Origin of the sequence: Kitasatospora sp. NPDC001309, assembly GCF_042896295.1 — a bacterium.
GTDB lineage: Bacteria > Actinomycetota > Actinomycetes > Streptomycetales > Streptomycetaceae > Kitasatospora.
Genome location: NZ_JBIAXC010000066.1, coordinates 3,745 through 46,682 on the forward strand (window position 1 = coordinate 3,745; position 42,938 = coordinate 46,682).

The 42,938-nt window shown below is 70.5% G+C and carries 35 protein-coding genes and 3 tRNA genes; 24 read left to right on the forward strand and 14 right to left on the reverse strand.

Annotation, left to right across the window (positions count from 1 at the left end):
• The 5 genes from ACFY2K_RS39710 to crcB (ACFY2K_RS39730) form a co-directional block, all read right to left on the reverse strand.
• Positions 1 to 1,759: DEAD/DEAH box helicase (locus ACFY2K_RS39710; RefSeq protein ID WP_387717492.1), on the reverse strand; the 1,759-nt coding region annotated here is incomplete at its 3' end.
• Positions 1,760 to 1,954: 195 nt separating this feature from the next.
• Complete coding sequence (locus ACFY2K_RS39715) at positions 1,955 to 2,605, reverse strand: hypothetical protein (RefSeq protein ID WP_375895153.1); 651 nt, start codon at positions 2,603 to 2,605, stop codon at positions 1,955 to 1,957.
• Positions 2,606 to 2,750: 145 nt separating this feature from the next.
• Positions 2,751 to 3,125 carry a fluoride efflux transporter CrcB gene (crcB, locus tag ACFY2K_RS39720; protein ID WP_360237829.1) on the reverse strand — a complete coding sequence of 125 codons (375 nt, stop codon included), beginning with the start codon at positions 3,123 to 3,125 and terminating at the stop codon, positions 2,751 to 2,753.
• The gene (locus tag ACFY2K_RS39725) at positions 3,122 to 3,511 is read right to left on the reverse strand and encodes a DUF190 domain-containing protein (RefSeq protein WP_375895148.1); all 390 of its coding nucleotides are present in this window, start codon (positions 3,509 to 3,511) and stop codon (positions 3,122 to 3,124) included. The genes crcB (ACFY2K_RS39720) and ACFY2K_RS39725 overlap by 4 nt, the downstream gene beginning before the upstream one ends.
• Complete coding sequence (gene crcB, locus ACFY2K_RS39730; protein WP_375895145.1) at positions 3,508 to 3,981, reverse strand: fluoride efflux transporter CrcB; 474 nt, start codon at positions 3,979 to 3,981, stop codon at positions 3,508 to 3,510. Before crcB (ACFY2K_RS39730) ends, ACFY2K_RS39725 begins: the two co-directional genes overlap by 4 nt.
• Before the next feature lie 70 nt (positions 3,982 to 4,051).
• Here crcB (ACFY2K_RS39730) and ACFY2K_RS39735 point away from each other — a divergent pair, with 70 nt between their 5' ends.
• The 4 genes from ACFY2K_RS39735 (at position 4,052) to ACFY2K_RS39750 (ending at position 4,823) form a co-directional block, all read left to right on the forward strand.
• Complete coding sequence (locus ACFY2K_RS39735; RefSeq protein WP_375895143.1) at positions 4,052 to 4,393, forward strand: metallopeptidase family protein; 342 nt, start codon at positions 4,052 to 4,054, stop codon at positions 4,391 to 4,393.
• 127 nt (positions 4,394 to 4,520) lie between these two features.
• Positions 4,521 to 4,593, forward strand: a tRNA-Glu gene (locus ACFY2K_RS39740).
• A 55-nt stretch (positions 4,594 to 4,648) separates the two neighbouring features.
• Positions 4,649 to 4,722: transfer RNA gene (locus ACFY2K_RS39745), tRNA-Asp, on the forward strand.
• Between the two features lie 27 nt (positions 4,723 to 4,749).
• Positions 4,750 to 4,823 (forward strand) — tRNA-Phe (locus tag ACFY2K_RS39750).
• Between the two features lie 153 nt (positions 4,824 to 4,976).
• Here ACFY2K_RS39750 and ACFY2K_RS39755 read toward each other — a convergent pair.
• The 4 genes from ACFY2K_RS39755 to ACFY2K_RS39770 all read right to left on the reverse strand — a co-directional run bounded on the left by ACFY2K_RS39755 (position 4,977) and on the right by ACFY2K_RS39770 (position 8,554).
• Positions 4,977 to 5,732 (reverse strand): DUF6928 family protein, encoded by a 756-nt coding sequence (locus ACFY2K_RS39755; protein WP_387717495.1) that lies wholly within the window; start codon positions 5,730 to 5,732, stop codon positions 4,977 to 4,979.
• 135 nt (positions 5,733 to 5,867) lie between these two features.
• The gene (locus ACFY2K_RS39760; protein WP_387717497.1) at positions 5,868 to 7,076 is read right to left on the reverse strand and encodes a tyrosine-type recombinase/integrase; all 1,209 of its coding nucleotides are present in this window, start codon (positions 7,074 to 7,076) and stop codon (positions 5,868 to 5,870) included.
• Positions 7,076 to 7,243, reverse strand: coding sequence for a helix-turn-helix domain-containing protein (locus ACFY2K_RS39765; RefSeq protein WP_375895234.1), 168 nt, complete (start codon positions 7,241 to 7,243; stop codon positions 7,076 to 7,078). The genes ACFY2K_RS39760 and ACFY2K_RS39765 overlap by 1 nt, the downstream gene beginning before the upstream one ends.
• A 678-nt stretch (positions 7,244 to 7,921) precedes the next feature.
• Positions 7,922 to 8,554: a helix-turn-helix domain-containing protein gene (locus tag ACFY2K_RS39770; RefSeq protein WP_037600953.1), complete on the reverse strand. Its 633-nt coding sequence runs from the start codon at positions 8,552 to 8,554 to the stop codon at positions 7,922 to 7,924.
• A 627-nt stretch (positions 8,555 to 9,181) separates the two neighbouring features.
• Here ACFY2K_RS39770 and ACFY2K_RS39775 point away from each other — a divergent pair.
• The 6 genes from ACFY2K_RS39775 to ACFY2K_RS39800 all read left to right on the forward strand — a co-directional run bounded on the left by ACFY2K_RS39775 (position 9,182) and on the right by ACFY2K_RS39800 (position 15,413).
• Positions 9,182 to 10,228 carry a hypothetical protein gene (locus ACFY2K_RS39775; RefSeq protein WP_387717500.1) on the forward strand — a complete coding sequence of 349 codons (1,047 nt, stop codon included), beginning with the start codon at positions 9,182 to 9,184 and terminating at the stop codon, positions 10,226 to 10,228.
• Positions 10,229 to 10,308: 80 nt separating this feature from the next.
• Positions 10,309 to 10,938, forward strand: a complete 630-nt coding sequence (locus tag ACFY2K_RS39780; RefSeq protein ID WP_387717547.1) for an ATP-binding protein — start codon at positions 10,309 to 10,311, stop codon at positions 10,936 to 10,938.
• A gap of 118 nt (positions 10,939 to 11,056) precedes the next feature.
• The gene (locus tag ACFY2K_RS39785) at positions 11,057 to 12,004 is read left to right on the forward strand and encodes a DUF2637 domain-containing protein (RefSeq protein ID WP_387717502.1); all 948 of its coding nucleotides are present in this window, start codon (positions 11,057 to 11,059) and stop codon (positions 12,002 to 12,004) included.
• 461 nt (positions 12,005 to 12,465) lie between these two features.
• Positions 12,466 to 13,035 carry a plasmid mobilization protein gene (locus ACFY2K_RS39790; protein ID WP_387717504.1) on the forward strand — a complete coding sequence of 190 codons (570 nt, stop codon included), beginning with the start codon at positions 12,466 to 12,468 and terminating at the stop codon, positions 13,033 to 13,035.
• Positions 13,032 to 14,792 carry a hypothetical protein gene (locus tag ACFY2K_RS39795; protein WP_387717506.1) on the forward strand — a complete coding sequence of 587 codons (1,761 nt, stop codon included), beginning with the start codon at positions 13,032 to 13,034 and terminating at the stop codon, positions 14,790 to 14,792. The genes ACFY2K_RS39790 and ACFY2K_RS39795 overlap by 4 nt, the downstream gene beginning before the upstream one ends.
• Before the next feature lie 285 nt (positions 14,793 to 15,077).
• Positions 15,078 to 15,413 carry a hypothetical protein gene (locus ACFY2K_RS39800; protein ID WP_387717508.1) on the forward strand — a complete coding sequence of 112 codons (336 nt, stop codon included), beginning with the start codon at positions 15,078 to 15,080 and terminating at the stop codon, positions 15,411 to 15,413.
• A gap of 93 nt (positions 15,414 to 15,506) precedes the next feature.
• Here ACFY2K_RS39800 and ACFY2K_RS39805 read toward each other — a convergent pair whose 3' ends face one another.
• Together ACFY2K_RS39805 and ACFY2K_RS39810 are read right to left on the reverse strand one after the other, a co-directional pair.
• Positions 15,507 to 16,673, reverse strand: a complete 1,167-nt coding sequence (locus ACFY2K_RS39805; RefSeq protein ID WP_387717510.1) for a damage-control phosphatase ARMT1 family protein — start codon at positions 16,671 to 16,673, stop codon at positions 15,507 to 15,509.
• 2 nt (positions 16,674 to 16,675) lie between these two features.
• Entirely contained in the window at positions 16,676 to 20,170 is a 3,495-nt protein-coding gene (locus ACFY2K_RS39810; RefSeq protein ID WP_387717512.1) for an NB-ARC domain-containing protein, read from the reverse strand.
• Positions 20,171 to 20,562: 392 nt separating this feature from the next.
• Between ACFY2K_RS39810 and ACFY2K_RS39815 the strand changes: the two genes are divergently transcribed.
• From ACFY2K_RS39815 to tyrS, 9 genes are all read left to right on the forward strand, one after another.
• Entirely contained in the window at positions 20,563 to 21,336 is a 774-nt protein-coding gene (locus ACFY2K_RS39815; RefSeq protein WP_387717514.1) for an HAD family hydrolase, read from the forward strand.
• Positions 21,333 to 22,391, forward strand: coding sequence for a zinc-binding dehydrogenase (locus ACFY2K_RS39820; protein ID WP_387717516.1), 1,059 nt, complete (start codon positions 21,333 to 21,335; stop codon positions 22,389 to 22,391). Before ACFY2K_RS39815 ends, ACFY2K_RS39820 begins: the two co-directional genes overlap by 4 nt.
• 22 nt (positions 22,392 to 22,413) lie before the next feature.
• Positions 22,414 to 23,571, forward strand: coding sequence for a hypothetical protein (locus ACFY2K_RS39825; protein WP_387717517.1), 1,158 nt, complete (start codon positions 22,414 to 22,416; stop codon positions 23,569 to 23,571).
• Positions 23,565 to 24,494, forward strand: coding sequence for a radical SAM protein (locus ACFY2K_RS39830; protein WP_387717519.1), 930 nt, complete (start codon positions 23,565 to 23,567; stop codon positions 24,492 to 24,494). The genes ACFY2K_RS39825 and ACFY2K_RS39830 overlap by 7 nt, the downstream gene beginning before the upstream one ends.
• Positions 24,491 to 25,570, forward strand: a complete 1,080-nt coding sequence (locus ACFY2K_RS39835) for a hypothetical protein (RefSeq protein WP_387717521.1) — start codon at positions 24,491 to 24,493, stop codon at positions 25,568 to 25,570. The genes ACFY2K_RS39830 and ACFY2K_RS39835 overlap by 4 nt, the downstream gene beginning before the upstream one ends.
• 20 nt (positions 25,571 to 25,590) lie before the next feature.
• Complete coding sequence (locus ACFY2K_RS39840) at positions 25,591 to 26,328, forward strand: methyltransferase domain-containing protein (protein ID WP_387717523.1); 738 nt, start codon at positions 25,591 to 25,593, stop codon at positions 26,326 to 26,328.
• Positions 26,325 to 27,455 carry a hypothetical protein gene (locus tag ACFY2K_RS39845; protein ID WP_387717525.1) on the forward strand — a complete coding sequence of 377 codons (1,131 nt, stop codon included), beginning with the start codon at positions 26,325 to 26,327 and terminating at the stop codon, positions 27,453 to 27,455. Before ACFY2K_RS39840 ends, ACFY2K_RS39845 begins: the two co-directional genes overlap by 4 nt.
• Positions 27,452 to 28,405 carry a glycosyltransferase family 2 protein gene (locus ACFY2K_RS39850; RefSeq protein ID WP_387717527.1) on the forward strand — a complete coding sequence of 318 codons (954 nt, stop codon included), beginning with the start codon at positions 27,452 to 27,454 and terminating at the stop codon, positions 28,403 to 28,405. Before ACFY2K_RS39845 ends, ACFY2K_RS39850 begins: the two co-directional genes overlap by 4 nt.
• Positions 28,406 to 28,501: 96 nt before the next feature.
• Positions 28,502 to 29,908, forward strand: coding sequence for a tyrosine--tRNA ligase (tyrS, locus tag ACFY2K_RS39855; RefSeq protein WP_387717529.1), 1,407 nt, complete (start codon positions 28,502 to 28,504; stop codon positions 29,906 to 29,908).
• 60 nt (positions 29,909 to 29,968) lie between these two features.
• On the opposite strand, the gene ACFY2K_RS39860 is transcribed toward tyrS, so the two are convergent.
• Entirely contained in the window at positions 29,969 to 31,747 is a 1,779-nt protein-coding gene (locus ACFY2K_RS39860; RefSeq protein WP_387717531.1) for a proline--tRNA ligase, read from the reverse strand.
• 105 nt (positions 31,748 to 31,852) lie between these two features.
• Between ACFY2K_RS39860 and ACFY2K_RS39865 the strand changes: the two genes are divergently transcribed.
• The 5 genes from ACFY2K_RS39865 (at position 31,853) to ACFY2K_RS39885 (ending at position 40,465) form a co-directional block, all read left to right on the forward strand.
• A complete protein-coding gene (locus ACFY2K_RS39865) occupies positions 31,853 to 32,719 on the forward strand; it encodes a class I SAM-dependent methyltransferase (RefSeq protein ID WP_387717533.1) in 867 nt (288 codons plus the stop codon).
• 190 nt (positions 32,720 to 32,909) lie between these two features.
• A complete protein-coding gene (locus ACFY2K_RS39870; RefSeq protein WP_387717535.1) occupies positions 32,910 to 34,475 on the forward strand; it encodes an N-6 DNA methylase in 1,566 nt (521 codons plus the stop codon).
• A 31-nt stretch (positions 34,476 to 34,506) separates the two neighbouring features.
• On the forward strand, positions 34,507 to 35,655 hold the full coding sequence (locus ACFY2K_RS39875; protein ID WP_387717537.1) for a restriction endonuclease subunit S: 1,149 nt from the start codon (positions 34,507 to 34,509) through the stop codon (positions 35,653 to 35,655).
• Positions 35,656 to 35,671: 16 nt separating this feature from the next.
• On the forward strand, positions 35,672 to 38,749 hold the full coding sequence (locus ACFY2K_RS39880) for a type I restriction endonuclease subunit R (RefSeq protein WP_387717539.1): 3,078 nt from the start codon (positions 35,672 to 35,674) through the stop codon (positions 38,747 to 38,749).
• 270 nt (positions 38,750 to 39,019) lie between these two features.
• Entirely contained in the window at positions 39,020 to 40,465 is a 1,446-nt protein-coding gene (locus ACFY2K_RS39885) for a hypothetical protein (protein WP_387717541.1), read from the forward strand.
• A 244-nt stretch (positions 40,466 to 40,709) separates the two neighbouring features.
• On the opposite strand, the gene ACFY2K_RS39890 is transcribed toward ACFY2K_RS39885, so the two are convergent.
• Both ACFY2K_RS39890 and ACFY2K_RS39895 read right to left on the reverse strand, forming a co-directional pair.
• Entirely contained in the window at positions 40,710 to 41,756 is a 1,047-nt protein-coding gene (locus ACFY2K_RS39890; RefSeq protein ID WP_387717543.1) for an alpha/beta hydrolase family protein, read from the reverse strand.
• A 23-nt stretch (positions 41,757 to 41,779) separates the two neighbouring features.
• Entirely contained in the window at positions 41,780 to 42,700 is a 921-nt protein-coding gene (locus tag ACFY2K_RS39895) for a zinc-binding dehydrogenase (protein WP_387717545.1), read from the reverse strand.
• Between the last annotated feature and the right edge of the window lie 238 nt (positions 42,701 to 42,938).

A 42,938-nucleotide genomic window follows, 5' to 3' on the forward strand; every position in this document is an offset into this window, starting at 1 on the left:
CGGAGCGGCCGCCGCGGTCGTCACGGTCACGGTTGAAGCCACCGGAACGCTCGCGGTCACCGAAGCCACCGGAACGGCCACCACGGTCGTCACGGTCACGGCTGAAGGCCGGACGCTCGCTGCGCGCCTCGCGGTACGCCGGGGTGCGCTCCTCGGCCTGCGGCGCGGCGGCGGCCGGAGCCTCGGCGGCGGCCGGAGCGGCCTCCTCGCCGGCCTCGGCCGGGGCCTCGTCCACGATGCCCAGGTCGGCCCGCTCGCGCGCCGCACGGGCGGACAGGCGGTCGGCCTCCTCGCGCAGCTCGGTGGCGCGACGCTGCGCGCGCTCCAGCTGGCGGGTCATGTCGGCGAGCTCGCGCTCGGCGGCACCGGCGATGTTGGCGGCGCTCTCGGCCTGAACCTCGGTCAGCGAACGGGCGCCGGTGATCTTGGCGACCTCGGCGTCGAAGGCGTGGTCCAGGATGTGGCGGCTGGCATCGACGCCCGCGTCCTCCATCAGGCGGAAGACGCCGCGGCGCTGGTGCGGCAGCACCAGGGTGACGACGGCGCCGGAGCGGCCGGCGCGCGCGGTGCGGCCCGAGCGGTGCAGGTAGTCCTTGTGGTCGCCGGCCGGGTCCACGTTGAGGACCAGGTCGATGCCGTCGACGTGGATGCCGCGGGCGGCGACGTCGGTGGCGACGACGACGTTGACGTAGCCGTCCTTGAAGTCGCCGAGGACGCGGGTGCGGGCGCCCTGGGTCATGCCGCCGTGCAGCGCGTCGGCCTTGACGCCGGCCTCGATCAGCTGCTCGGCGACGCGGTCGGCGCCCATCTGGGTGCGGACGAAGATGATGGTGCGGCCCTTGCGGGCGGCGATCGCGTTGGTGATCGGCGCCTTGTCCTTGGGCTTCACCACGAGGATGTGGTGGGTCATGGTGGTGACGGCGCCGGCCGACGGGTCGACCTCGTGGGTGACCGGGTTCTTCAGGTAGCGCTTCACCAGGGTGTCGATCTCGTTCTCCAGGGTGGCGGAGAACAGCAGGCGCTGGCCGCCGGCCGGCACCTGGTCGAGGATCTCGGTGACCTCGGGCAGGAAGCCCATGTCGGCCATCTGGTCGGCCTCGTCGAGCACGACGGTCTGGACGTCGGCCAGCTTGGCCGAGCCGCGGTTCAGCAGGTCGCGCAGGCGGCCCGGGGTGGCGACCAGGATGTCGACGCCGCGCTCCAGCGCGTAGATCTGGTTCGACATCGAGGTGCCGCCGCAGACGACCTTGAGCTTGAGGCCGAGCACCGAGCCGAAGGGCTCCAGGGCGTCGGCGACCTGCATGGCCAGCTCGCGGGTCGGGACCAGGATCAGGCCGCGCGGGTGCTTGGCGCGGGTGCGCTCGCCGTCGGCGAGGCGGGTCAGCAGCGGCAGGCCGAAGCTGAGGGTCTTGCCGGAGCCGGTGCGGCCGCGGCCCAGCACGTCCTTGCCGGCCAGGGCGTCCGGGATGGTCGCGGCCTGGATCGGGAACGGGGTGGTGACGCCGCGCTTGGCGAGGGCACGGACGACGTCGTCGTGCAGGCCCAGGTCGCCGAAGGTGATGGTCGGCTCGGCGGGCTCGGTGTCCTCGGCCGCGTCCTCGACGGTCTCGGCGGCGTCGGTGACCTCGGCGGCGAGCTCCGCGGCCTCGGCGGTCAGATCGGTGGTGTCGGTGGTGTCGGTGACATCGGTGGTGTCGGTGACATCGGCGGCAGCCTCATTCGCGGGCATGGCGAAGCGGGCGTCGTCAACGAGAGACATGCAAAACCTTCCGGAAGTGGCACGCGCCAAAGTCCGGGGTTCTGTTTCACAACCGCCTCTATGCGGTCAGCCACGGATCGCCGGAACGCGCCAAGGGCGCCAGATGGGAATAGGGCGCCAATCAAATGAATCAAACGAACGATCTACCACCATAGAGGAACCTCGGGATCGGAGGCAAATGCCCTGGCCAGGCCGCTAATGCGCGCCCGCACCGGGGCTCGGGGCCGAAGATCCGGAGCTGCCGGTCGAGGGCTGCGGGCCCGGCGGGACGGTCGCGGCCGGCGTGGTGTGCTCCGGCTCCGGGGTGCCGGACGGGTGGCTGCTCGGGGTCGCCGACGGGGTGCCGGCCGAACCGCCGCCGGAGCGGCCCTCCCCGGTGCCGGCGGTCCCGCCGGTGCCCGCCGAGCCGCCGGTCGAGGCACCGCCCGGGTGGGGCGCGGGGCTGGTGTTCGCGCCGCCCGACGCACCGCTGCCGCCCGGCGCGCCCTCGGGAGCGCCCGCCCCCGGGACCGGGACCACCCCGGCCACCACACCGTTCGCGCCGGGCGCGAGCTCACCCGGCGTGGCGCTCGTCACCCCGGCCGGCGCGTTCTCGGCCTGCAAGCCCCCCTGGCGCTCCGAGCGCCCCGACGCACCCCCCGGGTGCCCGCCGCCGGCCGGGGCCGAGGGGCCGCCCGTCGCCCCCGGCCGACCCGCCGGACCGGCCTGGCCGACCGGCGCCACGCCGTGCTTCTCCTCCGCCGCCGGACCGACCGACATGCACCCGGTCAGCCCCAGCCCGGCCACCGCCAGCACCGCCGCCGCCCGTACCACCGCGCCCGAACGCGCCGCCCGCACCGAAGCCACCGAGCTCCCTCTCCATCGCCCCACCCGGGCCGCCCACTGCCGCGCGGCCGCTTTCGGTGCCCAACGCGCGCCGGGCGCGCCGGGACACGGGTGGGTGGCGCGGTTCTCGGCGGCCGCCCCCTCGGGAGCCCGTCCGGGGGCCCGCTCAGCCCCAGAGCGCCGAGGCCAGCTCCGCCCCCGCGTACACCGCGCCCAGCCCCGCCGCCAGGCTCCCCGCCACGTTCGCCACCGCGTACCGCCCCGCACCGGACTCGGCCAGCCGCAGCGTCTCGTACGAGAAGGTCGAGTAGGTGGTCAGCGCCCCGCAGAAGCCGGTGCCGACCAGCAGTTGGACGTGCGAGGAGGCCGCGCCGGCCGCCACCGCCCCGGTCAGCAGGCCGAGCACCAGGCAGCCGAACACGTTCACCGTGAAGGTGCCCCACGGGAACACCGAGTCGTGCCGGGACTGCACCGCCCGGTCGGTGAGGTACCGCAGCGGGGCGCCGACCGCCGCGCCCGCCACCACCAGCAGCCAGTTCACTCCGCCGACTCCCCCGCGCCCGCCCCCGGGCCCGCCTCCGCCGCGCCCGCGGCCCGCCCCGCGTACCGGACCACCTCGCAGCGGTCCAGCACCACCAGCCCCTCCGCGACCAGTTCCTCCAGCTGCGGCAGGAACGCCCGCACCCGGTCCTCCTCGTCCACGATCACCACCGCCACCGGCAGGTCCCCGCTCAGCGACAGCAGCCGCGCCGTGTGCACCAGCGAGGAGGCCCCGAAGCCCTCGATCCCCCGGAACACGCTCGCCCCGGCCAGCCCGGCCGCCCGCGCCCGGTGCACGATCTCGCTGTACAGCGGCCGGTGGTGCCAGGTGTCGCTCTCCCCGACCAGCGCGGTCAGCCGCAGCGCCGGCCCGCCCAGCCGGCTCACCGGGCACCGCCGCGGTGGATCACGCGCCGGGTCAGCACCGCGGCCGCCCACACCGCACCGAGCGCGCCCGCCAGGGTCAGCCCCAGGTACGCCAGCCCCGGCCCGGGCCGCCCGGCCTCCAGCAGCCGGCGGACGTCCACCGCGTACGTCGAGAAGGTGGTGAACCCGCCCAGCACCCCGGTGCCGAAGAACGGCCGCAGCAGCGGGTGCGCCGGACGCCCCTCGGTGACCACCACCAGGAACACCCCGATCACCGCGCAGCCCACCACGTTGACCAGCAGCGTCGTCCACGGGAAGGCCGACGGCCCGGTCTCCCAGCCCAGCCCGGCCGCGTACCGCGCCAGCGCCCCGATCGCCCCGCCCACCGCGACCACCGCCACGGCCGGCCCCTGCCCGCGCAGCACCGACGGGCGCGGGGGCGTCGGCGTCGCCGTCGCGGTGTCGTCCAACGCGTCCTCCGAGGTCGTCACAGGCCCATCAAACACCGCTGTCCGCCGCCTGGCACACCGTCACCCCAGACCCGACAATGATCCGGTGGAGATGACCCGGGAAGAGTTCGAGACGCTGGTCAGTGACGCCCTCGACCAGATCCCCCCGAAGCTCGCGGCGATGATGGACAACGTCGCGGTCTTCGTCGAGGACGAACCCGACCCGGGCGACCCGGAGCTCCTCGGCCTCTACGAGGGCACCCCGCTCACCGAGCGCGGCGAGTGGTACGCCGGCGTCCTGCCCGACCGCATCCTGATCTACCGCGGCCCCACCCTGCGTCACTGCGGGACCCGCGAGCAGGTGGTCGAGGAGGTCCGCACCACCGTCATCCACGAGGTCGCCCACCACTTCGGCTTCGACGACCACGAACTGGACGAACTCGGCTGGTCCTGACCCACCGCCGGAGGCCCCTCCGGCGGCCCCACCCCCACCCGGCCCAAACCCGTTTTGGCGATCCGCCCCGCATCCCATATGCTTCTCGACGTCCCCGGAACGCTGGAAACAGCCGAACGGACCACAAGCCCTCATCGTCTAGTGGCCCAGGACGCCGCCCTTTCAAGGCGGTAGCACGGGTTCGAATCCCGTTGGGGGCACGCAGTACCGTAGTAAAGTGCAGTGCCGCAAGACCTTGGTGGTTCGCCACCACAAGGTCCCGTGGAGCAGTTGGTTAGCTCGCCACCCTGTCAAGGTGGAGGTCGCGGGTTCAAGTCCCGTCGGGATCGCTCGTCTCGCAAGAGACGGTGCAGTACGGCCAGGTAGCTCAGTTGGTACGAGCGTCCGCCTGAAAAGCGGAAGGTCGCCGGTTCGACCCCGGCCCTGGCCACATAGCCTGACCAGGCACGATGCCCTCGAAGCGGATCGCTTCGGGGGCATTTTCATGCCTGTTGACGCCAACGCTGACGCCAACGGCCCCGAATCGCGGCGAATTCGGACAGCCCGACCAGGCCGCCCAGGAATCGAGGCGGCGTGACGCCGATCACAATCCTTCGATTTCGACCATGGTGCCGTCAGGGCCATACGTGAACATCCGGGGTGGCCCCATCCGGCTGATGATGGCCCGCATCGCGGCTTCCTTCTCCTCCGGAGTCGGCCCGTCGGGATCGGCGAGACGGAAGCCCTGGAGGACCACCTCGTACGGATCCATGTCTTCTGGCTCCGGCATACCCTCCAGCACGAAGCCGAAGAAGAACCGAAGGGCCTCCTCCCCCAGGTCGAGGGGATGGAACGGCAGTGGGTACGGCCCCTTGGTCGGCCAGCCCGGCACCGGCTCCACCGGGTGCTCTCCGGCCCAGAAGGGCGCCTCGAACGGCAACGGCTCGCCGATGTTCTCCATCACACCGCTGTCCGGCGAGACGCTGAGCGAGCGGACCAGCTGCCCGTCCTCCCAGACCGCGAAGGCCAGGAAGTCCACCACGCTGTGCATCCAGTGCACGACCAGTCGGCGTCCCGCGCTCGCATCGATCAGGTGCTGCGGCAGCCGCGAAGGGTAGTCGCCCATCCAGTGCTGATCGCAGACGATGTCGACCCCGGGGAAGGAGCCGAGGTACGCGGTCCCGTCCGGCGGGTACGTAGCGTCGCCGAGCTCGCAACCGGACGACTCCGTGACCTCCCACCCGGGGTAGAGACGGCCGACCAGCTCAGCAGTCCGCTCCGGATCCGCTTCCGCCGACAACCGGAGTGGGCCGGACGAGGCCGGATCCATGTAGACGAGCAGTCCGGTCTTGGCTCCCACGTGTCGACCCCTCTTCAGAGCGATGGCCCCCGGCCCGAGGGCAGACCGCAAACTACCAACCGCGTAAGACACCGGTGCCCGGCAAGACCTGGGTCTTGCCGGGCACCGGACGAACTTATGAGCCAGAGCGCGAGGCTAGGAGAGCGCCTCCCCGAGGCGGCTCAGGGCCTTGAGACGCTCGGCGAGGGAGGCGTGCGCGTAGACCTTCATGGTCACGCCGACGTCGCTGTGGCCGGCGATCTCCCGGACGATGTGCGGGGGCACACCGAGGTCGAGCAGCAGGGTGATGCAGGTGTGGCGGAGGTCGTGGAAGCGGAGGTCGTCCAGTCCGAGGCGCCCGCGGACCGCGTGCCAGCTGCGGCGCAGGTTGTCCGGCTCGTACGGGGTGCCGATCCGAGACGGGAAGACGAGGTCGTTCTCCTGCCAGTCCATGCCGGCGGCAGCGCGTTCGACGGCCTGACGTTCCCGGTGGTCGATCAGGGCGGCGAGGACGGGCGCGGGCAGCGGCAGGGTGCGCTCGGAGGAGAGCGTCTTGGGCAGGACGAGCCGCAGCTCGCCGTCGACCCGCTGGAGGTTGGTGCTCACCGTGAGGGTGCCGCGCTCCAGGTCGACTGCGCTCCAGCGAAGGCCGAGCAGTTCGCCCCGGCGCATGCCGAGCATCAGCGCGAGCACGTAGAGGGTGTGCAGGCGGTGGCCGCTCAGCTCCTTGAGCACGAGCTTGGCCTGAGCGGTGGTCAGGCCCTTGCCGATCCGGTAGTCGGGCGCGGGGACCTTCACGAGCTTGGCCACGTTCTTGTGGATCAGCTCCTCTCGGACGGCGTGCTCCAGCGCGTTGCGGAGCACGGCGTGCACGGACTGGATCATCCGCGCGGACAGCAGCCGCTTGCAGCACTCACCTGCCGCGCAGCAGATCGGCTTGGGCCGCTGCGCGTCCCAGCCGCCCTTGCAGCACTGGCACTCGGCGCGCACCCGGTTCAGCCAGACGCGGACCTCCTGGGCGCGCAGGTCGCGCAGCCGCTTGGTGCCGAGGCCGGGCATGAGGTGGACGCGGACCACGCTCTCGTAGCCCTGGTAGGTCTTGGGCCGTCGGTTGGGCAGGACCTCCTCGGCGAGCCAGTAGTTGAGGTACTGGCCGACGTTGGAGTCGGTGTCGGGCAGCGGGATGCCGTTGATGGCGTCGGCCTGCAGCTCGACGAGGGCGTTGTGGACCTCGTCCCAGGTCTTGCCGTAGATGGAGACCCGCTTGCGGAGGCCGGAGGTGGTGATCACGTAGGCGCGGCCGTGGTAGCGGCCGTCCTTGCGCAGGGTGATGCTGCCCGCGCCGTTGGGGTTGCGCTTGGCCATCAGGCCGCCACCTCCGCGAGCTCGGCGACGAACGTCCGGACGGCGGCGGCCGGGACGCGGCGGGAGCGGCCGATGGTCACCGAGGGCAGGCGGCGGGTGCGGATGAGGTCGTAGACGGTGGAGCGGCCGAGCTGGAGCTGGGCCATGACGTCCGGGATGGTGAGCAGGAGCTGCTCGTGCGGGGCCGTGGGATCGGCCGCGCCCGCCGAAGCGGCGACAGGTGCGGAGACGAGGACCGGACCGCCGAGCGAGCCGGCGGCTTCGGCGGAGGTGAGCGACGGCGGCGCCGGGACCTTCGGCGAAGCAACGATCGAGAGTGCCATGCTAGGGACAGGACCCTTCAGTTGGCGGGCGCGCGAGCGCCCAGGTGCGGAGGGATCTGGCCCGGCAGGGGCGAAGGTTTGGCGACTGGACGCCTCTGCCGGGAACAGGAGAGAAGTCCCGACCGGCCCGGTGCGGGGCGGCGGGTGACTGGGAAGAAGCTGTCGGCCCGAAGGCGGCACCGGGACGTGGTCACCGGCGACAGCGTGGATGGACCGTCAGATCGGTCTGGGGGCCGCGATGGCGGCAAGCATGGCAGGTACGGCGAGACGGCCGAGGATGACCTCGGCCTGCGCCGGGCCAGTGGCAGTCTGGCCGACGGCATGGCGACGCGTGGGCAGCACGCGGTTCCTTCCCCGGTGGCTGGTGGGCGGCAACCCGGCACCGTGGTTGATCGTCGTGGATGGGCGTTTCACGCGGTTGGTAGCCGCAGTGGGGTGTGACAGTAGCTCTGGATTCCGGCCGCACCAAATGGCAGGGCAACGGCCGGGGAGTGCTCGGGCGGTCGGCCCGGAACGGGCTCGTTACTGGGCGGTCTCCGAGGACTCCAGGTAAGCGAATTCATCAGGCAGCGCGGGAGGCACGACCTCCAGTTCGCGCATGCGAGCACGCCAGTTGCGGAGCGACTGGATGTCTCGTGCGTGAATCCTGTCGAGCTCGGCGACCATGTCGAGGAATTTCGCTCGGTGCTCGGGATCTCTGGCCAGGGCCGCCTCGCGGCGCTTCTCCTCGCCCAGCTCGCGGCTGAGCATCGCGACCGAGACGAGGATGCCGTGTTCGCGGAACATGTTGAGCACGGTCTGCGTGGGCGCCTTCATCGCCTCCTCCCGCGACTCACCAGTCACCCAGGCCACCGCGTCCCACATCGACACTTCCCGCCCCGGCAGCACCTCGATGGTGGGGGCGGTACCGAGAGGGAAGAGCATGGTGATCGGGGGCACGCCGAGGACCTCCGCAAGGACGAGGAGCTCGGCCACATCGACACTCGCCCGCCGGCCGCTCTCGAGGTTGGCGATCACGGTGCGCGGGATCGGGTACCCGAGCGCGGCGCAAGCGTCGGTGACGTCCTGGGCGCTCAGGCCGAGCTCCTTGCGCCGTGCTCGAAGAGCGTCGGCCACGCGGGCTGTCACCTTGGACGGCCAGTCGGTCTGTGTCATGGATGCAAAATTAGCTCCGATTGTGTGTCGCCGCAAGTCCATGGTAGGGATTGGGGCACCGACTTCCCGACCCGCCGGACGAGGTGAGCCCATGACTACACAGGAAGACCGGCCTGCTGTGTTGCAAGCCGAAGCCGTGGAGGAGTTCTCCAGACTTTCGCGTGGCGGCCGCTTCCGTCCCGCCGCCGCGTAACCCGAGCGGGCTCGCGCCCAAGCGCTGCCGGGAGACCGTGTCGAGCAGCCTCGCGACACCGGGCGGACCGCCCTGTCTGCCGTGAGCGGATGGGGTCACTTCGCATTGGATCTTCGAGGGGGACCGACATAGTGTCGAGCTCGCGCCGCCAAGCGGACGGTCGCTTCAACATCCTCTGCACGGCTTGCAGTTGACCAGATCTACCGGCTTCACCGAAGGGGCCGCCCACCTACACCGAGGCCCTCGGTGCTACCAACACCGAGGGCCTCCACGGATCCCCTAACCGCCCATCCACGACGATCGACCGCGGTGACCGGATTGCCGTCCGAAATGTCACCGGGGAAGGAATCTCCGTGCCCAAGCGTACGACGCCGCGTGCCGCCAGCGCACGCCTTGTCTCGCACGCCTTCTCCCCGAAGGCGAGGTGGTAGGCCATGGCGCGCATCCGCACCATCAAGCCCGAGTACCCCGTCTCGGAAGACCTCGCCTCGGTCTCCCTGACCGCCGAGCGCACGTTCGTCTGCCTGCTCACCCAGGCCGACGACGAGGGGCGCCAGCGCGACAACGCGGCCGTCCTCAACGGCGCCCTGTGGTCGCTGCGGCCCGAGCACACCGCGCTCGACACCGAGGACGAGCTTCGCCAACTCGCCGAGACCGGCCTGATCTGCCGGTACACCGGCTGCGACGGCCGGCAGTACCTGCACGTCACCAAGTGGCACGAGCACCAGAAGATCTCCCACCCGACCCCTTCGCGCCTGCCCGCCTGCCCCGTCCACGAGCCCGCGGGCTGGTGCGGCAAGTGCAAGGCCAAGGGCCAGGGCTGCGCGCGCCCGGCTCCGGAGAACTTCCGGAGCCTTCCGGAACCGCTCGCGGCCCTCGCGGAGACCGTCCCCGCCCAGCGGCCCTTCTCCGCCGACCCCGATCCCACCCCCGCAGCAGCCCTGCCGGTGCCCGATGCGGCAGCTCCGAGCGAAAGCGCAGGTCAGACCGCTTCTCCGGAGTCTCTCCGGAGGGCTCCGGAGAACGTCGTGCCTGGACCATGGACCTTGGACCATGGATCTACCCCTGAAGGGGGCGGCGGCGCCGCGCCCACCCCGGCACCCTCGTCGGCAGCACCCGACCGGGACGGCCCGGTCCTGGTCGCCGCGCCCACCGGCAAGCCGTCGGTGAACGCGGGCGACCTGGTGGCCGAGTACGTCGCGGGCTGCCCGAAGCCGGTTCCGGCCAACGTGCGGGGGCACCTCGGCAAGGTCATCAAGGACCTGCTCGACGGCGGCACCAGTGACGACGACATCCGCGCCGGGCTTCGGCTGTACGCGGCGAAGCCGATGAGCCCGAGCGTGCTGCCGAGCATGGTCCACGAGGCGATCAACGCCCAGCCCGCCGGGGCCACCCGCACCGGGCAGAGCGCTGCCCGGTCCCCGTACCGCCCCTTCACCAACCCGGCCGACGCCCGCGACTACTACGAGGGGGACCTGTGACCAGCCTGCCCAACCCCCGCCGCACAGCCGAGCGTCGCGACCCGCAGACGGCCTCCGGCGCCGTCCTGCGCCTGGAGCAGATGCTGGCCGCCAAGGGCATCGACCCCGACCGGCCGCTGCCCGACACCGACCAGCCCTCCACCGCGCTGGAGCTCGCCGACCGCCGCATCCCGCCGCGCTACCGCCTCGCCGAAGCCGACCACCCGGAGGTCACGACCTGGGTCCAGCAGGTCACCCTGGCCTGCCGACCCGGCCCCGGCGGCACCCTCGGCATCGCCCAGGGGCCCTCGCTCCTGATCGCCGGACCCACCGGCTCGGGCAAGACCCACCAGGCGTACGGGGCGATCCGCAGCCTGCTGAAGGCCGGTGTGCGTCTGCGCTGGAACAAGCTCACGGCAACGGAGCTGTACACCTCCCAGCGGCCCCGCCAGGGCGCGGACCTCGAACGGGAGATGCGCGATCTGATGGCCTGCTCGCTGCTGGTCCTCGACGACCTCGGCGCCGCCAAGGCGTCCGAGTGGACCGAGGAGCTCACGCTGCGGCTGGTCGACCACCGCTACGAGCACCTGCTCCCGACGATCTTCACCACCAACCTGGCGCCCGGCGATATCAAGAACGCCCTCGGCGACCGCACTGCCTCCCGCCTCGCGGAGATGTGCGAACGCGCGATCCTCACCGGCGCCGACCGCCGCAGGCGAAGCGCAGCCTGACCAGCGCCGGTGCCCAGCGCACCCCGGCCGGCACGCCGGCCTCCCCGAACTTCACCCCACCACCGCCTTGCCGCTTCGGCACGCCCGCCACGGCGAGGCCACCCCTGGAGCACCACCGTTGACCACCATCGCGATACCCCCTGCCCACACTCCGACCGTCCGGGTCACCCTCTGGGACCGGCTCGCCGTCGCCCTGCTCGGCGTCCTCGGCTTCGTCCTGTCCTACGACGCCCTGCGGCAGATGGCCGGCGCGACCCACGTGCGCGGGCCGCTCACCTACCTCTTCCCGATCATCATCGACGGCTTCATCGCCTACGGCGTCCGAGCCCTGCTCGTCCTGCGCGACGCCCGCTGGCCCGCCCGCGCCTACGCCTGGACGCTCTTCGCCGGAGCGACCGCCACCAGCGTCTGGGCCAACGCCCTGCACGCCGTCCGCCTCAACCAACTGCCCACCACCGGCAGCGGGCTGAGGCTCACCGACACCGTCGTCGGTGTTCTGTCCACCCTCGCCCCGCTCGCCCTCGGCGGCGCCGTCCACCTCTACATCCTCATCGCCCGCCACGGCCACGACACCCCAACCGCCACCGGTGAGCAGAACGCCCTTCCGCGCACCGAGACTTCTGCCGACCCGGTGACCGCCGACCCTGAACCGGAGTTCCGGCCGGAACGGGCGGAGGACCGCAGCGACGAGAACGCGCTCCTGACGCTCCTGTCCGCCGCCGGACTTCTGCCCTCTGAGTGGCGCGACGCGCTGCCCGACCCCGAACCGGCAGAAGCCGACGACCGACCGGCCGATGACCCGGAAACCCTGGCCGAAGCCGCCGAAGGTGCCGCCGGGGCGGAGAACAAGCCGATCGGGCGTCCGCCGGGCGCGCCGATGGAGCGGCTGCTGGAGGTGGGCCGCGCGGCGGTCGCCGCCGAGGGCCGTCTCACCCGCGCGATCGTCGAACAGGCCGTGCGCGACGCCGGCCTTCCGCTCGGCAGTACCCGCCTCACCGAGCTGATGCGCAAGCTCCGCGAGGAGCAAGCCGACGAACAGAACCCTCCGCACCCCGAGGCCGACTGACCGGCCCTGGTGTCCGGCTGACCGGCCCGGTCGGTCAGCCGGACACCGACTTCTGCCGACCCACCGCCGCACTCGGCAGAAGGCCGCCGCCGCCCGGTCACTGCACCCGGCCGGACTCGACTCGCACCGCGGACACCAGTCCCCTGCGGCGTTCGGTCCCGGGAAGACCGCGCCTGACACGTCGCCCATACCTGCGAACTCCGGCACGGCCAAACCCGCAACCACCCGGACACTGCCCACCCACACACCCACCAGCCCGAATCGCCAGCCGCCACCGAGGAACGACACGCGTGAACGCCGTCCGACGAACCCTGCACAGCCTGCTCGGGAAGCCTGTAAGCTCCCAGGACCGCAACGGAGTTGACCACCTCCCTGCCCCTGGCGGAGCAAGCGAGTGCGTACGAGGCCCCTACGGGGCCACGCACGCGGGCGCCCCCGCCCAGGAGGGCGCGGACGAGCCGGTGCTGCCGGGGGCGGCAGCACCGGAGCTTCACCGCGAGGGCGCGGCGAAGGAGGAGAAGCCCGCCAGCTCGCCGTCCGATCCCATCGCCGACGCGTTGCCGCTCACCGTCGTCGTCAGTCCTTCCGCGAGCGCCGCCAGCCGCAAGCAGCGCACCGCGAAGCGTCGCCGCCGCGACCCCGAGAACCCCCTGACGACGGAGGTAGGCTTCCGCTGCACTGAAGAGACGAAGACGCGCATCGAGCAGTTGGCCGCCGCAGCCGAACTGAACGTTGCCGCCTACCTGGAGCGCAAAGCACTGGCCGAGGACTTCGTCGGCATCACCACCCGTGACGAGCGTCTGGAGCGGGCCATCACGGCACTCGACGCGGCACGCGGCCAGCTGGCGCCGGTCGGCAACAACGCCAACCAGATCGCCTACCGGCTCAACGCCGGCATCGGCGTCGAACCGGGCCCTGCGGCAGCCGTCCTCGACAGGGCCCTGGCCCTGGTCTCCGAGGTCCGGGCGGCTGTCGCGGAGGTCGACGCGTCGGCCATGCGCCTGGCGAAGGCGAAGGCGAAGCACCGATGATCAGCAAGCCCATACGCGGGTCCAAGACGCACGGCGCGCTCAAGTACCTCTTCGGTCCAGGCAAGGCCAACGAGCACACCGACCCGCACATCGTCGCTTCCTGGGGCGGCTTCGCCCCAGACCCCGGCCGCGACCCAGGCGACCCAGATGCCGCCCTGGTCCAGCTCCGCGACGCGCTCGACCTGCACGTCGTCCGCTACGGCAAGCCGGTCACCCAGCACGTCTACCACCGGCCCGTGCGGGCGGACCCGACCGACCGCATCCTCAGCGACGAGGAGTGGGGCACCATCGCCCGCCGCATCGTGGCCGCCGCCGGGATCGCACCAGACGGCGACCCGAACGGCTGCCGCTGGATCGCCGTGCGCCACGCCGACGACCACATCCACATCCTCGCGACCGTCGTCCGGGCGGACCTCACGCAGGCCCGCCTGCGCGGCGACCAGTACCGCGTCGAGACCGAACTCACGAAGATCGAACGCGAGTACAAACTCAAGGACCTCTCCGACACCCGCACCCGCGAGTACCGGGACGCGATCCCCAAGCGTGCCAAGGGCGCGGAGTTGCACAAGGCCCAGCGCCTCGGCCAGGAGGGCACCGACCGCGACCGGCTGCGAACCGCCGTACGCCAAGCCCTGGCCGGGGCCGCGGACGAGGAGGAGTTCACCGCCCGGCTTGCCGCGAAGGGCGTGCTCCTCGCCGTGCGCCGTGCGCCCTCCGGCGACGTGACCGGCTACAAGTTCGCCCTCCCCACCGGCGGCGAGAGCGGGCCGATCTGGTTCTCCGGCAGCAAGCTCGCCTCCGACCTCACCCAGCCGAAGATCCAGGCGCGCTTCGCCCTCGGCATCGACGAACCCGCCTTCCCCACGCCCGACCCCCGCACCTGGCCCGCTGACGGCCGCCACCGGGCCAGCACTACCATCGAACGCGCCTACCTGGCCTTCGACGACGACCAGGACGCCGCGCGCGCGGAGGCGGTGATCCGAGGCAGCCTCGAAGTCCTCGACACGCTCGCCGCCACCAGCCCGACCCTCAGCAGGAAGGAACTCCACCAGGCCGCACGAGCCCTGGAGTACACCCGCACCGCCCACACCCGCGCCGCCGGCGCAGACCTGCGCGCGATGCGCTCCGCCGCCCGAGAACTCCTCCACGCCGGACCCGCCACCGGCCGGGGCGAGGACGGCACGGCCGCCGCCACGGCCCTGACCAGCCTCGTCCTGCTCGCCATCGTGATCGCCAAGTGGCACGCCGCCCAAGGCCACCGCCACCAGGCCGACGCCGCACGCACGGCGGCGGACCACCTCCGCGCCGCCTACACCCGGCACGCTGCCAAGCCGATCGCCCACCTCACCCTCGAAGGCCGGCTCCTCCCGAAGCCCGACCACGACCGGCAGGCCGACGCCGTCCGCCGCACCCTGCCCGCCGACCAGGCCACCCGGCTCCTCTCCGAGGAGAACTGGGCAGCCCTCGCCGCCACCCTCGCCCAGGCCGAAGCCGTCGGCCACAACCCGACCACCCTGCTCACCAACGCCGCTGGGCGCCGCGAACTCGCCACCGCCGACTCACCCGCCGCCGTCCTCACCTGGCGGATCCGCCGCGACGCCAACCTCCCCACCCCCGCACCGGCCGCAACCCCCGACGAATTGCGCACCAGGGCAGCCCGCGCCCGCACCACCAGCCGCACCACCGGCACACCGGCTACCCCGGTCATCACACCGCCGGCGCCGGTCGCCCCCGACCAGATGCGCCGAAAGCGGTGACCAACCCGGGTGGGCGGGTGCGGAGCCTCCGCACCCGCCCACCAGCCCCCACCCACCAATCCCGCCCAGCACGGACGCCACCCGTCAGCCGCCACCGAAAGCAGGACCCAGCCAACGAAGCAGACCGCCGGGACTTCCCGAGAAAACCCGGCGGCCGGAGCGCCACAACTACCCTGCAGCAAGGTGACGGTGTCGATTCGATGTCCTTCGCGCTGGGAGGGATCCATTCCGGCAGCACACGTCGTATGGTCCCTTGCTGCCCCGCTGCCAACCCGAAGGGACCGCATGACCGACTACGACCACGACTTCTACAACCCCGCCCCCGAACCCGCGCGTGCCGTCATCCGCGCCGTCCCATACCCCGCCGAGCTCAACCCGCGCGGCATCACCATCACCTGCACCGGCTGCGGCGCCCGCCGCGACTGGCTCCTCCTCGCCGTCCACGACCAGATCTTCGTCCGCTGCCGCTGCGCCCACGAATGGCGCGAGCCCGACCTCACCCGGGCCGACTTCGACCTGCACTACGTCGAACCCGAGCACGAGTGGGACGACTTCGACACCGCCATGAGAGCCCTCGCCTTCGACGGCCTCCTCGCCGGAACGACCTGGAACCTGGACTGAGGTCCACGCCGCACCCGCCACTGTTCACCTCCGACGCTTGCCGCGTCACGCCCGGACGAGCGAGGACAGCAGGGCACACGGACGGCGCTTCGACTACCGGCGGAGGTCGACCTGGATGACGGCGTGGCGGCCGTTGGTGCGCCACGGCGTCCCGGCACTGTCGAGCTGAGCGACGACGGCAGCGTCGACACCGACGATCACGTCCGATTTCAGCGTCCGCAGGGCCGTGACGGCTGAAGGGAAGTGGCTGGCCACCTCGGTGAACGCCGTGGTGGGCGGCCACAGCTGATCACCCACCAGCCGACGGTAATTGAGGTCGCCCTTGAGGATCGTCATCGCTGCGCCGGCGAACTCGGACCGGAGGTCGGCCGGCATGTCGTGGAACGGCAGCGGCGCGCAGAAGAACGGGTGCGTGCGGACCACGAGCGTGCCGCTGTTCATCGCTCGCCACAGCCGTTCGCCGATCGTCGCCGCAGCCGCCGTGGTGGCGGTGCGCAGGCGCTCGACAGTGGCGAGGACGTCGGCCATCGTCGCGTCCGACACGTAGTACGGCTGCGGCTTCACGTACACGACGACCTGTGCCGCCAGGCCGGAAGCCAGGAGGTGGTCGACCAGCACCAGGTCCGGCAGGAGCTCCCGGCCGGCGTTGTCCGCGATGATGCAGACACGCCCGCCTTCGGCCCGCTCCAGCTCGGCCCAGAGCGACTCGCTGTCGTCCGCCACCAGGTCGGACGCGATCGACCCTCCAGCCTCCGCCGTGATCTGGAAGCTCAGGTCGGCGCGGTTGCCCCAGAGCGCCGAGGAGAGAAGCGCGGCGGCTCGCTTGTCGGTGAAGTCCGAGGGCAGGTCGCCGAGGGCCGCCAACTCGGCGTCGACGGCCGGGCCGGCGAGTTCGGCGCCCTTGAACGGTGCGAACGGGTCGATGCCCTGCCAAGTCCCGGGCCGGAAGTAGCCGGTGGCTTCGAGCAGCCTGCGGTAGAAGTAGCTCTCGGCCCACAGGAACGGCGCCTCGCCCCACAGCCGTCCGAACAGGCCCTCACCCCACTCCAGCCACTGCTGGTGATCGTGGGCACTGGTGCTGAGCGGCTGCAGCACACCGTCAGTGCTCTCGGAGAGGAGCTCCTCGATCGCGACCCGCTCGCTCGGCCCGTACGGCAGTGCGTCGAGAACCTGCTGAATGAGCTTCGGGTGCCGCTCGTGGAAGACGTCCCGGGCGAACGAACCGGGGGTGCCGCTCAGGATCACGGGTGCGTTGGGCATGGTCAGACTTGTCCTTCTCCTCGGCTGTCGGCGGGTTCCGCCACATGATCCACGGTGTGCCCGTGGTGGAGCTGCAGCGACGCCGGGCCAGCCGCGCTCCCGACGAGCACGCGACCCGTACCGGGGTCCGCAGCGGCGCAGTTCAGCGTCGCGTCGACGCGCACCTCGGCAAGTTGGTGCTGTCGGCCGATCGACCAGGCCCGCACGGTTCCGTCGGCCGCCGCCGACAGCAGCCGGTCGGGATCGTCGCCGAAGGCCATCATCAGGACCCGGCCGACGTGTCCGGACAGGTGAGCGGTGAACTGGCCGGTCCGGACGTTGCGGACGTGGATCTCGCCGGTGCCCGATCCCACCGCGAGGTGGGCACCTGCGGCGTCGACGGCGATTGACCGCGCCCATCCTCCGGGGTTCACGAACCGGCTGAGGTGGCGGCCCGTGCGCGAGTCCCAGAGGTGCACGGAGCCGTCGCCGCCGCTCGCCGCGAGCAGGTGTCCCTCGGCGTCGAACGCGAGCGACCGCACCCGGCCGGCGTGGGCCTGCTGCTCCCACACCAGCATTCCGGAGGGGAGGTCCCAGCACCGGATGTGCCCGTCGCCGGTGCTGGCTGCGAGCCGGGTGCCGGACCGGGCCACCGCGACGCTCCAGCTCCGGGTGACGTCGTCGTTGAGCCGCAGCGTCCAGCTCTCGTCGTCGAGGGACCAGACGTGGACTGAGCCGTCCCCGCAGGCCGCCGCGACGTACCTGCCACCGGTGGCCACCGACCACACCCGGCCCGCGCTGCCCAGCAGTTCGCGGTGCAACGCGGCGGTGGGCAGGTCCAGGAGTTCGACGTGGCCGTCACCGTGGCCGACGGCGCCGAGGCCGCCGTCGGACGTGATGTGGGTGGACCAGACCGTGTTCGATCCTTCGGCCACGGTGTGGAGCCCGTCGGGTTCCGACTTCGTCCACAGCCGCAGGGCGCCGTCCTCGCAGCCGGCGACGACCGTTCCGTCGGCCGCGCAGGCCAGTGCCCGGACCCAGTCGACGCCCGGCGGCATCTGCACCTCGCCGACCGGCCCGCCGGCGTCGAACGCCCGGATGACGGCGTCCTCGGTGGCTGCGAGGAGGAGGTCCGACTGGCCGTCGACTACCGAGCGGACGCGTGCGGGAAGGCCGTCCACCCGCCGGACCTGGTTGAGCCTGCCACCGCTGGTGTCCCAGAGGACCACGGAGCGGTCGCCCGAGCCCGAGGCGAGGAGCCCGCCGGTGCGGGAGAAGGCCACTGACCGGACCCAGTCCCGGTGACCCGCCTTCTCGTCGAGGAGCGAGCCGGTCGCCAGGTCGTAGAGGCGGACGAACTCGTCCTCACCCGCTGCGGCCACGACCCGCGCAGCGGCGTCGACGGAGACCGTCCACAGCGGCGTTCCGCAGGTCGCCATCGAGTGACTGAGGGTCAGTTCCTCGACGTTCCAGACCCGCACGTTCCCGTCTTCGGCCGCCGACAGCAGGTACCGGCTGTCCGGGGTGAAGCTGAGGCAGCGGACCCGGCGATCGTGACCGGCGAGGACTCCGAGAGCTCTTGCCGTGCGGGGGCTCCAGAGGCGGATCAGGCCGTCCTCGCCTGCCGAGGCCAGCAGCGCGCCGTCGTGCGTCAGGGCAGTGGCGAATACCCAGCCGGTGTGGGCGTGGAAGGCGTGGACCAGGGTGCGCGAGGCGAGGTCCCAAACCCGGACGGCGCCGTCTTCGCCGCCGGAGACGATGAGGCCCGCAGCGGTCGCGACCGAGACGACGGCGCCCACGTGGCCGTGCCCCACTACGGCGGCCCGAGCCCACGAGGTCTGGAATCCGACTGCGTCGGCGGTCTCCGTGGTGCTGCCGGACGGCAGGTCGCCCGCCCGCACGAGGGCGAGGGTCAGCGTCGCTGCCATGTCCTGCGGCGTTCGGAGCCCGTGCAGCAGGTATCCGGCACCGGTCAGCGTGCCCGCCCGGTGCCAGTCCCGGTGCCGGGGATGGGAGTCGGCCCGGAAGGGTTCGACGGCCCCGAGGACAATGGCGTCGGCCGCCAGGGACTGGCTGCCGATAGTGGCCGCCTTGCGCGCCACGTACGAGGTGGACGACAGCAGGTCCACCAGCTCGTCATCGAGTCCGGCCTCGTGCAGGTGGTACGGCAGTTGCTGCCACATGTAGGGGTGGGACGCCGGAAGCTGCGACCAGTCCGCCGCACCGGCGCCGCGGTAGGAATCGATCAACGAGGCGTGCAGGGCTTCCCACTGACCGCCCACCATGTGCTTCAGGTAGGAGCGGAACACGTCGTGCAGGACCACCGCGTCCCGGTCGGCAAGGTACGCGCTGATCAGCGAGCGGTCGGCCAGGATCCGGCAGAACTGGCGGACGGCGCTGGCCGACCAGCCGTGGGACATGCCCCACCAGTGGGTGAGCACGCTAAGGGGCACCGGGAGTGTGGCGGGGAAGACCGCCAGGGAGAGGTAGCGCTCGCGCAGCGACGAGCCGCCGGTGATCCGTACGCCCTCGTCGAGACTGCGCAGACTGGCGGTGATGGCGTGGCCGATCGCGTTGGAACGCTGGTCCGCGTCCCAGACGTCGAACGCCTGCGGGCCGTGGGCGTGCAGTGCCTGCCTGGCCTCGGTGACGGCCCGCTCGGCCGAGGCTCCCGCGGCCAGGTCGGAGGAGACGTTGGAGCCGACCACGGTGGCCAGCAGCGGCCACCCTCCGCACAGGGCCGCCAGCCGGTCGGCGGCCGGCCGGGTCAGCCGGGAGACGGACCGGGTCAGCAGCTCGCTGATCTCCGGAGCCGACATCGGGCCTAGCCGCAGCACCTGCGCCGTCGACGGGCAGGTTCGGATGTTCCTCGTGGTCACGAGGCGAGTGCAGGACGGCGCGCCGAAGAGGAACGGGGCCAGGTCCGCCGCCGACCAGACGTTGTCGATAACGAGCAGCACCCGCCTGTCCTGCAGCACACGGGCCAGGTGGAAGCCGGCCTGCTCGGGGTCAGTGAGTGCGGGGCGGGTTCCGTCGACGTGCACGCAGAGGTCGGAGATCAGCTCCACGACGCGGGCGGCGGTGCAGCCCTCTCCCGTCTCCACCCAGAGGATCTCGGGGAACGTCTCCCGGACGCCGGGGTCCTCGCACACCTGAGTGACCAGGGTCGTCTTGCCGAAGCCGCCGGGTCCGCACACCGCCAGGACGGGGCTCCTGCCGGATGCGTTCGCCTCGGCCAGCAGGGAGATGACGCTGTCGAAGTCTTCGGATCTGTGTACCAAGCCGGGCTCCGGAGGTGGCGCTAGGACGTAACTTCCCACAGTGGTCGCTCGATGACGGGCGTGGCCGTCGAGGAGCTGTCGGAAGCGGTCCACAGCGTCGGGGTCCGCCCGGTCGAGGACTGTGTCGAGCAGTGCCTGTGAGTCGGTCACGGGGAACAGATGCTCCCCGCCGGCCTCCCACTTGGAGACCGTCCGATCGCTGACACCGAGGTGGGCTGCGAAGCCGCGGACGGTCATCCGTAATGCCTCACGGAGAGCCTTGGCCTCACGACCTGACCAACGCTGCACCGTGCCCACTCGACCCCCCGCAATCGGTACTGACGACGCTAGCAGCCTATTCCGAGGCGCCCCGAGGCGTACGGCCAATGGTTCAGCACGGGTTCAGCACGAGTACCACAGCCGCGACGAGTGGTGATCGACTCGCACTCCGGTACCGCCCGGCTCGGTTCGGTGCCGGTTCCACGCCGGTGCGACGCGCGGACCTACGCCGGAACGGGCTCCGGCGGGCAGGCTTTCAACAGCTCCTCAACCTCCGGGCTTCGGCCGGCAGAGCCGTTGGAGAAGCCCCCACTCGGTAATTCGATCACCGGCCTCGGCCCATCGCCGTCGCCGGTGACGGAAGGGAACTGATGGACAGCACCCTGACCCGCCCGGAACAGAGCCCGATCGTCGCTGCGACGCCTGCCGGATGGCGGCCCACCGCCGTGATCCTGGACCTCTTCGGAACTCTGGTTCCGGCCCCGGACGATCGCGAGCGCAGCCATGCCGCGCGGAGGATCGCCGCCGAACTGCACGTGCCGGACCACATCGCCGACCAGGTGCTCGGCGCCAGTTGGCAGGCTCGGCACGACGGCACCCTGAGCACGCCCACCGAGATCGCCGCGCATCTCGCCGAACAGTGCGGGGCACCGGCTGAGTACGTCCCCCAGGTGGAGTCAGTACTGCGACAGCTGGCGCCCCGACGGTTGCGTGCCGAGCCGTCAGTGCTGGAGAGCCTCCACACGCTGCGGCGGTCCGGCATCCGGCTGGCGCTGCTGAGTGACGCGGCCCCCGACATCGCCGAGGCGTGGCACCACTCCGAACTCTCCGAACAGTTCGACGTGGCGGTGTTCAGCTGCCGCGAGGGCGCAGTGAAGCCCACCCGGCACCTGTACACGCGGGTCGCCGAACGCCTCGGGAGCGCTGCGGATTCGGTGCTGTACTGCGGCGACGGTGGTGGCAACGAACTGCTCGGGGCCCTGCGCTGCGGAATGCGGGCGGTGCGGGTGGAACGGCGGGGCGGCACGGACACGCTGGCCTTCGGCGGCCAGGGACAGCCCTGGCCGGGCGTCACGCTCCGGTCTGTCGAGGCCCTGCCGACCTGGTTGGGCGTCACGAACTCGAACCGGCAGGAAGTCCGGTGACCGGCGTCGGCACGCTCGTCTGGGAAGCCCAGCCCGGGGAGCCGGACGGTCCGCTACGCCTCGCACCTGTGCGCCGCGCCGTACTGCCGGCAGACGCCGGGACGACGGACGTCCGGGTGCGCTTCTCGGCACTGTGCGGGAGCGACACCAGCAAGCTCTGCTCGGACTCCTGGGGCGGACCGATTCCCGAAGGGTGGGTGCCCGGCCACGAGGTCGTCGGCATCGACGACACCACCGGGAACTGGGTCGCGGTCAACCCGCTGGTCGGCTGCGATGCATGTGCCGAGTGCGTCCTGGGCCGCATCCACCTGTGTCCCGGCCTGCGGCGCATCGGCTGGGACCTGCCCGGCGGCCTGGCCGAGTCCGTTCGCGTTCCCGTGCGGAACGCTGTCCCGCTGCCTGCCGGAGCGCCTGATCCGGTTGTGTTCGTCCTCGCCGACCCGGTGGCGGTCGCCCTGCACGGCGTGCGGTGTGGCCTGCAAGCACCACCCTCCAGTGGCACGAGCCGCCTCGGGGTCATCGGCGCCGGCACCCTGGGCATCTGCACCGCAGTCGTCGCGGCCCGAGCAGGATGGGATGTCCTCCTGACCACTCGCAGGCCGGACCACGAAGCGCGGCTCCGGACCCTGTTGGCGGGCACCTCCGTCACCGTCTGCCCGGCTCCAGGTCTCCCCGCGGGCGCGTGCGACGCGGTGGTCGACGCGGCTTCTGGGCACTCGCCCGCGCCGCTTCTCCAGGCACTCGAGGCGGTACGGGACGGCGGCACGGTCCTCGTCCAGAACGCCTACGCCCCGCAGGTACAGCTGCCCACCCCGGTTCGCGAGGTGTTCCGACGCTCACTCACTGTCCGGGGCTCGTACTCCTACTGCCGCGCGAACGACTGCGACGACTTCCGGGATGCCCTCCAACTGCTCGACCAGGACGCGGGCAGCGCATGGGCCACGGCCCTCATCTCCACCCGTTACCCGCTCGCCTGGCTGCCCGACGCCCTGGACGCGCTCCGCCCCGACGCTGCGCGCCGACCGCTGAAAGTGCTGCTCACTTCCCGTAGCTGACTTCGCCCCTAGGAGCTCCGCGATGCACTCGCCCCCCGTCCCGATCCCCGACCTCGTGCACCTGGTCAACTCACCCGACGACATCTCCCCGGCTGAGGTCCACAACGGTCTGCTGCACCTGCTCTGGCTGCCCGCCGGCCCGCCCCGTGACGTGATGCTCGGCAGCGTGCTGACCGCGCTGCTCCTGCGCGGACCACGCCCTGCCGAGGTGGAAGCCGCGATCCGGGCCGCCCGCACGCTGGACCACAGCGCGTGGGAGCCCCTGATGCCGCCGTCGGGGATGCGGCTGGTCGGCTACACCGGCAGCGGGAAGAAGACGTACAAGACGATCAACATCAGCTCGGCTGCCGCGCTGGTCGCCGCAGCGGGCGGCGCACACATCGCAAAGCTCGGCTCGCGCAGCGCCTCCTCCAAGACCGGTTCCCGGGACTTCATGGACGTCGTGGGTGCGCGGTGCGAGTCTCTTTCGCCGCAGGCCATGGTGGACATCGCGGGGGAGTGCGGCTTCGGGTTCTTTTCCATCGAGCACCGGGTGCCTGTGTTCGACCAGCGGTACGGCCGCCGTTTCCAGGCCGTGCACGCCCTGAGCCTGGGCTTCCCCGCCCTGCTGAGCCCCGTGGCCTGCCACGGCTTCGTCTACGGCCTGTCCCACCCGGCCGTCCAGGTGTCCGCGCGACTGCTGCACCGGCTCGGCCTCGGTGACGTCACCGTGGTCAACTCCTCCCCCGTGCCGGGCAGTCAGGTCGACGAGCTGATTCCCGGCGGTACCGTCCGCGTCTGCCGCCTGACCGCTGGCAAGGAGGACCTGGAGTTCGCACGCGCCGTCGGCGAGGCCGGCGGTGTCGTGAGCCCGGTCGGTGGCCTCGGCTCCCTGGCACAGCGCGCCGATCCGCGCGCCAACGTCGCCGCCATCGTGCATCTCCTCGCCGGCCGCGCCCCGGCGGTGGCCCGGCGCACCGTCGCCCTGAACGCGGCTGTGCTGATGGTGACCGCCGGCGCCGCCCCCACCTTGCGGGCTGGGCTGGCCACCGCGCTCGCCGTCGTGGACGACGGAGCCGCCCTGGACACCCTGCGCCGTTTCGTGTTCCTCACGGGCGGTGCCCCACGCGCGGTCGACGCCCTCTTACGACTGCCCTCGGACCACCGTCCGGCCTCCGACAGGGAGACGACCGCATGCTGACCCACGAAGAACTCCCCATCGTGCACCTGGTCCTCAACACCGACTGCAACGCCTGGGACCTGCCGAAGACGGCTGGCTCCCCGGGTGTGTGCCGCTTCTGCTACCGCGAACGCAACCGGGTGCACACCGACGAGGCCACCGTCCGCCGCGTCATCGACCGCGTCCGCGCCGAGTCGGAGGCACGGAGGATCGTCTTCACCGGCGGCGACCCCGTCATGCCGTACGACAACCACCTGGAGCCCGCGCTCCAGCACGCCCAGGCCGCTGGCTTCGAGACCAACCTGCACACCAACGGCCTGCTGCTCGCCGACCGCTACGCGGGCCTGCGCGACCACGTCACCCTCTACTCCCTGGCCGTGGACGGCCCCGACGAGCAAAGCGCCGACTGGTTCCGCGGCGACGGCTACTTCACCACCTTCCGGGCCAACACCGACCTGCTCGCGGCTGACCGGCGGCGCCTCGCCTTCAACACCTTCACCACCGCTACCTCGCTGGCCGCCCTCCCCGGCCTCGCCGAGATCATCACCGGCCTGGCCGCCCGCACGCCGGTGGAGTACTGGCTGATCTCCCAGTACCGCCCGATCGGCCGCGCGAACTCCCGCAAGGCCGACCTCTACGCCTACGACCGCGAGGCGTTCACCCAGGCCGTCGCCCACGTCCGCGACCTGCTGTCCGGCACCGGCATCCAGGTGTACGACCAGCCGACCCGCGCTGCCGAGGACCCTTACCCCTTCCGGGTCTGGGTCCTGGCCGACGGCACCGTCACCGCCGATCTCGGCAGCGTCGCCGCGCCCCGCAACACCGTCCTCGGCAACCTCCTCACCGACGGCTTCGAGCCCCTCGTCCGCCGGGCCTTCGCATCGCGCTCCACCACCGACACCTCCACCACGACCTCCCCGGACAAGGAAGTGACCGCACCGTGAAGTTCGACTCCGCGTACTACGACGACGTCATCGCCCGCCACAACTACGAGCGCATCGCTCCCGAGAGCACCGCTGCCGCCAGCGGCAGCGCCACCCCGGAGGCCGACGCCGAACCCGCCCTCGGCGCCATCGACTTCCCGCTCGCCGACCTGAGCCCGGACGACCTGCGCACCAAGTGGATGTGCCACACCGGAGCCCGGGGCTTCGCAACCGCCGTCGCCGACGGGAAGCCCGCCACCGTGACCACCGGCGTCGGCCTCGGCGGCCCGCCACACGCCGGCACCGTCTTCCAGCTCCTGCGCGCCGTCACGCTCCAGCAGCACGGACTGCACGTCCAGATCGTGCTCGGCGACCTCGACTCCTACAACGCCCGCCGCACCCCGCTGGCCGAAGTCCGCCGACTGGCCGACCAGTACGAGGAGTTCGTACGCCGACTCGGCTTCGACGAGCAGCGCGGAGTCCTGCGCCGCCAGGAGGGCAACGCCGACGTCCTGGCCACGGCCTTCCTGCTCTCCCGCCACCTGGACGACGCCGACTTCACCTGGGCCGAGGAGGACCTCTCCGGCCTCTACCGCAACCACGGTGTCTTCGACCACCTCACCTACGGCATGAAGCAGGCCACCCTCCTCATGGCCGCCGACTTCGTCCACCTGCTCGCCCAGGACCGCCACGTCCTGGTCTCCCTCGGCGTCGACGAGCACAAGTACGTGGCACTCGCCCGGCGCGGAGCCGAACGCTGGGGTCTGCCCGCCGACCGCCTCTCCGGCATCTACACCAAGATGATCCCCGGCCTCGGCGGCCTTCCCAAGATGAGCAAGAGCATCCCCGGCTCCGGCATCACCGCCGCCATGCCGGCCGACGACATCCGCGCCCTGCTCGCAGCCGACACCGACTCCGGACCGGACGACGACACCTCCGCTCTGCTCCAGATGTTCGCCTGCCTGCCCGAGACCGGCGGCCACGCCTACGACCTGGCCGCCGAAGCCCGCCGCACCGGCGGCCACCGCTGGCGCGAACTCCGTGAGGAGCTCACCGAGCGCCTGGTCGGCATCTTCTCGCTCTGGCCCCAGCTGTGACACGACCGAAGGAGTTCACTGTGTCCACGACTCCCGCGCTGCCCCCTGCGTCAGCCCCGGCGCCGTACCCCGTCCTCTCCCGTCAGCCCCTCGGTGACGCCGCCACCCACCGCATCCGGGCCGGCTACCGCCACCGGACCACCGTGGAGTACTTCACCGACACCACCGACGACGACGTCACCTGGCAGCCCGACGTCTATCCGTACGCCGCCACCCTCGCCGAGCACTCCGGTCTCGACACCCTCATCGACCTCGGCTGTGGCCGCGCCGGCAAGCTCGCCGCCCTGGCCTCCGAGCGCCCCGACTGGATGTACATCGGCGTCGACTTCGGCGACAACCTCACCTGGTGCCGCGAGAACCACGCCTTCGGCCAGTGGATCGACGCCGACCTGGAGAAGACCGATTACCTCCCCCTCGCTCCCGATCTCCTGCGACGCTCCGTCGTCGTCTGCTCCGACGTCATCGAACACCTCCTCGACCCGCTCCCGCTCCTTGCGCTCACCCGGAACCTCCTGTCGGACGGCGCCTCCGTCGCCGTGTTCTCCACCCCCGCCCGCGAGTTCCGCAGCGGCTACGACGCCCCCGGGCCGCCCCGCAATCCCAGCCACGTTCGCGAATGGGCCAGCGACGAGTTCCAGGCCCTCCTGCGCGCCTGCGGCTTCGAGATCCACTACGCCGGCGTCACCCGAAGCGACGACGCCTCCCACGGTCTGTCTACCCAGCTCGTCACCGTCGGCCTGCCCGAGGCCCGCCGATGACCATCGCTTCCCCGACCTCCGGCCTTCGGGTCGTCCACCTGCCCGCTCGCACCCCCTACGCCCGCAAGCTCGACGGCTCCGGCATCCGCGCCCTGAACACCGCCCCCGAGCCCACCGAGATCCGCCCCGGTCTCGTCGTCCCCGCCGACGTCACCGCTTCCTGGATCCTCGACCGCACCCCGCTGGACTGGCTCGACGTCCTCCACCTCCACCACATCGACCTCGAAACCCCCGCCGTCCTGGAGCGCCTCCTCGACGCCTGCGCCACCGCCGGCGTCCGCGTGGTCTTCACCGCCCACGACACCCGCCCCATGTTCGGCGGCGACAGCGACGGAGCCGACGCCTTCATCACGCGCCTGCGCCTGCTCCTCGCCGCCGACGTCCCCTGGATCTGCCTCACCGAAGGCTCTCGCGCCGACCTCGCCGCCCTGCTGGGCACCGAGCCTCCCGCCACGGTCATCCCGCACGGCTACGTCGTACCGCCCGACAGCCTCCGCCACCGCGAACGCCTCCCCGGCACCGGCGTCCGCACCCTCCTCTACGGGGCCGCCCGCGCCAACCGCGACCAGATCTCACCCGTCGTCAACTGGTCACTCGCCACCAGCGACCCCGCCCACACCCTGCATCTCCTCCTGCGCGCCGCCAGCCCCGCCGACTTCACCCGGACCACCCCCAACCCGCTCCCCGTGATCCTGGACACCGCCCGCCACGACCCCCGCATCCGGATCACGATGCGCCCGTACCCGACCGACCAGGACGTCCTCGACGCCGCCCTCGCCAGCGACCTGCTACTGCTCCCCTACCTCTGGGGCACTCACTCCGGCCAACTGGAACTCGCCTTCGACCTCGGCCTCACCCCGGTCTGCGCCCGCGTCGGCCATCTCCCCGAACAACACCGCCTCCACCAGCGGCACGACCAGGCCGTCCCCGAACCCGAATGGTTCGACTGGACCACCGGCCACCCCAACCTCTTCGGCGAACGCTTCCTGACCGCCCTGGAATCTGCGACCGCCCGCACGGCCGGCACCCCGCGCCGCCTCGACCACGACTTCCTCGACTACCGCGACCAGGAGCATAAGGACATCCTCACCGCCCACCTCGCGCTCTACGAAGGCGGTCACCGATGACGAACGCCCCGCTGCCCCGGATCTCCTGCGTGATTCTCTGCCACAACTACGGTCGCTACCTCGACCGTGCCATCACGAGTTGCCTGGAGCAGGAGCCCGGCAACTACACCCTCCACGAGATCGTGGTCATCGACGACGGCTCCACCGACGACACCCCCGAGATCTGCCGCCGCCACCAGGATCACGTCCGCATCGTGCGCCGCCCCCAACGAGGGTTCGCCCAGACCCTCACCGACGCCGTGTTCCTCGCCGAGGGCGACTGGATCGCCCCACTCGACGCCGACGACTGGTTCCACCCCGCCAAACTCCGCACCTGCGCCGACGCCATCACCCCCGACCGCCTCCTGATCGACCACTGGGAGACCGTCGTCGGCGTCGACGGCCGCCCCCTGCTGCCCGAGCCCCACCCCGGCGGCAACACCAGCACCCTCCTCATCCGCCGCGACGCCGCTCGCAGCCTCCTCCCCGTGACGAACGAGATCCACTTCCACGCGCTGCGCGACGCCGGCCACGGGCACACCCTCACCGAGCCGCTGGTGAACTACCGGCTCCACCCGGCGAGCATGACCGACCGGACCCTCAACGGCTCCTCCCAGCACTACCGCGCCGACGTCTGCGTGGACCTCGCCGACCGCCTCATCGCCCTGACGGCCAGCCCGCCCACCTGGGCCACCGCCGCCGCACTGCGCCGCATCTCCCACCGCTACCGCGCCCGCGCCGCCGGGCACCGCGTGGAAGCCGACCTTCAGCAGGGCCAGCGCCTCCGCACTCTCCGCCCGCTCGTTGCGATGCTTCGCCACTCCCTCGGCGGCCGGGCACCGCTCTCGGCGTGGCTACGCAGTCTCCGGAGCGTCGCCCATGATCGCCCGCTCGCCCCGCCGCCACCGACCTCAACTACCGCTCCGGCCTCGGCGGTTCTCCATGTCGCCACCGAAGCGCACGGTAACTAAATGAATGCGATTCCGGATACGCCGGTGCTAAAATCACGTGCTTCTCCCATGCCCGCTGGCCGCGCCAGCCAACAGATCCAGGAGCGTAACGACGCCATGAGCCGTCTCAGCGAGTCCGTAGTCCGTGCCATGGAGATCCTCAAGGGATCGGACCTGGCCGCGGACTATACGGTCGCCCGGCTCTTGGAAGAGACCTATCGCCGCCGCTCGCTGGACCTGTCCGACCTCTCGCCGGCCGAGCAGGCCGCGCTGGTCGAGGGCCGTGCGATCAACGTCATCCCGTCCGCATCCGGGCTCGCGGAGAAGATCACCGCTGCCCAGGCTGAGGGGCGGTCGCTCGTGGTCAAGTACGGGATCGACCCGACGTCCCCGGACGTGCACCTGGGCCACTCGGTGCCGATCATCATCGCGTCTCGGTTCCAGCGCATGGGGCACCACGTCGTCTTCATCATCGGCGACGTCACGGCCAAGATCGGTGACCCGTCCGGCCGCTCCTCGGAGCGACCGCCGCTGACCGACGCGGACATCGCCCACAACCTCAGTGGCTACCAGCAGCAGGTCACGCCGTTCATCGACTTCACGCGTGCAGACCTTCGCTTCAACGGCGAGTGGCTGAACAAGGTCAGCCTGCCCGAGCTGGTGGGGATCCTGGCCCATGTCCCGGTCTCGATGACGCTCCAGCGCGACGACTTCCGCAACCGCCTCGCTGCGGGTGACGGCCTGTCAGTCGCCGAGTTCGTCTACTCCGTCGTGATGGCCCTCGACTCCGTGGCCATCACTGCGGACGTCGAACTCGGAGGCGTGGACCAGCTCCTGAACCTCCAGATGTGCCGCAAGGTCATGGAGATCCGCGACCAGACCCCCGAGATCATCATCACCACCCCGCTGATCGAGGGCACCGACGGCACCGGCGCCAAGATGAGCAAGTCCAAGGGCAACTACGTCGGACTCTCCTCCTCACCGGACGAGATCTTCGGCCGCGTGATGTCCATCCCCGACCACCTCATCGAGCCCTACCTCAAGCAGCTCACCGAGTGGACCGACGAGGAGATCACGACCGTCACTGGCCGGGTAGCGGACGGCACCGCGCACCCCATGGCCGTCAAGCGCATCCTGGCCGGCGAGGTCACCGCAGCCCTGCACGGCCTGAAGGCCGCCGAGGCCGCCCGCGCCGAGTTCACCGCCCGCTTCTCCAAGCGGACCTTCGGCGAGGCGCAGAATCTCCCGGCCGTCTCGTTCCAGGAGCACGCCGAGACCCCGCTGGTCACCCTGCTGACTCAGGTCCTGGGCTTCGCTGCCAGCAACTCGGCTGCCCGCCGAGTCGCTGCTCAGAACGGCCTTCGCCTGATCGCCGAGGGCGTCGACGGCGAGCAGCACACCACCCAGCTCGACGAGGTCAGCACCCAGCAGGCGCTGTCCGCGCTCGTCGGCGAAGCCGAACTCGCCGGCGAGGCGACCTTCTACCTCAAGGCAGGCCGGAAGATCGCCCGTATCGACGCCTAACCAGTGTGTGGGTGGTGGGGCCTGACCGGCCCCACCACCCACACACTGTCGAGTCGAGCTTCAGGCGGCGGTCAGCAGCTTTCGGACATGCTCCGCCGCCTGGTCCACCGGCACCAGCTGCGTCTCGCCGGTGGCCCGGGTAGTGACCTCGACGGTCCCCTCGGTGAGGCCGCGGGCGCCGACCGTGAGCCGGTACGGGATGCCGATCAGCTCGACGTCGCTGAACTTCACCCCGGGCCGCTCGTTGCGGTCGTCCAGCAGCACGTCCACCCGATCGGCCTGCAGCTGCCGGTACAGGTCCTCGGCAGCCTCGGCCACCGTCGTGTCGGTGACTCCCAGGACCACCACCGCGACCTCGAACGGTGCCACCGAGACCGGCCAGACGATGCCCTTCTCGTCGTGGTGCGTCTCTACGATCGACGCCATCGCCCGCTCGACGCCGATGCCGTAGCTGCCCATGGTCGGGACTACCCGGTCGCCGTCCGGGCCGAGCACGGTGACACCCAGCAGTTCGGTGTACTTGCGGCCGAGCTTGAAGATGTGCCCGACCTCGATGGTGACCACCACGTCGAGGGGTTCGCCGCAGGCGAGGCAGGGCTCGCCGGAGACGACCTCGCGTAGGTCCGCCCACCGCTGCACCGCGATGTCCCGCTCCACCGACAGCCCCCGCAGGTGCACGCCGTCGGTGTTGGCGCCGGTGGTCATGTCGGTGCGCCCACGCAGGGCCTCGTCCGCGAGGATCGGCAGTCCGGTGACGCCGACCGCCCCGAGGCTGCCGGGCAAGGCGCCGAGCGCGGCCTGGATCTCCTCGGCGGTCGCCGGCCGCACGGCGGTGGCGGCCAGGGTGTCGATGAGCTTCTGCTCGACCAGGCTGTGGTCGCCGCGCAGCAGGACCAGGGTCAGCTGGTCGTCGACTACGTACACCAGCGTCTTGATCTGCCGTTCGGCCGGGACGCCGTGCAGGCGCGCCAGCTCGTCGATCGTGCGGGCGTCGGGGGTGTCGAACGGCTCGGGCACGTCCAAGCCGGGGCCGTCCGCCACGGCAGCCAGGGCGGAGGTGGCCTTCTCGGTGTTGGCGGCGTAGCCGCAGCCGAGGCAGCGGACTACCAGGTCCTCGCCGGCGTCGGAGGGGCTCATGAACTCCACCGACGCACTGCCGCCCATGCTCCCGCTGGACGCCTGCACCGCGATGGCCGGCAGGCCGAGCCGCTCGAAGATCCGCTCGTACGCGCCCCGGTGCAGGTCGAACGAGCGGTCCAGGCCCTCGTCGGCCGCGTCGAAGCTGTACGAGTCCTTCATGGTGAACTCGCGCACCCGCAGCAGGCCGCTCTTGGGGCGGGCCTCGTCGCGGAACTTGGTCTGGAACTGGTACCAGATCTGCGGTAGGTCCCGGTAGGAGCGCAGCTCCTGGGCCAGGACGGTGAAGATCTCCTCGTGCGTCATGCCGAGAGCGATGTCCGCGCCCTTGCGGTCCTTGAGCCGGAACATCTCCTCGCCCATCACCTCCCAGCGACCGGTCCGCTGCCAGACCTCCGCCGGGTGCATGGCCGGCAGGACGAACTCCTGCGCGCCGATCGCGTTCAGCTCCTCGCGGATGATGTCCACAATCTTGGCGCGAACGCGCACGGCCAGCGGCAGCAGGGAGTAGTGCCCGGCCATCAGCTGCCGGACAAACCCTCCTCTCACCAGCAGGCGGTGGCTCACCGCATCGGCGTCCGCCGGGTCCTCTCGGAGAGTGGGCACGTACAGCTGGGACCAGCGCATAGGACCGGAGACCGTCCTCTCGGTGAAGCTGCGGAGTGTCGCGGCGGCGCTCGCGCCGACATCACGACGGGCCACGGATCCTAGTGGCGGAGCCCTGCCCGAATCACCCCATTTTGAGAAGCCCAGGTGGGAGGGCAGTCACGAACGCACCTCGACACGCGACAGCCCGAACGGAGGCAGATGGCCAGCAACACAGCCGACCTGCCCAGCAGCGACCGGTCCGTCGAGGCCATCCGCCGCTATTACGACGCCCTCGCTGAGGGCGAAGAGGACCGGCTCACCAAGGACGTCGCCGGCAGAGTCTCCTTCGAGATCCACCGACGCTTCCTGCGCCCCTACCTGAGCGAAGGGCAGCGCGTGCTCGAGATCGGAGCCGGCCCCGGCCGGTTCACCACCGTGCTCGCCGAACACGGCGCCTGCGTGGTGGTCACCGACATCTCGCCCGTCCAGCTCCGCCTCAACGAAGCCAACGTGTCCGCTGCGGGGGCCGAACGCGCAGTCGAAGCCCGCCACACCCTGGACATCCGCGACACCACCCGATTCCCCGGCGACGCGTTCGACCTCGTCCTCGCCTACGGCGGGCCCCTCTCCTATGCCTTCGACCAAGAGCATCAGGCACTCGCCGGCCTCCTCCGGATCCTGAAGCCCGAAGGCGTCGTGGTCGCCTCGGTGATGTCCCTCTGGGGCAGCTGGCGGGCGCGCCTCCCCGGCGCCACCCAGGTCGCGATCCGCCACGGCATCGATGTCGCCGACGCCGTGATCCGCACCGGCGACCTACGCCACATCCCCGACGCGACCCACGTCTGCCGGATGTTCACGTGGGAGCAGATCATCGATCTGGTCACCAGCTGTGGCGGTGAAGTCCTCGCGGGCTCGGCCAGCAACTGGGCCAGCCTCGAGGAGCCGAGCGTGCTCGCCGAGATCGAACGATCCGCGCCTCTCTGGGAGCGCTTCCTCGCTTACGAGACCTCCGCTTGCGGCAGTCTCGGTGCACGTGAGGGTGGAACCCACATCCTCTTTGCAGCCCGCCGGCGTAGCTCAACCTGAGCTGCCTACGTTGTCCTGGCAGGGGGCTATCGTTGGTTGGTCGCCCCGCACAGGGAACACCACGCTCCGTGTTGGTTAAGCCATCAGGAACGCTCGATGCGCACGCGTCCGTGCCTGAGGCTGGGCGACAAGCAGGAACACCACGACCTTCGGGCCGCCGGCCTTTGACGAGCAAGGACACCCCCGACTGATGGCAGTGACCCAGCAGGAGATCGAGAACCGATTGTGGGCCGCCGCCGACGAGCTGCGCGTGGCGATGCCGGAAGCGCAGTACTCCTCGGTGATCTTCCCGCTGATGTTCTGGAAGTACCTGTCGGACACCTGGGATCACGAGCACCAGAAGTTCCTGGCTGAAAACGAGGGCTGGGACAGTCTCACTGCTGAGGAAGCTCACCAGATCGAGTACCGCGACTACCAGTCGTTCGAGATCCCGTTGCTCCTCCGCGGCACGGACCAGGAGCGTCGCGCCTCCTGGTCGGCCCAGCTCGCCACCATCACCCAGCCTGGCCTCGGCCAGCGGGTCCGCAGCGCCCTGCGGGCCATCGAGACAGCCAACCCCGACAAGTTCTCACGTCTGTTCGGGAACATGCCCTGGACCTCAGAAGAGGTACTACCGGGGGACGTGCTGGCAGCGGTCATGCAGGCGATGGACCGCGTCCCGAAGATGCACGAGGGCAACATGTCCTACGACGTGCTCGGCGGGGCGTACGAGTATCTGCTGAAGCGGTTCTCCGACGGGTCCGGCACCCGCGCCGGCCAGTTCTTCACACCGCGCGAGGTCGTCGAGCTGATCATCGAGATCCTGAACCCCCAGAACTACGAGTCGGTGTATGACCCGACATGTGGATCAGGCGGCCTGCTCATCGCCTCCGCGGGCCTTCTGAAGGCCCGCGGCAAGCGCGGCTACACCCTGAGCCTGTACGGGCAGGAAGCCGTGGGGGAGACCGCCGGTGTGGCGCGCATGAACCTCTTCATGCACAACCTCACCCAGTTCAAGATCGAGGTCGGCGACACCCTGAAGGATCCGCGCTTCAAGAAGCCGGACGGGTCCGTCAGGCAGTTCGACGTAGTCGTCGCCAACCCGCCGTACGGCCAGAGCTGGAGGCCCTGGAGCAACGACCCGCGCGCCATCGGCGGGGTCGCGCCGCGGTCGTTGGCAGACTGGGCGTTCGTTCAGCACATGATCGCCAGCATGGATCCGGAGAAGGGGCGCGCCGGCGTCGTCCTTCCCCACGGCGTCTTGTTCCGGGGAGGGCAGGAAGCAGCCATCCGCAAGCGCGTCCTGGACGATGACCTCCTGGAAGCCGTGATCGGCCTGCCAGCGAACCTCTTCTACTCGACTGACATTCCGACTTGCATCCTCGTGTTCCGCGCTCGCGAAACTAAGATCAAAGAGCGCCAGAACGGCGTGCTGTTCATCGATGCCTCTAGGCGGTTCGCTAAGGCCAAGAACCGAAATATCCTCACTGCCACCGACATCGCCGACGTCATGGCCGCCTACCGCTCGAAAATCGACGCGGACAACATTCCGGTGGACATCGACGGGCTCGCGGTACGATTCGTCCCCACTGCCGAGATCGCAGCGAACGAGTACGACCTCAATATGGGTCGTTACATCAAGCAGGCCGCTGCTGAGCACGAAGACCTCGACATCCTCATCAAGGCGTACAACCTCGCCAGGACAGAGCGCCAGCGAGCCGAGAAGCACATGCTCGCAGTGCTGGCGAAGGCCGGGATCGAGGGCTTCGATGCGTGACGGCTACCCGCTCCGCCCGCTCGGATCGCTCATGCACCTCGACATCCAGCGTACGCCAATGATTCCCGCAAACATTTACCGCCTAGCCGGAGTCATGAACGCCGGACAGGGGCTAATCTCCAAAGGTGAAATCGACGGCGGAGACACAGAATACGCGGCCATGAATGTGCTGCGCGCCGACCAGGTCGTCATGCGAAAGCTGACCGCATGGGAAGGACCGATCGCCGTAGTTCCTGCTGATTTCGACGGATTCGTCGTCAGCAACGAATTCCCAACGTTCACGCTTGGCCCAGAACTGTTGCCTGACTGGATGAGGCACGTCTGCCGCTCACCGCGCCTGTGGGCGGAAATGAAGAACCGAGTGAGCGGGACAGTACAACGGCGCAAGCGCCTCAACCCAGATCAGCTCCTGCAGATTGAATTCCCGATCCCGCCCCGAGAAGTGCAAGCGAGTATCGTCGAGATACTCGATGCAGTTGACGACCAAGTCTCCGCACTCGATACCGAAGCGGACGCCCTCGATAAGCTTTGGTGGGCGCTGGGCAGGGAGATGATGGCAGCGGTCGCAGGCGAGGAAACGGTCCCGCTGGCGTCTTTCTCTGACATCTCAGGAGGTCTCACGAAGAACAAGAAGGACCTTGAGCAGGCGGATCTGGTCGAGGTGCCATACCTGCGCGTGGCGAACGTTCACCGGCACCATCTAAATCTGTCCGAAGTGGCGACTATCCAGACCACCCGAGCCAAGGCGGAAAAGCTTCGACTGAGGCCCGGGGACGTTCTGATGAACGAGGGCGGGGACAAAGATAAACTCGGCCGGGGGCATGTTTGGGAGGATCAGATTCCCAACTGCATCCACCAGAACCATGTCTTCCGCGTCCGGGTCACCGATCAGCGTTTCGATCCATACTTCGTGTCGGCCTGGGGTAACACTTTTGGTCGGGAGTGGTTCGAGACCTTCGGCACGCAGACGACAGGGATCGCCTCTATCAACCGTGCGACCCTCAGCAGGTTTCCGGTCCCGGATGTCCCGTTGTCCGTCCAACAGGGCTGGGCAGGGCGACTCGGGGCCGTGGTAGAGACGATCGACTCCCTCCGGGAACAGGTAGCCAGTCTCCGCACACTCCGCACAAGCCTGGTATCCGGACTGTTGGACCGCACCATCGACATCGAGTGCTACTGAGCTGGGGGGCTAAGTCGTGGCGAAAGGCGTACGGGAGCGCGAGTTCCAGAATCTGATGATCCAGTGGTCCCTCCCGTTGGGCTGGGGCTTTACGGCAGGCAGGTTACTGCCGCGTGAGACGACCCAGACGGTGATCGTCGAACAGATACGAGACGCCATTGTCCGGCTCAACCCCGAGGTGATCGACGGGTTCGACGTGGACACGGTCGTCGAGGAAATCATCGCCACAGTCAATGCTGTAGACGGCGGACTGGTCCGGGCCAACGAGCAGGTGCTGCACCTGCTGCGCGGGCGCAAGGAGTTCAGGGACACCGACGGCGTGTGGCACGCCCTGAAGGTCATCGACTTCAAGAACCCGGCCGCCAACACGTTGATCGTGTCGGACGAAGTGACCATCACCGTGCCCGGCAAGACCTCCCGCCGGTTCGACCTCGTGTACTGGGTCAACGGCCTGCCCCTGGTCGTGGTCGAGGTGAAATCCCCCACTGCGAAGTCCGGCTGGATCGACGCCGCACACGAGATCAACGACGTGTACGCCACCGAGTACCCGTGGTTCTTCACCCCCAACGTCTTCTCCGTGGCCTCCGATGGGCTGAAGCTGCGGTTCGGGGCCGCCGGCGCACCCACAAACCTGTGGCAGCCGTTCCGGTCCACCTCCGACGACGAGAACCTGTCTGGGCAAGCCGACGTGCAGCGGTCCGTCGAACTGCTGATGAAGCCGGCCACCATCCTGGACATGCTCGCCAACTTCGTCCTCTTCGCCACCTCCGGGGGCGGGGCGGACAAGAAGTTCCTGCCCCGCTACCCGCAGATGGAGGCCGCGCACCTGATCCACGAGCGGGTCCTGGCTGGCGGCTCGAAGGGCCTGATCTGGCATCACCAGGGTTCAGGCAAGACGCTACTCATGGTGTTCGCCGCCTCGCTGCTACTGGCCGACTCCCGCGCTGAGTCGCCCACGATCATCCTGCTCTCGGACCGGACCCAGCTCGTTCGACAGACCTCCAGGGCCTATACCTCCGCTATGGGCGACTCCTACTTCCACCGGCCCGCCACAGGCCAAGCGTTGCGCGCCCTACTGGCCAACGACGTGCGCGGTGTTATCTCCACGACCGTCCACAAATTCGCCGACGCCGGCAAGGACCTGTCCACCCGGGACAACATCATCGTGCTGGTCGACGAGGCACACCGCACCCAGTCCACCAAGGAGAAGTCCCTGGCCTGGCAGATGCGTGCAGCTCTGCCGAACGCCAAGTTCTTCGGCATGACCGGCACCCCCGTCAGGAACCTCGCCACCGACACCTTCGCCCTCTTCGGCGAAGAGACCGACCCGGACAGGGTGCTGCACCGATACTCGGTGTCCCGCTCCCTGCTGGACGAGGCGACCGTCCCGGTCATGCTGGACCCGTACCCGGTCTCCTTCGAGATGAACGACCAGGCACTGCAGGCCGAGTTCGACGAATTTGCGGACACCTTCGACCTCGACGACCCCGACCGCGAAGCCCTGTCTCGCAAATTCGGGCGCCTCACCTCGGTCTTCGCCAACCCCGAGCGAGTCCACACGGTCTGTCAGCACATCGTGGACCACTACCTGGCCAGCGCCTACCGCAACGGCCTCAAGGCCCAGGTCGTCACCTACAACCGCGAGCTGGCCGTGGCCTACACGGACAAGATCAACGAGCTGCTCGCCGGCTACGAGGCGTCGCAAGTGCTCGCCAAGGTCGGGAGGCACACCCGGATCACCGCGGAAGTGAACATCTCCGTCTCTGACTCCAAGGACGAAGACCCCGCCATGCGGCCGTTCCAGCTCTCAGAGGCTCAGGAGGAAGAACAGAAACGGAAGTTCCTCGCCCCGGACGACCCGCTGTGCTTCCTGGTGGTGACCGCAAAGCTGATGACCGGGTTCGACGCCCCCAACGAGGGTGTCCTCTACCTGGACAAGCCACTGAAGGCACACAGCCTGTTCCAGACGATCACCCGCCCGAACCGCACCTGGGTCTCCCCGACCGGGTTCGTGAAGACCCGCGGCGTGATCGTGGACTACATCAGCCTGGCCGAGGAGGTCCAGCGGGCCGTCGCCGACCCCACCGCCAAGGGCACAGTCAAGGGCGGCGGGTTCGTCACCGACCTGTCTGACCTGGTCAAGGAGTTCCGTAAGGTCTTTGCCCGGATCGAAGACCTCCTCGCACACGTGGACGGTCTGGACCTCACTGAGCACGGATACGCGTCCGTGCGGGCCGCCAACAACTACCTGGACGCCAGGCCCGATGTCGCTGAGGTGTTCGCCAAGGACTACCGGCTTCTGGCCCGCCTATACCCGCTCATCATCGCTGACAAGCGGGTTGCCAAGTACCGGGACGGCTTCGGCCTATTCGGGTCCGTGTACACGACGTTGTTCAAGAAGTCTTCCGACGACGAGCGGAAGGAGCGACTGGCCGAGCTGGGGCCGATGGTCCTGGAGATCATCAACGCCCACGTCCACTCCTTCTCCGTGGTCCGTTCCCAGGAGGAGGCTCTCGTCCTGGACTCCCAGGGCATCGCCATCCTCAAGGAACTGCTCGCCCTCGTCCGCCCCAAGCCTGGGAACGACGATGGTGAGGCCGAGAAGCCGCCGTCCGCGGCGGAGATCCTGGACCGAATCAAGGAAGCCCTCGACAAGGGCGTCGAACCGGACTCGGCGAAGTACACCGCCCTTGCCGAGCGGATAAGGCAGCTGCGGGACCGGATCATCCAAAACGCCCAGGACGCCCTGGACTTCCTGGCCGAAGCGCTCCGGGTCGCCCGCGCTGTCGTAGACGCGGAGAAGCATCCCAACGAAGCCGTCATCGTGCTGGACGACGACCGCGTGGGTGTGCTGTCCCGGATCATCCACGACCACGCACCGCCCGGTGTCACGATCACGGAGAGGAACCTGGCCGAGGAGATCGACCAGGTGGTCACCCAAACCCTCGCCCGTTCGTGGGACAACGCCGACGCACGCAACCGGGGCGCCCGCCGTGCCACCGCCGCCGTCTTCCGGCGGTACACGCTGAAGCCGGTGGGGGAGCCGTACGACTCCACCGTCGCCTACATCGAGGCCCACTACCTCGTCGATTGACGAATGCGCGGGGCCGGCAACCTGTAACGGTTGCCAGCCTCCGCGCGCTGTTCAAGCCGTGCTATCCATGCTTCGGCAAGGCCCTCTGCCGACTCGCGCTCGAACCTGGAGCTCGACCCGACCCGGCAGCCCCCGAGCCGCGCCGGCCCCAACCACGATGAAGTCACAGGCATCCCTCCGGCACCGCCCCGGTACCGTCCGGCCCTGGCTCGCTCCGCGGGCTTGTCGGAAGTCGTCCGCCACCGCCAGCTCCCCCGTATGGTGCGGCACGTGAAGTCCTCACTGGCTCCAACCGAGATCCAGGCCGAACTGCTGCGCTGGGTCGCCGCCAACCCCGGTGCCGAGATCGAGTCGCGCAAGTCGAACACCTTGTGGGCCCTCGAACAGCGGAAGCTCGTCAAGCGGAAGTTCTCCATCACGAAGCAGGGCTACCAAGTCCAGACCGCAGCCGTCACCGAGCAGGGCAAGTACTACCTGAAGCACGGACGGCACCCGGAGGAGGTCGAACGCGAGGCCCAGCGCAAGGCCCGTGACCCGGAAACGGCAAAGGATGCCCCGGCCGACGGGCCCGAGCTGATTCACCGACTCGAAGTCGCCGGCGGAAAGATCACCGTTCCGGACCCAGGCGTCATGACCCGGGGTCGGTGGACCAGGGCGTTCTACCACGCGGTCAACAACGACCTCCTGCCACCAGGGCAGAAGTTGAGGCTCACCGGTCGTGAGAAGGGGGATCTCAAGCTGCGGCTCGTCGACCCCGCGAAGGAGCCTCCACCGCCCCCGCCGGTGCCAGTCGTCGAGGTACCTGCCGATCTCGCACGTGCACACCCCCTGATCACCGCTACGCGCAAAGCTCTCGGGCGACGCCAAACGGGGACGGCCGACACTCGTGGACAGCAGGGGGTCGTACCGATCCATGTCTCCAGGCCGCTCGTCGACCGGGCCTTGCGGATCATGCAGGGCCTCCTCAGCGAGGCCGAGCAGCGGGGCTACACAGTGGAGGCCCGCCCGATAGAGGCATTCCGGCGACGGGACGAGCCAAGGAGCGCGGTCGTGATCACTGTGAAGGGGCATGCGTTCCCGCTGGAGATCTGCGAACGCACCACCAAGCAACCGCATGAGCCGACGGCCAGAGAGCTGCGCGACGCCGAGCGCGAGCCGGCGTGGATGCGCAAGCGCATCCCGAAGTACGACCACGTGCCCGACGGACGGCTCATGATCGACGCTCCTGGTCATGACCAGACCTACGGATACCGCCAGTACGACTGCTCAGACGGGACGCGCTGGACCCTCGAATCCCGCCTGGGCCATCTCCTCGTAGCCATCGAGGAGCGGGCTGAACGGGCCGAAGAAGAACGCGTCCGGGCGGAGCAGGCAGAGAAGCTACGCAAACAGCGCTGGCTCGAAGCCCTTGACGAAGCTCACAAGAGGCTGATCCGCGACCACAGGATCAAGGCGCTCGAACAGCAGCTGGAAACCCGGCGGACGGCCAACGAGATCCGCGCCCTCTGCACCGCGGTACGCGAGAGCGCTACCGGCACCCCCGTCGACGCGACCATCGAGTGGCTCCGCTGGGCGGAAGCGCACGCCGACTGCATCGACCCTGTGATCGCTGGCGTGGCCCTGCCGCCCGATCCACCACCCAGCCGACAGAACCTGGCGCCCTACCTCGGCTCACAGAACACCCACGCCTACCCTTGGCCGTTCCCGAACCACTGATCCGTCCACGCGCCGGTTGACGCCAACGCTGACGCCAACCGGCCCAAACGATGGCGTCCGACGGCAGCCCTCCACGGACGGCAGAATCAACCAAACTGGGGCATCTCGACGCCCCGGGTTGGCCTGAAAAGCGGAAGGTCGCCGGTTCGACCCCGGCCCTGGCCACAGCCAGTGGAGGCCCCGGAGAGTTCGCTCTCCGGGGCCTCTCGCGTTTCCCGAACTCGCCCGCCCGGTCGGCGGGTTGTCAGGCCAGCTGGGTGGCGAGCCAGTCGGCGGTGGCCTGGAGCCAGTCGGGCAGGGCGGTGCCGAGCAGGTGGTTGCCGTGCGGGACGAGCAGCAGTTCGGCGTTCGGGGCGTGCTCGGCGAGGACGGTGGCGTTGGTGACGCCCGGGATGCGGTCCTCGCCGCCCTCGACCACCAGCAGCGGGAGGGTGATCGTCGGGGCGAGCGCGGTCAGGTCCAGCCGGTCGGCGAAGGCGCGGGCCGCCTCCAGGCTCCCGCAGCGCTGGACCAGCGTGTCGGTGACGAACGGGGGCAGCTCCGCCCAGTCCAGCCGGTACGGTCCGCTGACCGTCGCGGCCGCGCGCAGCCGGGGCTCGTGGGCGGCGGCCCGCGCCGCGTAGTAGCCGCCCAGGCTGAGGCCGATCACCGCCGTACGGTCGAGGTCCAGGCCGTCGTGGTCCGCCAGCGCGTCCAGGGCCCGGGCCACCACCCGGTGGTAGTCCGGCTCCGGCGCACTGGTGGCCGCCAGCACGCCCTGCCCCGGCCCGTCCATCGCCAGCACGGCGACCCCCCGCTCCAGCAGGGCCCCGGCCAGCGTGTGGAACTCCTCCTTCGAGGAGTCCATGCCCGGCACCACCAGCACCACCGGGGCCCCGCCCCGCACCGCCGCCGGCCGGCGCAGCCAGCCCGCGAAGCCCTCGCCCTCGACCCGCCGGGCGTCCGGCTCCAGCAGCGCCAACGACCGCCGCATCGCCTCGTCGGCCTCGTCGGCGAGCCGCGCGGCGGCGGCCCGGTCGGGGTGCGGCATCAGCCCGGCGGCGTGGAACCAGCGGGCGGCGCGGCGGTAGGCGGTGCCGGCGGTCACCGTCCGCCCCTCGGCCGCGGCCCGCTCGGCCTCGGCGGCGTACCGGCGGCCGGTGCCGCCGAACGCGTCCGGCCACTCCTCCAGCGAGGCCAGTCCGGCGGTCACCCGGTCGTACTCGTACAGGTCGAGACCGGCCCCGTGGGCGCGCGGGCGGGCGTCCGCCACGTACGCGGGCAGCAGACCGGGGGTGTCGAAGAAGGACACGATGGGTTGTCTCCGTTCAGGGTTCAGACGAGGGTCAGGACGGCCTTGCCGCGGATCCGGCGGTCGCGCAGGTCGGTGAGGGTGGCCGCGGTGTCGGCCCAGGGGGCGGTCCGGCCGATCTCCGGGGTCAGCCGGCCGGCCGCCGCCAGGCGCACCAGGGTGGCCAGGTCCGTGCCGTACGGGACGTCGGAGTCGGCGTAGTGGAAGTGCCGCAGGGTGGCCGACTCGGGGCCCTTGAAGAAGTCGAAGAAGTCCAGCGTCACCGGCGTCCGCGAGGCCTGCCCGAACCAGACCAGGGTGCCCCGCCGCGCCAACCGGGCCAGCGCCACCGGCAGGTTCGCACCCCCCGTCGACTCCAGCACCACGTCGTACGGCCCGCGCGCCTCCCCGAGGTCGTGCACCACCTCGGCCGCCCCCAGCTCGACCAGCCGACGACCGCGCTCCGGCGAGGCGGTGACCACGGTCAGCTCGGCCCCGGCCGCGGCGGCCAACTCGGTGAAGTAGTGCCCGACCCCACCGGAAGCCCCGGTCATCAGCACCCGCCGCCCGGCCACCGCCCCCACCGCCCGCAGCAACCGCAGCGCGGTCAGCCCCGCCAACGGCAGCGCCGCCGCCCGCACCGCGTCCAGACCGTCCGGCAACTCGGCCACCGACCCGACCGGCACGCACACGTACTCGGCCCACCCACCCGCCGGAGGATGGGCGACCACCCGCCGGCACACCGCGGGCCCCGCCCCGTCGGCAGCAGCCTGCACCACCAGCCCCGCGACGTCCTTCCCCGGCCGCCACCCCGGCTGCGGCGCCTCCAGCTGGAAGGTCTCCCCCCGGTTCACCGAGAACGCCTCCACCTTCACCAGCACCTCCCCCGGCCCCGGCTGCGGCTGCGCCACCTCCGCGAACCGCACCGGCTCCCCCACCTCACCCGTCGCCACCAGCGCCTTCATCCCCGCACTCCCATCAACTCGGCAGACCCCCACCCCACCCCGCCCACCCCCACCCGGTCCAACAACCCCCCACCCCCACCCACAACCCCCAGTTGTCCCCCCACCCGCACCACCCCACCGACAGCAACCCCTCCCCACCACCCACCCACCCACAGCACCCACCCCCACCTCCCCACCCGACCCAGGCGAGAGGGACGCGCTGCGGGAGGGGGCGGTGGAGGGGGTGGGTGCGGAGAGC

Excerpts from the sequence above, each read along its gene's own strand:
- ACFY2K_RS39850 (WP_387717527.1), top strand. The coding sequence starts at position 27,452 with ATGACGAACGCCCCGCTGCCCCGGATCTCCTGCGTGATTCTCTGCCAC.
- ACFY2K_RS39760 (WP_387717497.1), bottom strand. The coding sequence starts at position 7,076 with ATGGCCAAGCGCAACCCCAACGGCGCGGGCAGCATCACCCTGCGCAAG.
- ACFY2K_RS39830 (WP_387717519.1), top strand. The coding sequence starts at position 23,565 with ATGCTGACCCACGAAGAACTCCCCATCGTGCACCTGGTCCTCAACACC.
- ACFY2K_RS39825 (WP_387717517.1), top strand. The coding sequence starts at position 22,414 with ATGCACTCGCCCCCCGTCCCGATCCCCGACCTCGTGCACCTGGTCAAC.
- ACFY2K_RS39870 (WP_387717535.1), top strand. The coding sequence starts at position 32,910 with ATGGCAGTGACCCAGCAGGAGATCGAGAACCGATTGTGGGCCGCCGCC.
- ACFY2K_RS39845 (WP_387717525.1), top strand. The coding sequence starts at position 26,325 with ATGACCATCGCTTCCCCGACCTCCGGCCTTCGGGTCGTCCACCTGCCC.
- ACFY2K_RS39805 (WP_387717510.1), bottom strand. The coding sequence starts at position 16,673 with ATGCCCAACGCACCCGTGATCCTGAGCGGCACCCCCGGTTCGTTCGCC.
- ACFY2K_RS39735 (WP_375895143.1), top strand. The coding sequence starts at position 4,052 with ATGACCCGGGAAGAGTTCGAGACGCTGGTCAGTGACGCCCTCGACCAG.
- ACFY2K_RS39815 (WP_387717514.1), top strand. The coding sequence starts at position 20,563 with ATGGACAGCACCCTGACCCGCCCGGAACAGAGCCCGATCGTCGCTGCG.
- ACFY2K_RS39810 (WP_387717512.1), bottom strand. The coding sequence starts at position 20,170 with ATGACCGTCCGCGGCTTCGCAGCCCACCTCGGTGTCAGCGATCGGACG.
- ACFY2K_RS39795 (WP_387717506.1), top strand. The coding sequence starts at position 13,032 with ATGATCAGCAAGCCCATACGCGGGTCCAAGACGCACGGCGCGCTCAAG.
- ACFY2K_RS39895 (WP_387717545.1), bottom strand. The coding sequence starts at position 42,700 with ATGAAGGCGCTGGTGGCGACGGGTGAGGTGGGGGAGCCGGTGCGGTTC.
- ACFY2K_RS39865 (WP_387717533.1), top strand. The coding sequence starts at position 31,853 with ATGGCCAGCAACACAGCCGACCTGCCCAGCAGCGACCGGTCCGTCGAG.
- ACFY2K_RS39875 (WP_387717537.1), top strand. The coding sequence starts at position 34,507 with ATGCACCTCGACATCCAGCGTACGCCAATGATTCCCGCAAACATTTAC.
- ACFY2K_RS39770 (WP_037600953.1), bottom strand. The coding sequence starts at position 8,554 with ATGACACAGACCGACTGGCCGTCCAAGGTGACAGCCCGCGTGGCCGAC.
- ACFY2K_RS39775 (WP_387717500.1), top strand. The coding sequence starts at position 9,182 with ATGGCGCGCATCCGCACCATCAAGCCCGAGTACCCCGTCTCGGAAGAC.
- ACFY2K_RS39780 (WP_387717547.1), top strand. The coding sequence starts at position 10,309 with ATGCTGGCCGCCAAGGGCATCGACCCCGACCGGCCGCTGCCCGACACC.
- tyrS (WP_387717529.1), top strand. The coding sequence starts at position 28,502 with ATGAGCCGTCTCAGCGAGTCCGTAGTCCGTGCCATGGAGATCCTCAAG.
- ACFY2K_RS39800 (WP_387717508.1), top strand. The coding sequence starts at position 15,078 with ATGACCGACTACGACCACGACTTCTACAACCCCGCCCCCGAACCCGCG.